This is a genomic window from Streptomyces sp. NPDC002838 (assembly GCF_040295365.1).
Classification (GTDB): Bacteria; Actinomycetota; Actinomycetes; order Streptomycetales; family Streptomycetaceae; genus Streptomyces.
The window spans coordinates 1-52458 of sequence record NZ_JBEOVF010000020.1 but is presented as its reverse complement, the minus strand read 5'-3'; the positions used below and the strand labels follow the sequence as shown (position 1 = coordinate 52458).

Here is a 52458-nt window from a genome sequence, read left to right as displayed (position 1 = left end):
AACTTCGTCGGCGAGCGCATCGACGGCTACCAGCAGCCCCTGTGCATCCTCACCCGGCCGGCCGCGAAGGCGCTCCACGCGGCGCAGCTGAAACTGCTCCGCAAGGGCTACACGCTCAAGGTGTACGACTGCTACCGGCCGCAGCGCGCCGTGAACCACTTCGTCCGCTGGGCCCAGGACCTCGACGACCAAGCCATGAAGGGCGAGTTCTACCCGAACGTCGACAAGAGCCGTCTGTTCGAGGACGGCTACATCGCGGAGAAATCCGGCCACAGCCGCGGCTCGACCATGGACCTCACGATCGTGAAGCTGCCCGCCAAGCCGACCAGGCCCTACGTGCCCGGAGAGCCGCTGGTGCCCTGTTACGCCCCCAAAGAGGAGCGCTTCCCGGACAACTCCATCGACATGGGTACCGGATTCGACTGCTTCGACACCCTCTCGCACACCCTCGACCCACGCGTCCAGGGCGCACAGCGCGCCAACCGACTGCTGCTCAAGAGCACCCTGGAGAGCCTCGGATTCGTCAATCTCGCCGAGGAATGGTGGCATTACACGTACAAACCCGAGCTCTACCCCGACACCTACTTCGACTTCCCGGTGTCCTCGAAGTCCCTGACAGGGAGACACTGAGCTGCCCCCGGAAGACGCCCTTCCAGTGATCGGATACAGTCCGCGCGTGTCCGAATCTCAGCACTCAACCCACAACTTGGGGCCAGGCACCCACTGTTCCAGCTGCGGAGTGCCCTACGGAGAGGGCGTCTCCGGCTGGCCCCGTACCTGTCCGGCCTGCGCCACCGTGGCCTACCGCAATCCGCTCCCGGTCGCGGTGGCCCTCCAGCCCGTGTATGACACACAGGGCACCGCCTTGGTCGTCATCACCCGGCGCATCGCCCCCGCGCGCGGGGGCACCGCACTGCCCGGCGGCTACATCGACGACCGTGAGGACTGGCGGCAGGCCGTCGTCCGTGAGCTCAAGGAAGAGACCGGCATCGACGCGGCGAGCCGCGACGTACGGCTCGTCGACGCGATGAGCTCGCCGGACGGACACCTGTTGCTGTTCGGGCTCCTGCCGGAGCGCCCGGCCGACGGCCTGCCACTCTCCGCCGCCACGGACGAGACAGAGGGCCGGCACCTGCTGCGCAGGCCGGAGGAGCTCGCCTTCCCTCTGCACACCCTGGCCGTGCGGGCATGGTTCGAGGGCCGTTACCTCTGACCTCAGCTCGCCCCGAGCCCTCGTACCCGCACCGGGTGAGGCGGCTCGCTCACGCCGTCCTCGCCCTCCCGCTCGACGACCACCTGCCGGCCCTCCCAGCGGGTGACGTAGCGCTCGATCTCCGGCTCTTCCCAGCCGTCGCCCGCGTCCGGCACGACCAGCCCGCCCCCGGTCCGTCCCAGGGCGGGCGCCCACACCTCCAGTTCCAGCCCACCGTCGTCCCCGCGTACCGGGACGACGGCACCCGCGCGCGCGAGCACCGGAATCCGCGACAAAGGGGCGTCCACGAGCACCTGAGCCGGACCCTCGTACACCTTCTCCGTCGCCGTGTCGTACCACCGCCCCCGCGGCAACTGCACCGCCCGCCGGTCCGCGCCCGGGTCGAGCACCGGCGCCACCAGCAGGCAGTCGCCCAGCAAGAAGGCGTCCTCGCAGTCACGCAGCGCGCGGTCCTCGGGCGTCGACCACCACAGGGGCCGTACATAGGGCGCCCCCGTACGCCGGGCCAGATGCGCCAGCGTCACGAAGTACGGCAGCAGCCGCCGGCGTTCCACGAGCGCCACGCGCGCGTGCTCCAGCACCTCGTCGCCGAACTCCCACGGCTCTCTGCGCCCGGCCCGCAGACTCGCGTGCGTGCGGAAGAGCGGCAGATACGCGCCCAGCTGGAGCCACCGCAGATAGAGCTCGGGCGACGGACTCCCGTCGAAGCCGCCCACATCCGGCCCCGAATACGGCACCCCGCACAGCCCGAGCCCCATGACCAGCGACAATGAGGCCCGCAACCCGGGCCATCCCGTGGCCACGTCACCGGACCACGTGCCCCCGTAGCGCTGCATGCCCGCCCAGCCGGAGCGTGAGAAGACGAAGGGCCGTTCCCGAGGTGCCAACTCGCGCAGCCCTTCGTAGCCGGCCTGGGCCATGCACAGCGCATAGACGTTGTGCGCCTCGCGATGGTCACCGTCCCGACCCTCCAAGGAGTGCCGGGCCGACCGCGGCAGCGTCGACTCCCCGAAGGCGGTGAACGAGGTGGGCTCGTTCATGTCGTGCCAGAAGCCCGAGAAGCCCTGGGCGAGCCGCTCCTCGTAGAGGCGCCCCCACCACCGTCGCACGCGCGCATGCGTGAAGTCCGGATAGACCGCCTCACCGGGCCACACGACGCCTCTCACGAGCCGTCCCGCCGCGTCCCGCACGAACGCGTCCTCGTCCGTCCCGCCGTCGAACACGGCGTTCCCCGGGGCGTCCTTGACCGCGGGATCGATGATCGACACCAGCCGGACCCCGCCCCGCCGCAGCTCCTCGGCCAGCTGCGGCAACTTCGGGAAGCACTCCTGGTCGACGGTGAACACCTGGTGGGCGTCGTAGTGGTCGATGTCCAGATGGACCGCGTCGAGCGGCAGACCACGCTCCAGATAGCCCGAAACGATCCGCCGCACCTCCTGCTCACTGCCGAAGCCCCACCGCGCGTGATGGTGCCCGAGCGCCCACGCGGGCGGCAGCGCGGCCGCCCCGGTGAGCGAGGCCCAGGCGAGCAGCACGCGCGCGGGGGTGCCCACGATCAGCCAGCAACGCAGGGGACCGCCGTCCATCCGCAGCTCCGCCGTGCCGGCCCGGTCGTGCCCGGACCCGGCACCCTCCTCGCCCTCCCGCAGCGTCACCGTGCCGTCCCACGACGAGTCGTGGAACATCAGATGCGTAGCCGCATCGGCGACCACCAGCTGCACCGGCATCGTGACGTACAACGGATCGTCGCCGGGGCCGAAGGGACGTCCCGGGTCGGTGTTCCACAGCCGGTACGTCCCGTCCCGCAGCCGAGGGCCCGAAGACCGCCCGCCGAGCCCGAAGAACCGCGCGTCCGCGGCCACCTCCGACCGCTGCATCCAGCGCGCCGGACCGCCGCCCACGGGCTCCCACCACCGGGGAGGCAGATCCCGGCGCAACGTCACACCACCGGGCGTCCGCACCTCGACCGCTCCGTGCCGCGATACGACGACCGTCACCCGTTCCGCCACCACCCGCCAGCCGCCGTCCTTGTCCGGCTCCAGCACCGCCCGGAGATCCGGCTCCGGGCAGCGCCCGGCCAGCGCGTACGACGGCTCGGGACCGGCTCCGTCCCAGCCCCAGAAGACGGCCCCGCTGGCGGCCACGGTGATCCGTAGCTCGGAGCGGCTGAACCGGATGACACCGCCCCCGGGCCCGGGTTCCACCTCCCGCACCGGCCCCGGAACCCGCGCGCGCTCGGCCCCCCGCTGTGGCAGCCCCGTGGCATCGGCACGCCTCCTGCGCCACGCGGCGCGAACGGTACGCAACCCCTGGGCCGCCCCCACCGAACCGACCGTCTTCATCGAACGCACCAGGTCACGACCATCCATGCTGCTCACCCTGCCATTGACGGCGCCACGCGTGCGTATCGTTCAACTGCCGTTCACCCGTGCTGGGACCACATCTTCACGACACGGACTATGACGTCGAGAGCGTCTTATTCGTCTCCTGACGTCCATACGGTCCAGGAGAAGGTGAGAACAGTGGTCCGTGGCCGCCGTCTCACACCAGGTCTGTGAGATGTGTGTGAGACGGCGGTGCCTGCCCCGCATCCGGGAGAGGCGCAACGAGGCCCCGCCCATCCGCCACGGGGGTAGCGGACGGACGGGGCCGTGAACCCGCCTCGTCAGTGTCTTCCGGGACACCGACGAGGCGGGCGTACCCGCCCCGGGTAGAGGCTTCCGGCGACCACACCGGGACGGGCGCTCAAGGGGCGCGCACTGCGCCATAGATTCAAGATCGATAAAAGCGACACCAGTGACGCTGACATGTGAACATGCAGGTCCCAGGTTTGTCGAGTGCCTCGCGACAACGCTGAATGGATCTTCGAACGACGTCGCGAGCTGGGCAACCGCATCCGGGACCTACGCCTCCACGCCAACCACACACAGGAGTCCTTCGCAGAGTTGACCGGCATCGACCGGCGCACACTCCAGCGCATCGAGCGCGGCGAGAGCGACCCCCGATACGGCCACCTCCTGAGGATCTCCGCCGCCCTAGACATTCCTGTCTCAGATCTCGTCCAATGAGCGGCTACCCCCGACGGGGGGAACAGAGACGGCCGCGACGTCTACACCCGGGTACCGACGGCGATCGTGTTGTTGCCCGAGAGTTGCAGGATGGCCCGCTGGATGATGAGCAGGCGCCGCTCGTCGAGGTCTTCGACGGCCGCCAGGGCGATGTGTCCCATGCTGAGGATCGACAGCACGAGGCCGAGGAACGCGAACTGCGGCCTGTTCAGGTTCAGCGTGTACTGGTGGCCCATCAGGTTCTCCCACCGCGCGGTCGGGCGCCCTCTGTCCTCGACAACGAGGAGCCGGCGCACCTTGGGTAGCGCGAGGATCGTCTCCTCCTCGGCAAGGGCCTGCGCGGCGATGCGGTCCCGGTCTCTCGCCGCGGACTCGACGAGCAGCCGGCCGAGCTCCGGAGTGTCGATGATCGTGGTCATGCTGGTACCTCCGAGTGACGTCGGGAGCCGCCGGGGCCGAACGCGGCGGCGAGTACGGCAGGGTCGGTGAGCTGGCCCGAGCCGTCGGGGCACCACAGCCAGAACCGGTTCTCGTAGTACGACTTCAACGCCGGGCAGTGCAGCGTCCAGCCCGCGGGGTGCACCAGCAGCTGCCGTACATCGGCCAGCTCCTCCACTGCGTCCAGCGGCACCAGCCACCACGCCCGATCCAGCACCCCGTCGGCGAGCACGGGCCCCCGCTGCTCCTCGCGGATACGCGTGGCGGCCGGCAGGCCGTTGCTGAGACGGGACTCGGCGACGAGCCAGTGCTTGCCGGAGACGATCGGGGCGAGGGCTTCCGCGTCCCATGCTTCGCGTACGAGATCCGGGTCCGCGGTGCAGTCGGCGAGCCACGCGTTCCCGGCCTCATATTGCGCGACGGGCTGTGTCGGTAGGGCCATAGCCAGGACCATAGGGAGGCGGGTTGCGGCAATGGGCGGCGATTTCTCGGAATTTCTCCCGAGGACGCCGGGGGTTCCAGCGCTTGCTCACATCAGCTCGAGCGCGGCCCTCGCACGGGCGATGAGGCGGTACGCCTGACTGCCGGTCACGGCCGCCCGCTCAAGCTCGCCCCACACGGTCTGGTACAGGGCGACCTCTGTCTGATCGGTCAGCCTCAGCTCGGCTCCGATCGTCTCCACCATCACCAGCTGGTCGTCGAAGAGCCAGAAGCCGTGGGTGGGGACCACAGTCAGATCCGCACCCAGGGGCACGATGCCGAGCTGCACGGTGGCCATGCCGAATACCCCGGCGAGCCGGTCTAGTTGCCCGGCCATCACCTCGCGAGGGCACAGGATCGTGTGCAGGGCGGCCTCCCAGATCAGGAACCGGAAGTCCCTGCCGGGGGTGTAGAGGGCCTGCTGGCGCTGCATCCTCGCGTTGACGCCGGCCTCGATGTCTGAAGGAGTGCGGTGCAAGGTGGTGGTGCGGTGGAACATGTGCCGGGCGTACTCGGCGGTCTGAAGGAGGCCGGGGATGCAGGCGGACTCGAAGTTGTGGATCGTCCCCGCGGTGTCCTCCGTCGCCTGCCACGCCTCTTGGCGTGCGCGTACGCCCGCCGCAAGCTGCCGCCTCCACGCCGCGTAGTGGGTCTCCAGGGTGCGCAGGCGGCCTGTCAGCTCGGGGAGTGCATCAGGGGCGCCGAGGGCCTCAGCCAACGCGCGCAGGTCGTCGGTGGACGGCGCCTGCTTACCGGTCTCAATCTTGCTGACCTTCGAGGCGGGCCAGCCCAGCCGTTCCGCGAGTGTCTTGCCGTTCAACCCGGCATCGGCGCGCAGCTCACGAAGCCGCGCGCCGAGTGCGAACCGGGCTGTCTGGTAGTCGCTCACCGGGGAGGCGCGTTCTCCTTCTGGTAGTTCTCGAAGGTGATCGCATGGTGCCACGCCGCGCCCTGCCACTGCACGTGGCGTAGGACGTCGGCGGGGTCGTCGGAGAGCACGACGCCGAGGAAGCGGTCATGCTCGCCGAACTGGAGCCGCGCCACGGTCCGGCTGTCGAACAGCCAGTAGTCGTACTCGGGAAGCCCCAGGGCGTGGGCCTGAGGCCTCGCGAGATAACGGATGTCCTCGCCTGCGGCGAGGTTGTACGGGGTGCCCCACAGCTCGAACCGCAGGTAGTCGGAGGGGGGTTGGTCGATGACGCGGACGCGCTCCACCCGCTTGCCCTTCCCCGTCTCCTTCCGCATCAACTCCAGCCAGGGCTCGAACCAGTCGAGGCCGGGATCGTCGCCCTGGAGGAAGTGGCGGTACGGCTCGTCCTCCTCGGGGATGCCGTACGAAGTGCGTACCTCCAGACGGTAGGCGGTGTGCTCGATGTCGCGGAAGAGTTGGAGAAACTCCTCGCCGCTTACCAGCTCAGGCACCAGCCACCCTCTCGGCGTGGAGCGCGAACAGGACGGCCGGCACTACGACGGCGTCTTCGCCGGGCTTGACCTTCAGCAGCTGCGCCCGCTTCTCGGGGTCGGTGAGCGCGAGGCCTTGGACGACGATGTCGCCGGTCTCGGTGTCGCGGTAGAAGCTGGGGCAGCCGCCGCCCTGTGACGTGTTGCTACTGCCGAGGAACTCAAGTGCCATGATCTCAACCCTTCGTGTCGGTTGGAATGCTCAGTGTGCTCGGCATGGCGCAAGCACGGGCACTGGTTGCTAGAAATTTCTCGTATTGCTATACGGCTCGGCCGAGTTGCTCGCAACTTAGGGGGCAAAACGCGCGAAGGGCCCCCTCCCGCCCGAAGGCGAGAGGGGGCAAACCGTTTCAGCGGGCAGCGATCTCGTACAACGTCAGCGCCAGAGCAGCCAGAGCGCACACCGCAGCCAGAGACGGCAGCGGCCACCGCGACCGCTTCAACATCTCCACATCCGCCCGCAGCTCGGCAATGTCCGCCTCACTCTGCGTCTGCCGCTGGAGCGTGACGTCCAACCGGCCGTTGAGTGTGGCGAACCCGGTATCCACCGCCCCCCGGAGCCGCTCCAGCTCGACAGCCACCTGAGTCGACTCCGGAGGCGTCATCAGACCCCCTTGGCCAGGGATGCCGAGTTCGTCACGTCCCGCCACCGCGCGACGAGGCCCTTGCCCAGGGCGAGGACTGCGCCGACACCGCCGGCCGCGGCCGCATGCCACATGCTGCCGTCGAGGGGCTGGGTGACGACGATGCCGCCGATGAACGCCTGGAGGAACGTGGCGAGGGTGCGCTCCAGCAGGTCGCGCCCGTAGGTGGATGCCGTCTTCAGGACGGTTTCGGAGGAGGGGAACGAGGGTGCAGGCATGGGTTACTCCTTGACGTCGAAGCCGCGGCGCTTGCCGAGCTTGGTGAGCGATGCCTTGCCGGGGATGCCGTCGGCGGCGGCGCCGCGCCAGCCGCAGCGGCGCTGCCAGCCCGCGTAGGCCGTGACGGTGGCGCTCCCGAAGTGGCCGTCCGCCAGGCTCTTGGAGAGGAGCCCCTCCTTCACGAGGGCGTCCTCCACGGTCTTCACGCCCGCGTAGGTGACCGGCTGTCCCTTCGCCGGGGGGTTCTTCAGGGCCGCCTCGCGCACGCGCGAGAAGTCGACGACCGGCCGGGACGGCTTCGCGGTGGGCGCCTTGCCGTCCGGGATGGTCAGCTGCTGCCCGACCGAGATCCGGTCCGGGTCCTTCAGCCCGTTCGCCGACGCGATGGCGCCCACGGTGGTGCTGTACCGCTTCGCGATGGCGGTCAGTGTGTCCCCGGCCTTCACCGTGTGCGTGCCGCCATCCGCAGGCTTCCCGCCGGGGCGGGGCGCGCCCTTCTGCACCCACGCGTACAGCGGGCCGCCCGGGCACGCGGTGGCCTTGCCGTCCCGGTGACCCTTGATCTCCTCCCCGGCGCCGTGCTCCTGGAGGTGCTCGATCGCGTCGCGGATCGCGTTGAGCAGTTCGTCGGTCGGCTCGATCACGCCACTGGAGCCGATCAGGCCGAGCACGGCGTAGTGCGCCCGGTTCAGCACCTGGTTGCCGTTGGCGCCGGTCCGCTTGCCGATGCCCCGGCCCTCGAGGACGTAGCCGTGGCCGCATGCCGCGTAGTTGTACGCCACGTCGCTGTAGTTCTCGTGGACGTTGGCGAGGTGCGCCTCGCGGATGTCCCGCCACAGCGCGATGCACAGGCTGTGGTCCTTCAGGACGGCCGTCGGGACGTGTCCGCCGGTGTAGTGGACCTTGACGCCCTTGGTCGTGGCCTGGAGCGGAGCAGCGGAAGCAGGCCAGCCGAGCTGCTTGCGAGTGATCAGCTGCATCACGCACCACCGGCCAGGGCGTCCGTGTGGATGGCCACGGCTGCGGCCGTCCACGCGCCCTGGATCTGCTCTCCGAGGTCCTCCCACGCGGGCATGAAGCGCCCGTCGTGGGTGCGTCCCCCGGTCGCCTCGCGGTACGCGGCGTAGGCCTTCTGCCCAAGATCGGGCGGGATCGGTTGCTGAGCCATGGGCCCTCCTGGGCATGAAGAAAGCCCCGGCCGGGCGGCGCGGGGCGTCGGGTGATGCTCGGTCAGTTGGCGATCTCGTACTGGAAGGTGCCGCGAATGGTGTTGCCGGAGGTCCAGGTCCAGGGCGTCAAAGCATCCACGAGGCCGGTGAAGGCGACGGCTGTGGCGTCGGGCCTGCCCGATGAGACCTCCAGCTCGAAAGCCGCGGTTGTGGTCAGGCGGATACGGGCGACCACGCGGGCCCCGGTCGATGCGTTGAGCTCGGCGAATCCGGCCACGTTGTGCAAGGCCGACGCCGCCACCGGCAGGCCGAAGCGCCAGTTGTCGCCGGTCGTCGGGCTGGTACCGAAGCTGGTCGTGCTGCCGAACGCCACGTCGAACTTCCCGCAGCACGTGGTGGCGGAGAGGGCGTAGCGGCACGTCAGAACGGCGTTGCCGAACGATGGCGTCGCGGAACCTGATGATGTGACCCAGGTCGGTACCCAGTCCTCCCAGGTCGGGGAGATCGACGCCATCCGCTCTTCCGTCATGATCATGCCGGGCTGCCAGACCTCGAAGGCCATTCGAGATCACCTCCTTACAGGGCGACGCGGGCCGGATTGGCGACGCGGACTTCGGCCCCCGCGCCGTGGGCCTTGATGACGGAGTTCAGCGAGCGCAGCACGGTCATCCGCTGCGGGGTGCGCAGATGGACGTTGTCGAACCTGAGCTGCGGGTTCACGGCCGTGCTGCCCGTGTTGGAGAACGACCTCGTCCCGAGGTTCGCGGCCGTGGTCAGAGCGGAGTCGGTGGCCTCGGCATGCCACAGGCCTGGCTCCGGGGCGGTCGCGAGCCAGATCTTCGCCTTCAGCGCGGTGCCCTGCGCCCGGAAGCGGACCCGGTAGAACGTGCCCGCCACGTGGGTGAGGGGGCTGGTGTAGGCGGCGAGCTGGGATTCCACGTTCGCGACCCGCTTGCGCAGGGTCAGTGCGATGCCGGCCGCCGTGGTGAAGTCGACCCTGGCCATGTAGAAATCCGCGTTGCTGGATGCTCGCAGGATTGGCCCGCCGAACAGGCTTGCTCCGGCGGCGAGCTGGTCGGTGGCCACGTCGACATACAGGTCCACATCCGGCCCCGGCGCAGGGATGAGGGTCAGGTGGGCGATGCCCGTGGCCGGCTGGGTGACCGACCCGTAGCCGCTGCCGACAGCGAAGTCTGCGGCAGCGCCGACGAGGGTCCAGGCCTGCCCGGTGTTCGCGGTCCCCCAGCCGCCCGCGACCGTGCGGCCGAACGTGTCGAGGACGGCCGGCGAGTTGGCCAGTACGCGGGCGGTCTCTCCGCCGAAGCGGATGTCGTAGGGGAACTCGCGGGCGTACTCGCCCGTAGCGCCAGTGCTGAGCAGAACCACGTCGGCGAGCAGCTTGCGCGAGGCGGGCGGGGTGGACGCGAGGGTGGGCAGCACCCGGGCGGTCGCCGCGCCCACCGGCGCGGCGAAGGCGCCCGCGTACTCCGTCCACGTGTCCGCCACGAGCGTGTGGTTGACGGTGCTGGTGGACAGGTACACGCCTGCCCCGTCGTACCAGTTGACGTTCAGGTCAGCGGCCCCGGCGACGTTGCTGCGCAGCCACCCGTAAGGGCGGTACGTCGTGCCGGGGACGACCGTGACCGGGCTGGAGAAGGCGTAGGCCAGCGAGGACACCCCGTCCGGGGTGATCTCCAGACTCCAGGCGCCGCTGAATGGCGCAGGCCCCGGGGTGGGGACCCGGGCGAGGGTGGCGCCGCTGGATCCCCAGCCGGTCAGGTCCGCCTCGAAGTCCGGGTTGGTCGACAGCCGGTCGGTGGAGGTGATCCACGGGCGGGCGGTCAGGGCGCCCCGCGAGGGAGTGTGCACAAGCAGCTCGGTGGCGCTGCTGGTCGCGGCGGCGGCGAGGGTGGAGCCGCCGGGGTTGGCGTCCACCCGGGCGAGTGTCGGATCGGCCACCGCCGCAACGTTCCACGGCGACCCCGGGGTGCAGTTGAAGGTGATGTCCCAGGCGAACTCGTTGAACGTCTCCTCGTAGCCCTGGACGATCAGCTCGATGTCCCCCGGGGCCACCCAGAGCGGCGGATTCTTGATGACGATCTTGTCCCCGACGTCGACCGCGAGGATCTGATCCGCCAGCGCGGGCGCCTGGTGCACCATCACGTGGACCTGCGGATACCTGCGGCCCTCGTACGTGCCCAGGTGCATCCGCCAGTACGCGTGGGGCTCCGTCTGGTCGTCGCTGTGCAGGTTCAGCGGATACGACGAGTCGTAGCCCGTCCCCACCCCGTTGGGTGGGGCCTGGACCGACATCGCGCCTTCCTCGAGGAACGCCCGCCCCGACGAGCCGCCCACGCGCGTGACGGTGACATCGTTCTCGGTGGCATCGTCATCGCCAGTGGGCTTCAGCGGAGGCGCGAGCCCAGGGGCGTTGTAGTCCAGCACCAGGGCAGGGGTCTGGTTGTACATGCCCGCCCGGTCCCGGTACCGCAGCGCCGGCTGTTCCCGGTCCTCGTACAGGATGCCGCCGTCCGCTTCGGCTGCTTCCTCCAGCAAGTTGAGGACGGCGTCCGGGCGCTGCGGCCCCACGAGGGTCTGCTCCGCTACGACGCCGCTCACGGTGAGTGGCAGGGTCTCCTCGTCGGCGAGGCGCTGCATGCGCTCCCCGGCCGTCTCCCCGGTCCACGCGTCAATCGCCCCGTCGTAGGCGGCCGTGCTGTTCGAGGGCCATACCGAGATGTGTCCGATGGCCATGCCGTCCAGGTCGGAGCTGAAACCGTTCGGCGGTGACGCCACCTCGGTTGGCCGGCCGACGGTGCCCGCGAAGGATGTGCCGAAGGTGCCCGCGGTGCCCCCAACGTCGGTCCAGGTGATGTTCCAGTCGACGTTGCCTCCGTTCTGTGTGGCCTTGAATTCGGCCCGCACCCATTGGCCGAACAGGTCTGTGCTGGTGGCGATGCCCTGGCTGACCAGTGTGGTGCCGTCAGCGTCCTTACCCAGGATGGTCGTGCCGTCCGTACCGGACTGGATGTACCACTCGGCAATCGTGCCGGTGCCCAGGATCCGCATGAACGTGCGCCGGACCGCGGGGCCGGTGTTGATGCGGTACACCCACTGCACGTGCCACGCGGTAAGGGCCGTGGCCGGGGTGGGGACGCGGCCGTTCATGAGACAGGGCGTCGAGGTGCTGCTGTTGATGGTGGGCAGCGGGTTGGAGCTCGCCAGGGAGTCGTCGGCCGCCCAGTTTGCCGGGGCCAGGGACAGCGGGGACACCCCAGCGATCGGCGAGTAGGCCTGGGTGGCGTTCTCGCCCTCCTCACACGGCCAGTACGCCAACGGGGAGAAGCTAGGGATCCGGCGGCGCAGGGTGGAGTCCAGGGCGTGCTCACCACGGCGCAGACGGCGCAGGATGCCCGCGGTCTGTGCGTCCACCCATGCGTGCGCCCCGGACGGGTGCCACTCTGTGGGGTAGGCGGCCAGCTCGTGGCTGAGCCGCGTGCGTCGGTTGGTGATGCTGGCGGCACCGTTGACGGTCCACGTGCGGCCCGCCGAGTCCACGAAGCTGGTGGCGCCGACGGCCTGGGCGGTGAAGTCGGGGCTCGCCACCAGCGTGCCGTCGATGCCGTTGCGCAGTTCGAAGGCGTGTACCCGTCCGGCGGGACCCTCGAAGCCCAGTGCGGCGACGTCCCCGACGTTGACGTCGGCGGTGGAGGCGAACACGGACGTGGTGCCGGCGCCCGTCACCGGGGCGCCGAGCTGCGTCCACGGCCCGGCGATCGTGGGGGCGGTGTAGAAGGTGGCGGTGTGGCCGCCGGAGCCGTTGTCGATGTCGAGGGTGACGCGGATCGCGAGCCTGCCGGACGGGGTGAGCGCGATCGGCTCGGTCGACAGGTACTGGGTGACGTTCACGCCGTCGGCAGACCACCTGAAGACCACAGTGCTGTTGGTCCACACGAACAGCACCCAAGAGCGCTGATCGCCGGTCACCAGGTACTTGCCGCACAGTTCGCGCAGGTTCGATTCCCCGGCCCAGGTGGTGAGGGTGGCGTCGAAGCGCACGTCGAGGTCGCCGGTGACGTCCAAGCTCGCGTGGTCGGGGGTGGATGCGTTGTCGCCGAAGTTCCCCAGGACCTCCAGTGCTGGGGAACCCGCGCGTACCGACAGCCGGAACGGCGTGTTGCGCCCGAACTTGCCGTAGTACTCGCCGTTCGGGTTGTCCGGGCTGAACCTGCCGTCGGTGTTGTTGAGGAGTGGGCGCAGCGTGGACGGGTCCACACGGTCTCTCTGGTCCTGCCGCCCGCGCCTGTGCGTCAACGCCTGCCGCTTCAGGATCTTTCCGGTGGCGTCCACCCACGCGCCGCCGATCTGAAGCTCACCCCGCAGATCGATGTCCACCCTGCACCTCCTACCGACGACGTGTCTTTCCGAAGGCGGCCTGGACGTCTCCACCGGTGGTGACGTTGACGTACTCGCTGATCATGTGAGCCAGGAACTGATCCATAGAGCTCTGTCCAGAGCGGACCTCCCACACGATCCGCCGATCGGCCGGCGACGCGGCCCCGCCGGCGCCAGGCAGCGCGCCCATCCCAGTCGCGGCATAGGCGGCCACCTCGGGCGTGCGCAACTCAAGACCGTTGAGGACCGAACGGATCGCCGGTAGACGGCCCTCGATGCCCTCCACGAAGCCGTCCATAAGGGCCCGCCCGGAGTGCAGGGTGTAGCCCTTCCCCGCGAACGGGCCGCGCTTGGCCGGGCTGAAGGGGAAGAAGTCCCGTGCCGCAGAGACGACGTCCGCTGCAGCGGACCGCACGCTGCCGATCATCCCGCGAATACCGCTGATGAAACCGCTGATCAGGCTACGGCCCGAGCCCGCCAGGTAGCTGCCCAAGTTGCCGAGCGCCGACCGGGCCCGGCCGGGCAGGCCACGCACCGCAGCCACGGCATCGCTCACTCCCGAACTGATCCGTGACCGCATGGACCGCATCGCTCCGGAGGCCCTGTCGGCGATCCGCGGACCGAGCGACGCGATCGCCGATACGGCACGGCCCGGCAGGCTGGCGAACCACCGCACGATGCCGTTGATCATGTCGGGGATGATGCTGTTGCCGATCAGTACGTCGTACAGCCAGCGGAACCGGTCGACGACCGCCTTCACCACGTCCCGGACCGTGCCGTACAGCTTCGCCAGGAAACCGATGGTGCCCCCGGCGATCACCAGGAAACCCTTGATGGCCTCGCCGAGATCCTCGAAGGCCACCTTCGCCCCCGGCCCTCCCTCGCCGATCGCCGTGAAGAAACTGCTCAGCCCCTCGCCGATGTCCGAGAAGAGCTCTTCGATCCCCTCGAAGGTGGGGCCCATCTCCTCGAGCATCTTCTGGAAGCCAGGCAGGGCATTCTTGACGAGCTTGTCGATGCCGTCAGTCAGGGACTTGATCCCACCCGACTCGGCGACCGTCCTGAACACCTTGTCGATCTGCGGGGCGATGTCCTTCGCGGTCTGCTCCAGGCTGCGGAGCGCCGCGACGAAGGGCGCCTTCAGGTGCTGTGCAGCGTCCTGAAAGACGCCCTTGACGGTGTCGGAGAGCCGCCCTGCAGCCTTCTTGACCTCCGGCTCGTTCTTCAGCAGCGCCGCGCCGATCCCGATGATGGCCAGGCCGCCGACCGCGATCACCGCGCCGGAGAGCAGAGCGCCGATCAGCGGCAACGCCGTGGCCACAACCGCGGCGGCCAGGGCTGCGCCGATCGCGGCGACGTAGGGATTGGAGGAGATCGACGAGCTGACGCTCCGCAGTCCGGACATGCCGGCCTCGAACGCGGTCCCGATACCGGCTCGGACGGTGTTGGCGAGGCTGCCGAGCATCTGTCCGCCGAAGCCGCGCCCGGAGTCGTCACCTCCCCGGCTGAACATGCCGGCGAGCCGCTGGAGCATGGTGCGGGATTCGTCGTCGGTGTCGCGGCGCAGCTGGCGCAGCGCGCCTTGGATGGCGTCCACCATGCGGCGTGCGGCGCGGTTGGCGCCGTCGCCGAGGTTGTCGGCCAGGGCGCGGGCCATGGCGTCGGATTCGGTGACGAAGCGGCCGTGGACGTCGCGAAGGCGGCCGTTCACGTCGCGCTGGAAGCCAGCCATGGCCAGTTCGGCATCCGTAAGGCCGCGGCGCATGCCGGAGTCGTCCGCGCGGATGAAACCCACCAACTCGCCGATGGTGAGGGCCATGGGCACCTCCTATCGGCGCGCGGCGCGCGCTATTCAGTTGTGGTTGTTCAGCGGTGCAGGGCGGCTCGGATCTGGTCGTCGTCGTCGATGACGGAGACGTAGTCGCCCGCCACTCGACGGAAGAGCGCTTCCGGCGACAGGCCGCCGAGGAGGGTGTAGAAGCGGCGGCGGGTCAGCCGCGCGATGTCTTGCGGGCCGAGCCGGTACTCGCGCTGGAAGTCTGCTTCGACCGCCCACCACCAGCGGCGGACCGCTTCGCGGGTGCGGCCCTCCTCGCCGCTCGGTTCGGCCGGGCCGGTCCCAGCGCTTTTCCCTCGCCGCCGCCGGACCGTACGAGCTCCAGCGCCTCGGCGAAGGACATGTCCTTCCCGCTGGCCTGTGCCATGGCCCAGGTGAGGACGGTCTGAAGCTCGACCAGGCCCATGCCGTTCTCCAGCCAGGTGTCGAGGATGTCCGCGCCGAACAGCATCGAGATCAGCTCGGCGAGGTCCTCCTCGGCCTCGGACTCACGCAGCTCGTCGGCGCGCTTCTCCATGGCCAGCGGCATGTCGGTGGGCACCTGCACCTCGACGCCGCGGATGACCTCCGTACGGCCGCCGGAGACCTCGGCCCAGAACGCGTCCCACGTCTCGTGGGTGGTCTTGCGGGCGGTCACGGCTTGGCCGTCGTGGTGGAGGCGCCGGAGCGGGTGAAGGTGGCGGCCCACGCGGTCTTGTCGTTGTTGCCGCCGCCCTGTTCACCCAGGTTGACGTGGGCCGTCCACACCTCCCAGGTGGTGTCGGTCTTGTGGGCGAAGCGGACCTTGCCGAGGGATTCCTCGCCGAGCCGGTCGGACAGTGCCTCCACCTTGGCCTGGCCCGGATCGATCGCGCCCGTGATGCTGTCCCGCAGCCGCTTGCCCTCGATGGTCAGCTGCTTGCCGATCTGCATCTTCTGCGACTCGGCATTGCCTTCGGACGCGAAGTTGGTGGTGTCGGTCACTTCCTCCTCGTGGCTCTTGGAGAAGGTGTCGATCCCAGCAACGTTGATCCAGGTGCCGGGCGTCAGGAAGTCCTCGACTTCGAAGAGGACGTCCCGCGCGTTGTACTTCTGAAGTGCCATGGCTCGTTCCTCCGGGCATGACGAACTGCCCGCAGCGCGACCGCCCGGGCTGGATAAGGGAGTTGGGGATCAGACGCGGTGCTGGGTCACCGCGCGGTGCTCCATGCGGAAGTTGCAGACGTGCTCGTGCCTGCCGAGCTGGTCGGTTCCGATGGAGGCCGGGCCGTTCTGGAGGGCGACGGACAGGATCAGGTCGGTGCCGTCCGGCAGCGTTACCTCGCCGAGGCCGTGCAGCTCGTCGTAGATCGCCTTACAACGCTGTCGGGAGACTCGCGGGTCCTTCGTGCCGCGTACGCGGACCTGCACGCGCGGCTCGTCGTACCCGAGCTTGGAGTCCGGCTCGCGGCCGTCGTTGTAAGTCGACAGGACAACCGCCTCGTCAGGCGCGGGCGGCATCGACTCCAGGAAGCAGTCCCCGCCCACATCAGCCGTGCGGTAGTCCACCAGGCCCTTCGCCAGGAGGTGTCGGGCAATGCCGTCGAGGAGGTCAGCCACGTAGCCACCTCCGCAGCGGCACCGCCATCAGCCGCAGGACGACGGCCCGTTCCGAGTTCATCGGGTCTTCGAGGTACTTGGCCTTGCGCCCTGGGAGGTGCTTCCAGTCGAGCTCCTCATGCTGGCGGCGGGCGTAGACGGTGTCGTAGGAGATAGCGCCGTCCAGGCCGTCGACGTCGACCTTCCCTGACCGTTGCAGGGTGTCCTCGTCGAGGGGCACTTGCTCTTGAGAGACCCCGAGGACGTGCTCCAGGCCGCGCCGCAGCCCGTCCGAGGCGAGGCGCCGACCGCGCGAGGTCCACTGGCGGCGGCCGTCGAAGTCGAATCGCGTGTACTGCGTCATACGAGCTGCACCTCCAGGTGGTCGGGGGTGGGCAGCCCGCCGCCGTTGTGCGGAATTTGGGCGATGACGGTCGTCTCGCGGCCGTCGGGCAGCGTCACCTTGGACTCTGGGGGCGCGGTGACCGCGTCGAGTCGGCAGTAGATCGTCGAGGAGCTGGTGACCTCACGCCCGTCGGGCGCGCGCACGAGTCGCGTCTCCTCCTCGAGGAAGCACCGCACCGTGACCGGGTCCCCGTACAGCGGGCCAACAGCGCTGTCCCCCTCATACGGCTCCACGGTCACCTGGTGGCGCAGCAGGTAGCCGGGGATCAGCACTGGACCACCAGTCCCAGCACGAAGATGTCCTGCGTCAGGTCCGGTGAGCGGAGCGCCTCCATGGCCGTCTCAGCGACCTCTCGGCCGCCCACGGGGCCGGAGTTGCCGGACGACGAGCCGGGCCCGGACAGCGACACGGACCCGATCTTCACCGAGCCCCACCGTCCCGCCGTACCCAGCTCGTCGCCTGTCTCCTCCCACCACTGCACCTGAGCGGACACCGCATCGGCGAAGGCCTGCTTCACCACCGTGTTCGTGGGGTAGCCGTCCTCGTCGACCTCGTACCAGCACAGCCGGAACACTCGGTTCTCCATGAACCGGGAGGCCCGGGCGAGCCGGGCCGTGATGTCCGAGGGCGGGGTCTGCCCGGTGTACGCCTCGTAGTCCGCTGATGTCGCGTAGGTCCTGGCCACCGGGCACCCCCCTACGCGCTCGTGCCGAGCAGGTACACGTCGTACGTCACCGACGTGCCCGCAGCACTGTTGGCCACCGTGAGCAGGTCCCCCGTGCCCGCAGTCACCGTGACGCCGGCGCCTGGGGCGACCCACAAGAACATGCCGCCGGGCAGGACCGGGATGCCGTCTCCGGCTGCGAGGAAGACGGGCACGCCGTTGGTGGCCTCGCGGCTGACGTTGACGTTGTTGGTGTTCGCCGAGGCCGCGACGATGACGATCGCCTTCAGCTTGGCGAACGTCAGTGCCGCGCCGAACGCGTCACTGAGCACCCCGGCAAGGTCCAGGTTCTCCGAGGCTGACGCGGCCAGCGTGCGCCGGTCCGTGAACAGCCGGTCCGCCTGGCTCGCGCCGGTGCCGGAGCCGAGGCTGATCTCCTTCAGGAGCTCAACCGGCGCGCGGCCGGTGACCAGGTCCAGCGGGTTCGTCTGGACCGTATCCAGCGACACGGCCACCTTCGTGCCAACCAGCGCCATCAGCCCTCAGCCCCGTACTGCTCGATCAGCTGCTCCTTGGTGAGGACGTTGATCTGGTTGACTTCGTCGGAGTCGGCGGCAAGGGAGCGGGCGTACTCCGCCCACTCCGCCTTGGACGCGGAACGGGCCGGAGGCTTGATCTCCTCCGGCCCGCTGCCGCTCCCCTCACCACCCCCAGGTGGATCCTGCGGCCCCGGCTCGTCGGCCCGGGTGGTCTCGGTGACGCCCCAACCCTCCGGCAGCGCGCGCAGCGCCTCAGCCAAGGCCTCGTCGTCAGTGGCGAACTCGCCGCTGTCGAAGCGGACCTTGCCCGCCGCACTGGCGATCTGGAGCTGGGGGTACTTCTCGTTGCGGAACTCGTACGCCATCGCGGTACCTCAGCTCGTGGTCAGGTTGGTGATCTTGCCGTGGGTGCGCTGGTTGCCGTAGTTCAGGCCCACCTCGCCGTAAAGCTGCGTGCGGTCCTTCGCGCCCGTGCGGGCGAGCGGCTCGGCGAAGAAGTGCCCCTTGCCGGGGATCTCCTGGTACACGGGCATGCACTGCTCCAGCGACGCCACGGCCAGCGACGAGGCGGGCATGTGCCGGTCGAGCATGATGTTGAGGGTGCCAAAGTCGGTCTCGATGGTCTGCACCCGCACACCGCCGACCGTGCGGGACCCCTCCTCGTAGTTCTTGTCCGTGATGAAGATCTTCGTCAGCTGCCGCTTCTGGAAGCTGTTCGCGATGATCGTCGCGGTGTCGGACTCCTGGATGCCGCCGTTGTCCCAGATCGACTGGAGCAGGTCCAGGATCATGTCCTCGGTCAGCGGTCCCGGCGCACCCGCACCCGCGTCGACCGCGATCACGTTGGTGGTGATGGCCTCCAGCAGGCCGCGCGTCTTGCGCGCGGTCGTGTTGTCCACGGGCTTCTGGTAGGTGCCCTGAAGGAAACTGAACTCGATGTCGCGGACCATCTGCTTGAGCATCTGCTCGATCTGCCAGTCCGCCTCGTTGGTGACGGGGTTGGACTGGGCGTTGTTGATGCCCGACTTCGCCTGGACCGCGGCGAGCTTGGTGTAGGACACCTCCACCGTCTCGTGGTGGATCTGCACGATGTTGTCGACGTTCGCCCGCACCCGCTCCTGGCCGGTCGGGGCGTCCGCGCCTTCCAGCTTGGCGTTCTGCGCGGCCGCGCGGAGGTCGAAGGTCTGCCACTCGAACTCGATGGAGTTCGTCTGTCCGCCGCCGGTCAGGCCACCGATTGCGGAGAAGAACGGCGTGTCCGACGGGGTCAGCTGGTGCAGCATCCCCGTGTAGTTGGGGAGGTTGTAGGTCGTGCCGAGCTCGGTGATACCGGCCATGGCCACTCTCCTTCAGGTGTGATGGGGTGCGGCCACAGCCGGACCCTGGGCTACTGCTGGTCTGTGAGGGCGGCGAGCTTGCTGTTCTCCAGACGCATCGCCAGACGCCAGTTGCCGTCCGCCTTGGCCTGCGCGATCTGCTGATCGAGCGTGGGGCCCTGGTCGCCGGAGCCGCCGCCGAGGTCGCCACCGGAGCGGCCCGGACCCTTCGGCGGGGCGAGCTTGGCGAACTTGTCGACGGCGGCCTTGATGGCCTTGTCGTCGACCGCGCCGTCCTTGTCGATGAACTTGCCGACGTCGAGGTACTCGGCGAACTCGCTGAGGTCGACGCCCGCGCGGGCAGCTGCTGCTTCGAGGCGGGCCTGAGCGATCTGCGGGGCTGCCTCGGAGAGCGCGGCCGTGCGGCCCTGCTTCTCCGCCGCGGCAACGGCCTTCTCCTGCTCGGTCATCTGCGCAGCCTTGAGCTTCTCCAGCTCGTCTACGGCGCCCTTGTTGTCCTTGGCGCGCTGCTCCCACTTGCGGGCCTCGGCCTTCCAGTCCGGCTCGGCACCGCCCGCGGGGGGTGTGGAGGCCGGAGGCGCGGGCGGAGACGGCGGAGCGGGTGGCGTCGGGTCACCGTTGGCGGGCGCCGGCGGGTTGCCTGAGCCTGAGCCTGCGCCGTCCCCTCCGCTGCCATCCGCGTAGAGGACTGGGGAGAAAGGGGTGTGGCCGTACGGGTGTGCCCAGCCTCCCCCTGCGAGGCGAGGAAGTGTCTTCTTGCGCATGTGTTTTCCCTTTTCGGGATGTCCGGCGGTGCCCGTGCGGGCGGTGCCGGGAAGTCTGTGGTCAGCGCGCTGCGCCGATCTGCTCGCGGGCGGGCTTGCGTCGCAGCGCGTCGTGCGCGGCGACGTGCTCGCGGGCGACCTTCTGCCACTTGCGGACGTACGCGCCCGCGCGCCTGCGTTGGACGTCATCCATGGCGGCGGCCTGGCGGCGCTTCCACGCCCGGATGGTCCGCTCGATCTCCCGCTGCCGCTGCGTGTCCTCGTACGTCGTGCCCGGCGTCGCATGGTGCGGCGGACGGGTCGTGACGCCGGGGAGGTACGCGCTGAGGCTGTGACGGCAGTTGGGGTGGAAGAGGCCAGCCGCGCGCGCCTCGACGAGCGATCCGGCGACGTGAACAGCGAGCGTGCGGGTCGGGGCGAACAGCCCGGACGGCTGGATCGCGTGCTCTGCGCGGATCGTGTGCGGCCCCGACTGCTGCCCCAGGGTGAGGATTTCCCCCTCCCACGGCCTGCACAGCGGGCACTCCAGCGGGGCATCCGACACGATGACGAGGCCCACGTCGATCTCCGCCAGGGCGTCGATGTGGCCCTCGATCGCCGCCCGTGCGGTCACGCTGCGCACGGCCATCTCGGCGTAGGCGGCGAGCTCCCAGTTCCGGCCGGACCGGTCGGTGAAGCCGGACACGCCGCGCTGTGCGAACTGGTCCAGCGCTCGCTGACTGGCTTGGCGCCGGGTGACGGTGCCGAGTAGTGGCCCGGACGCCACGCGGGACACGACGCTGCGGTAGGTGTCCGTCACCGCGCGCGTGATGCGCTGGTACAACGGCCGGGTATCGGCGGCGTACGACGCGGCCAACCGGTCCACGGCCGGCGCGTTCGGCAGGACCCGGCGCGCCTGGAGCTCGCGGCCGATGTCCAGCGCGCCGAGCTCGGCGGCGGCGGCCTGGCGCCCGCGCCCGTACGCGGTCGCGAGCGCCCGCGCTACGGCTCCGTTGGCGTCCTGCTGGAGCGCCTCGGCGATCTCCTCGACGGCCTCCCGCAGGTCGCCGATGGAGCGGAGCTTGATCTCCGCCCACAGCGGCGAGTCGATCCCTTCCTCGAGGGCCCGCCGCATCCGCTCGATGATGGACAGCTCGGCGTCCTCGTAGAGGCGGGTGATCGCGGCGGCGAGGTCCTCGGCCATCGCGGGAGAAACCGGCATCGGCTACCCCTCTCCTGGCTCGCCCCCAGGAGCGGGGAAGCCTTCGCCACCAGTCAGCACCGGATCGGCCATCGCGGACTCTTCCGCGATGCGCGCGGCCTCGGCCTTGACCCACGTGTCGTCCTTGCCCGGGTTGACCAGGCGCACGAGCGTCTCCCGGGACGCGGCCCTGGCCCTCTCGAGCAGCTCCGCCGTAGTCGCCAACTCCCCAAGGCCCTCGGAGATGCTGTCCTGGAACTCCACCTCGGGCGGCTCCAGATCGAGGCCGCGGACACCGAACAGCGGCCCAGCCTCCACCGCGAGCTGCGCGGCGAGCGCGTCAGCGATGGCCGGCTGCCAGTACAGCGCCTTGCGCGCGCGGGTGATCAACGACCTGCGTTCGCGGGCCTTGATCTCCGTCGCGGTGACGGCCTGGCCCTCGCCGTGCTCCCCGAACGTGGACGCCGAGTAGCCGGCCTGCCGGGCGGCTTCGGCGACGAGGGCGGAGCAGGTGTCCATGTGCTGCTGGACACGGATTTCGAACTGGACGACTTCCAGCGGGTTGGGGTCGCCCGGCCGCTGGAGCATCTGGAGCCCCGAGTAGATCCGGCGGTCTTCGTTCCAGGCGGCGCCCTGGCCGGGGCCGAGGGACTCCAGCATCGAGTTGGGGACGACGATGCGGCCCTTGCCGTTGATGATGTCCCGCATCCAGCTCGACCAGGTCTCGTCCAGCGCGTCCATGATGGGCTCGATGCCCTGGAAGTCGGACTGTCCCCAGTAGGAGGCGGCCGGGATGTTCCGCCAGGCGCGCGCCGGGCGCACGTTGGGCGCGTACGAGGCGGTCAGATGCTTCGGCGCGCCCGTGTCGATCCAGTCCTCGCGTGTGATCTCCCGGGCGATCGGCTCCGTGATCGGGTGGTCCTGGAGGGCTGCGCGGCGGCCGAGCATGCCCGGTGTGCCGACGTACAGGGCGTGCAGGATCCGGCCGCGCTCGTGGCGCTCCAGATGCCTCCACACCGTGTTCCCGTCGACCTCCACCACCTTCCAGAACGTCACCGCGCGCAGCCGCCCGTGCGCGAAGTCCGGCACCGCCTGGTCGGCCGGCACTGCGGTCAGCCACGGCCGATCGCTGATCTCCTCGTCCCAGACGAGCCGCAGGTACGCGCCCCCGAGCGCGGCGCACACCTCGCCGCCCTCCAGGAGCGTCGGGTGGAGCTGCTCCGACAGCTTCTCCAGCCGCTTCTTCGTGACGTCGTTGGAGCCGGTCAGGGTTGGTGGTTCGGAAAACAGCAGCATGGAGCTGGTGCGTGCGATGTCTCCCGCGAGCGGGATGTGGAGCTTCTCCCGCTTCTGGCCGTCCGGGGTGGGCTGGCCCCAGAACCAGCGGGACACAGCGCCGACGACGCCTCCCCGGTACTGCGAGGGGCGGTTCTCCGGCAACTCGCGGATGCCGCGATTGAGGTAGCGGTCGCCGAGCCGGTCGGGCTCGGAGCTGTACCAGGCGTCCCAGTCGGCGAGGGCGTTCTGCACGCACGGGTCGACGGGCGGCCACGCGATGTCGTGGTCAGGCAGAGGCATCCCTGTTCCACCTCCCCGTGATCATGCGCCAGCGAGCCCAGAGTCGGACGCGACGGGTCGGTCGTACGGACACAGTGGCGACGAGCTGCCCATCAGGGCCACGATGCGGGCCGGTCACGTGCGCCTGCATGCCCGTCCAGCGGGGGAAGCCCGGGAGAGGGCCGAGACGAGCCATCAGACGCGCTCCCTCTCTGTTAGCAGGTGCGCCATGGACAGCCAGGACGCCGCAAGTTGGTCCAGTCGCTCCATCAGTGGCAGGTTGGTCAGCTCGATCTCCGCCCGCTCCAGCAAACGCGCTGCGTTGGCCAAGGCCTGCTCCGGGGTGGGGATCACGCGGCCACCTCCAGGAGCATCGGGATGTGCGGCCGCCACAGGGCCTCAGTCGTACGCACGCCGTACCGGAGCGCGTCACAGGAGTGGTCGTCCTGCTTGATGGGCTTGTCCTCGCCCTTCTCCGCCGCCTCGTCATCCCAGGAGTAGCCCGGGACCTCCTCGATCAGGCCAGTCGCCGACTCGTGCACGAACAGCCGGTTCGCCGCGAACAGCGAGCCCACCGTGCGGATGCCGTCCAACACGGTGTTCTCTGCCGGGATCACGCCGCTCACGCCATCACGGTGCAGCTGCTCGATGTACGACGCAGCCGAGGGGTCGACGACGGTGAACTCCGGCTGTACGCCAAGCACGTTGGTCTGCGGCTGGGCGACTCCGGCGAGCCACCGCCGGCGCGCCTGGCTGTATTCGGCGTCGGTCATCTTGCGCCGCTGGGCACGGGAGTCCCACCGGTACTCGGAGACGACGTACAGCCGCTGATCCGCGCCGAGGCCGATGAGCAAGTCCGAGTAGGGGTTGGTCGTGCCGTAGTCGATCGCGTCGCACAGCCACCGTTGGATGTGCGGGACGTCCTTGACGACGTGTCGCTGCTCGTCGAAGGCCTCGTAGATGGCGCCTTCGGCCTGGACCCAGTGCCCGAGGATGTTCCGCCGGTAGAACAGGCCGACGTACGTGGACTTGAGGCTGGCGACGTACTCGGGGTCGAGGAACGGGTTGTCGTCGAGGGTGAAGTGCCAGGAGCGGAGCCGGGTTTCTGCTGGCCGCTTCAGGTAGTCCCGGCGGAACCAGTGTGCCGGATTGTCAGGGTTCGTGGTCGTGAAGATCCTCGCGCCCTTGACGCTGCATCGCGCGACCAGCTGGTCGAAGAACGTCTTCGGCAGGGTCGTTGCCTCGTCGACGTACGCCCCGGCACACGTCATGCCCCTGACTTTGGGCTCTGCCTTGGCGTCGTTCGCGCCCATCATGTGCACGATGCGGCCCATGATGACCGCGACCGGTGCGCCGTTGTTGTAGCTGACCTGCTTTGCGAGCGGCCCGAAGATCTCCGGGTTGGTCAGCGGGGCGATCACGTTCCGGTACAGCGAGTCCCTGGTGCGCCCGACCATGACCAGCTCACCGCCGGTCGGCGCGGACGCTACGAACGCCAGCCACGCCAGGAGTGAGGCGATGGTCTTCCCCGACCGGACGCTGCCCTCCCACGCGTTGATCCGCGCGTCGGCCTGAACGATGGAGGTGATCTGTTTCCGGGACAGCGGCAGCGCATCAAGGAGACTCACCCTCCGCCTCCTCGCCGCCGGCCTCCTCGTACGCCGCCTTGAGGCCGCGCATGAGCTGGCCGAGCATCGAGCGGGCGTCGTCGGCGCCAGCGTCGTCGGCGGGCGGTACGAGCTTGAGGGACTTCTCCAGGGCGACTCCGGCCGCGGTCATGAGCGCCTTCTTGTCGGCCGCTGGCGGTTCTTCCACCTCGCGTGAGCGGAAGGTGTTGTCCTTGCCGCCGAAGTTGAAGACGACGGCGGGCTCCCACATCTGCTGGGTGAGCTTGAGCGCGTCCAGGTGCAGATCGACGGCGGTGTCGGCGCGCAGCGCGGCGAGCTGGGCGACGCGGTGGCGGGTGGCTTCCTCGGTCATCGACGCGTCGAAGACGAGGCCCTCCTCGGCGCAGATCACGGAGACGGTGCGTTGCGCGCGGCCGGTGAGGCGGGCGATCTCGTTGCGGCCCTTGCCTTGGCCGTGCAGTCGGATGATCTCGGCTCGGTCCTCGTCGGTGACGGGCGTGTGCTGGTTCGACACGGGTCACCTCCGGGCGTGCAAAGGCCCGACCGACGGGAAGGACGGTCGGGCCGGTTGGGTCCGCGCAGGGCGAGCGGCCAGCAGCAACCCGCGCGGTGTGAGCGATCGGGGTTGGCCCTGAGCGGAGTCTGGGAATGCCGAAGCCCCCAGGCCGGTGTGGGCTCTGGGGGCTCCGGTCCGGGCGCGACTCCGGATACTGCGCTGGGTAGTCAGTTGGGCCCGGGCACGCCGGACGTGAGGCCAGGATGCGGCATGATCGCCTGGAACGCAACTACCGCGGTAGCCCGCCTAGCAGTCCGCTTCCAGTGCTTCCGCGGCCTCCTCGACTGCGTCAGCCTCGCGCTTGGCCTTGTTGTAGGCCTTCTTGTGCCACGGGAACGGCTCGTTCGTGCGCTCGTCGAACCAGATCCACTCTGTGCCGACGACTCGGTGGTCGCCATGCTCAGCCTCGGCCGCCGCCCGCATGTCCGGCGTCACGTCGGCCGTGTCCATGCCCGGCTCGTATTCAGGCACGTCCACATCTCCCGAGCCGCCGCCGCTGCTGGACGTGCCTCCACCACTGCTGGATCCCCCGTCGCCGGAACCGCCACCGCTGGTGAATCCGCCGCCCCCGCCGCCGTTGCTCCCACCGCCGATCCATCCCTTCGGGCCGGTGCCGGCGGCGAGCGCCATGGCGCAGTCGTTCGTCTTCTTGACTTCGTCGTCTCCGATGCCGAGCAGTGCGTTGCAGCCGCCGACGAGGAGGAGCAGCGCGAACACGGCGCATCCGATGCTGGTCTTGCTGTTGCTGTTGCGCTGGTTGGAGCGGCGTCTGGCCATGGCGTCCCCCTGGTGCGGTAGTTGCAGACCAGACAGCGTGTCAGCTATGCGCCTTGGGTGAGGGAGTTGTGACGTTGCTGTGACTGATCTGGTGCGGGGATGGCGGAGGCCCCGCCGTCACGGGGTACGGCGGGGCCTCTTCACGGGGTGGCAGCCGGTCAGTTCTGGCGCGGTCTTTCCTGCGGCGTCCCTGGAACGGGCCGCTCCTCGGCAGGGAAGTGGCCGCCCCTGCTGGCTTGGTAGGTCGTCGTGTGCCGGGCGACCTGCTCCGGGGTCATCGTCTCGGCGAGGTCCTCTTGGGGAACGGATCTGCGGAAGGCCATCATGGTGCTCCTGTCGCGTGTTCGGGATGGGGACCGGGGCGGCCGGTAGCTGGCAGGCGCGGGCCGCCCCGGGGTCTTGTGGGTGGCTCAGTGCCGACCGCGCTGGCGGAGTTCCTCGGCGTGGATCTCGTCCCACGTCGCGCCGAGCTCCTGGGCCCGCGCGAGAGCCTTGTCAGCCGGAGTGCCGGTGAGCAGCGATGGCGGCTCGTCGAGGTAGAGCCGTACGGCCTCACGGATGGCTTCTGCCTTGTCCATGGGGGGCCTTTCAGGGGTAGACGAGCGGGTAGATAGGCCGGTAGACGGTGGTAGATGAGCCGGTAGACGCGCAGGTCAGGCGGCGGTAGACGGCTCGGGAGACGACTCCTGCGGCTCGTCCGGGGAAGGGGCCAAGTCGACCCGCCGGACGCCCCTCGTAGGGCTCTTACTGCCGGGGGCCTTGACCTTGGGGTGGGTGGGGATGGACAGGGCCTCCAGACGGGCCCGGAGATCACCCACCGACCAGCCCTCCCCGTGGCCCTGCCCCTGGAGGTGAGCGAGCACGGTGCGGAGGTGCACAGCGTCGGCGTCCCCCATGAGGTCGAGGAGGAGCTGCTGGAGCACCTGCCGATCGTGGTCTGGGGCGCTGTCGACGAGGGCCTCCTTGGCGGCCGGCGGGGATGCCGCCTTCCCTGCCCTCCAGGCGGCGGCTGTCCAGCACGCGGAGAGCAGCCACAGCAGGTTCGGAACGGCGCGCACCAGGCGCCACAGCGCGTAGAGACCGAGGGCGAGGACGGCCAGGCGGAGCCAGCAGCCGAGGGCCGCGCGCCATCCGGTCAGGTCGTCACGGCGACCGCGCGCAACCCACGCGGCCGTGCGGGCACCAAGGCGGCGGACCAGGACAGCGGAGCCGCTGGCGAGGCGATCGGCAGCGCGGGCGCGTCGGTTCACAGGATCCCGGCCCCTTCGAAGGCAGCGACCACGCCGTCCCCGGCCGCGTTGAGGGCGCCGGGCAGCCACGCCAGGGCGCCGGCCACACCGGCGGTCAGGCACAGGACGCTGCCAACGTAGGCGCCGCCAATGATCCGCCGCCGGTCCTTCTTCCCGGCCGCCTTGTAGGAGAGGGCGACGAGGGTCACGGCGATGACGACGATGACCGCGCCGGTGGTGCCCAGGCCGACGAGCTGGCCGGTGGTCAGGCCGTCGGTGGCGGTTGTTCCGGTGAGGGCTTGCCCGGCGCGTTCCCCGGCGCCGTTGCCGACGGTTCCGGAGCGGGAGTGGGCCCAGCCAAGGATGCCTCCGGGGCACGCCGCTGCGCACACGGCGCCGCCGAACCCCTTCCCGAACGCGGCGAGTCGGCTGATTTCCCGGCCGCCGGTGTACCAGGGGTAGAGGTTGCAGGTCAGGATGATCAGGGCGACGAGGAGGCCGCCGAGGGTGAGCGTGGACGTGGCGGTCACGGGCGGACTCCGGTGAGCAGCAGGATCGGGTCGTACCAGTGCAGGACTCCGAAGGCTCCGAGCGAGCTGGTGACGAGGAGGAAGCGGGGCAGCCATCGGCCGGTGTGCCGGTCGAGGGCCCAGGCCGCGCCGACCGCGACTCCGGCGATCACGTAGGCGGCGCTGATACCGGCCTCGGTGCGGGCCTGGTGGACGGTGTGGGACCAGATGCCGACGGGGCTTTGCCCTGCGGCCCAGGGCAGAAGGGCGGCGAGGATCGCGCTGGCCATGCGCCAGGTGCACACCCGGTCCCAGGCGCGCGCGAGGAGACCGGGCTCCGGCTCGGGCTCGGGCAGCGGGGCCAGGTCGACCGTGACGCGGACCTCGATCGGTCCCGGCCGGGGCGCGGCGGGCCACGGTGGGGGTGGCGGCCATGCGGGCGGTGTAGGTGGGGTGGGCGGCGGCGTGCGCCAGGGTGGGGCCTCGCCGGGCTGGGGCGGCCGAGCCGGGAGCGGGGCGCCGGCGGGGATGATGCGGGTCGGGGTGACCGGCTTGGGTATGGGCTGGTCGGGCATGGGGCGTTCCTGGTGGCCGAAGGGGCGGACGCGGAGGGCGCGGAGGAAGACGCGGATGCGTAGTTCGTCCGCGCCCTGGTGGGTCATGCGTTCGCCCGCGCCTGCCCGTTGCGGGCCGCGAAGCGGGCGCGCATTCGGTCGCGGATCGCCTCGGCTTCCCGGTGCAGCAGCTGCTGTGCGACGTCCTCCGCTGGCGCCTTGTACGAGTCGGCGAGGAGGCGTAGGTCCTGCCTGAGCTGTGTGCTCGGGGGCAGGCTCAGGACCTGCTCGCCGAACGCCACATCGGGCGCGGGTTCCGGGGCCGCGGACGGGGGCGGGTTGTGGAGGTCTCTGCGCACGGTTTCGCGGGAGACGCCCAGCTCATCGGCGATCTCTGCGGCCGTCATGCCGTGGGTGGTGAGGTGGGCGACGATGAGGCGCCGGGTTGCTCGGGTCATGCTCACGGTGGGCTCCAAGGGGCCGGGCCCCGCGGGGGGAATTTCGCGGGGCCCGGCGGTCTCGGTGTGGTCAGTCGTCCCAGTTGGTGTCGCGGTCGCCGCGCCGGTCGCGGGCGCGGTCGGCGTCCTCCCACGCTTGGCCTTCGGCGGCGGCCTCGGGGATGCTGCGGCGGTGTCCGGCGCGGCGTTGGGTGGAGAGGTCGGCGGCCAGCTGGGTGTCGTCGCCGGGGGCGAGGCTGCGGAGGAAGTTGCCGAGGCGCATCAGGCGCGCCCCGTTCCGCCGCACGGCTTGCAGCCGTGCCAGGTCTGGCGCAGGACGCCGTCGGCGGTGGTGGTTTCGACGATGCCGCCGCTGCCGTTGCAGTCGGTGCAGGGCGCGGGGGTGGGTTGCTCAGGGGGCTGGTCGGTACGCTCAGGCATCAGGGCCTGCCTTTTCGTGATGGTTGAGGTGGGCCTGGCCCCGTCCCGGAGCGCCAACTCAGCGGGACGGGGCCGTTGTGCATCGCAGTTCGGACTGCTTGCCCGTGACTGTAGGGGTCCCCTACAGTCCGTGGCAAGCGGCCCACCGGAAGAAGGGCCAGGAGTTGAGCGACGAGGAGGTGCGCCGCGTGTCGGACGCCCTGGACACGGTCGAGCAGATCCCCGACCGAGTGGAGCGGGTGCGCGCCAAGAGCCGGATCATGGCCGAGCAGATCCGCCGCAACCCGGAGTGGTCGAAGGAGCGCAGCGACCTGATCCGTGAGCTTTGGAACGACGGGGCGGGCATGTCCTATCGGGAGATCGCGGACCACCTCGGCATCAAGCTCAGTACGGTGCAGGACGTGTTCCGCGGCTACAAGGGCTCGGGCACGGCACGGCCGAAGAAGGGGGAGGCGCCGGATGGATGACCTTGTGCGGTGGCTCGGCGAGCAGCTCGACGAGGACGCACGGATCGCGCGCACGGCGATCGATGCCGTGGGTCCGATCCTCGGGGCTGGCCAGTGGCGCTACGCCGAGAGCCTTGCCGACGAGGGCGGCCGGTACTGGTCCATCACCACAGTGGCGCCGAACGAGACGGTGCCGACGGTGGAGCTGGTGGGCAGTGGGATGAGCGGCGGCGGCGTGCACGAGGAGGCGCTTGCGCGACACATCGTCGAGCATGATCCGGCTCGGGTGCTGCGCGAGATCGACGCCAAGCGGCGGATCCTCGCCCTGCATCGGCCTGTGCAACGGCGATCGACTGGCAGTGGCGGAGGCACCGTCGAGGACTGCCAGATCTGCGGCCACTTCCCGGCGCAGTATCCGTGCGGAACGCTGCGCGCGCTCGCGCTGCCGTACGCGGACCGGCCGGGCTACCGCGCCGAGTGGGCGCCGGCCGAGTAGCCGCACATGACGAGGCCCCTGCCGTCCGCAAGTCGGCAGGGGCATCGCGCTGTCCGGGGTCAGGCTACCGCTGGGGTGTCCGGCCCGGTCCAGACGTGTCCGCACGCGCCCGTGCAGTGCGCGACCGGCGGGGCGCCGGCACCTCCGTGGATCTGGAGTCGGCCGCCGCAGTCGGGGCAGGCCTGGGTGAGCGTGGCGACGTTGGCCGCGATGTCGAGGGCCCGCTCTACCCGCTGCGCGGCCTCGGCGGCGACGTTGACGATCAGCCGATCGTGGCGGGGCTCCAGCGCGGTGAACGGGCCCGGGCCACGCTGCACGCGGGCGAGGAGCCACAGCGCGGCGTACGGCGCGGTACGGCGTCCGGTGTACCGCCACCGTCGCGGGTCCGCGGCGTCCGCGCGGGCCAGCTGGTCGCGACGGGCCCTGTCGGCGGCCGGCCACGACCGCGGGGCGAAGGGCATCGGGGAGCGCTGGACGACGGCGGCGACCTGGTCCGCGGTCTCGACGAGGGCGGCCTCGACGGTGCGCATGGTGTCGAGGATCGCGATGCGCAGCGGGGGGCGGGTTTCGCCAACCTGGTTGGGGTCGCGATCGAGGAACTTGCGGTTGTAGGCGGCCTGCCAGCGTGCGGCTTCGGCGAGCTGTTCGTCGGCCTGGTCGAGAGCGTTGAGGTAGTCGCTCATGCGGCCGGCGGGCGGCCACGTCCCCGTGCCCGTGGTGGCGAGGGCGTCCTCGAGGTCGGTCCAGTGGACGGCGATGGTGCGGAGGTGTGTGGCGGTGGTGGTCATCGCGGGTGCTCCTGTGGTGCGTGGGGCGGTACGGTGATCTCCACCTGGGGGCGTGCGCTGGTCTGGCCGGACGTGTGGCGCGCGCCCCTTCGTCGTGTCTTCAGGGCTTCGGGGCCAGATCGGCTTCTGAGGTCGCCTCACGGGCGCCATCGTTGAGGCTGCGGGCGAGCCTGAACCGATCGCGGTGACTGCTGCGGGCGGAGGATGCGGCCCCAGTGGTTCGGCACGAGCTTCCTGCCGCAGCGCCACAGAACGGACACTCAACCTTCCTGGAGACCTCTTCCTCGGCCATCCGGCGTTCGCTTTCCTCGCGGCTACGCGCGAAGTGCCTTTCCCGAACCAGAGCGCTCTTGTGGACGTGCTCATCGTGGACTCGGATGGCCTCAGCGATTGCGGCTACCGGCTCGCTGCCGTCCGAGAGGGCCCGTAGCAAGGCCAGAAACGCTGCACAGATCTCGGCGGCCGGTTCCCATCTCTCGTCTGCATGGGACCTGACGTACTCCAAGTGCCCTTCAAAGCGCGCCAGTTCCCGCCCGAACGCAAGCACGTTGATCGATCGATCGGCCATGGTCACGTCTCCCTGGTTAGTCGCGGCAGTTGGGGCAGCGTTGGCCGTACGTGCAGGCACAGCCGGGCGTGCGGTGGGAGCGGAACGGCCGGTCGACGAGCGGCGTGGACGGGGCAGGGGCGGGCGTCAGCGCGGTCTCCACCCGGCCACAAGCGGCGGCGTAGAGCCGGGCGGCGTACTGACCGATGTGCGCGTACTTCTGCTCGGTCGTATGGCCGTCCCACTGCGCCCGACGGTCGTCGGCGGGGACGTGCTCGACGTGGGCGTACAGCTCGGCGTCGCGAGGCGCGATGTGCCATGACGCCTGCTTGCCGCCGATCCGGAGGTACAGGATCTTCCAGCCGTCCTCGTCCACGTCGGGTGCGGGTGCGATGACCGAGGGGTAGAGCGCGGCGAGTAGCGCGAGGAGGTGGGCGCGTTCGCGGTACGCGCCGTCCCGTTCGGCCTCGGCTCGCTCGGCGCGCTCACGCAGGGTCGTCGTGCGGCGTTCCATCAGCCGTTTCGTCTCAGCGGTCACCGCGTCGGCCTGTTCGGCGCGCTTCCGCACGTCCTCGACGTCCTCGACGACGCCCCGGATCGGGCCGCGAATCTCGCCGACGGCGGCTTTGTGCATGGCGGCGATGGTCTGGCATGCGCGCTCGTAGGAGCCGCGCATCTCGGCCAGCTCGTAGTACAGCTCGTCGAGTTGGTCGCTGGTGATCGTGTCGACGGTCAGCCGGGGCTGCGGACCCTTAACTTCGGGCGTGAATTCTTCACGGCTCGCGTTAAGGTCCGGCGTGTTTGTGCTGGTCATGCGGTCTTCCTCGGGTCGTCGGGCTGGTCGAAGTAGCGGGCGATGGCCTTGAAACGGTCCTGTTCGTCGGCGGTGAGCGCGGCCTCGTCGTCGGCCTCGGTCGCGCCGATGGGGACGTGGACGATGCGGGCGGTCAGGTGGCCCCAGCACCAGCCGACGGAGAGGGCGAGGAGCGCGACGAGGAGGTAGGTCACGGCCGCCTCCGGATGCGGGTGCGGAGGGCGCGCCCTGCCCGGCCGAGGCCGAGGAGGGCGGCGCTGATGAAGGGGGCGCAGATGATGCCGACGGCGAGCGCGCGGGCCATCAGGCGGCTTCCTCGTAGTCGTCGTGGTGGGAGCGGCCCCGCATTGCTGTGCGGACGGCGCCGACGGCCCACACGCCGGTTGCGGCCGCAGTGAGGACGATGATCGTGCCGACCGTGGCGAAGACGAGGATCCAGGCGAGGAGGGCCCAGCCGAGGGCGATGACGGTGTCGATGGCCTCGGCGATCACGACGGCGCCCCGTCCTGCCGCGCCACGGCGGGGCGCTCGCTCATGGCGGTGAGCAGCTTGCGGGCCCGCCCGTGCGGACACGACATCGGCTCTCCGCCGAACCCGGCGGCGTGCGCCTGGCAGTAGCCGTGGTGGTCGAACGAGCACGGATCGGGGTCGAGGAAGTCACGGACGAGCGCGGCCAGCTCGTCGGCCCGGTCGGTGGGCTCGGGCAGCACAGCAGCATGAGCGCGAGCCACAGCAGCAGCGAACGCAGCAATGGTGCGCGGGTCGTCGCACACGGCCTGCGGCATCTCCTGGTCGTCGCGGGCGCAGCGCTCCCAGACGGTGACTGCGATGACCTCCATCAGCGGGTCACCGTCGACCCACACGGCGCGGTCGATGTACGGCTTGGCGGCCGCCTTCAGCGCGAGGCGGGCCTTGAAGTCGGCGACGGCTTTCCGGTCGCCGGGGGTGAGTTGGACGTTCGGGTTGTTGCCGCAGCGGGGGCCGACGGGCTGTTCGACCATGGTGTGGCTCCTGGTGGGTGTGGTGGGATGGGGCTGTCGGCCGCCCCCGGTATCAGCGGGGGCGGCCGTACGCGTGTTCACCCGGCCTGCGGCAGGGACGCGCGCCAGGCCTCCACGACGCGCTTCGGGATCTGGCCCATGCGGGGGCAGTCGACGCCGTTCGCGTCGGCCCACGCGCGGACCGTGCGGGTGTCGTAGTCGCGGACGAAGGAGGCGCGCTTCTTCTTCGCCTTGGCCGGCGCCAGCTCGGCCTCACGGGCGCGCAGTTCGGCGAGGCGCTTCTCCAGCTCCTCGGCCTCGGTGGTGATGGCGGTCAGCTCCTGGTCGGCGGCGTGCCGGCGGCGGAGGCCGGCGAGTGCGGCGCGGGCGCTCGCTGCGTCGTTGCGAACGTCGGCGTCGGGGTGGTCGTCGCCCCACTTGAGGAGCTGGCCGACGGGCAGCTGCTCGGGCTCTCTCAGGCGTACGTCGGCGGCGGCCTTCAGCTGCACGTCAACGACTGGCCGGGCCGGGCGGGCGGGTGCGGTGGTCATGGGCTCGGGTGTCCTCTCGTCGGGGAGGTGGAGGCGGTTGTGTCGGGCTGCTTCGGGGCCGCCCTGGGTGTCGATCTCGTCGAGGAGGCGGCGCAGGGCGGCGACGGTCACGACGGCTCGGGAGTCGGCTGCTGGTCGCGGGTGGGCCACCACGCCTCGTGCTTCTCCTGACGGCACAGCGCGCACAGGGCGCCGTGCCACGTCGCCGTGCCGCATTCCCCGCACTCCGACGTCGGCCGCTTTGGCGGCTCGCCGCCCTGCATCACGGTCACGCAGGCCGGGCACAAGCCGTCGGGCAGCGCGGCGCCCGGCTCGGTCTGGATGAGGGCCTCGGGGACGACGGCCATGCCTTCGCAGGCGGTCAGGGCGAGGACGCCGGGGTTCGGGGCGGGGAAGAAGATCGGCGACGGGAAGATGTGCCGGTACTGCGGGTCGGCGTCGGCGTACGGGCTGACGGGGTTCGGGGCAACGGTGGTCATGGTCAAGTCCTGTCTGTGCGCGATGGCGGGCGGAACCGGATGAACGGCGGTCAGGCGGCGTCTGTCTGGCTCTGGTCTGGCTGGATGAGTCGGAGGCGTCGGGGGCGGTGGCGGTCGCGTGTGGCGCGTTCGCTGGGGTCGTGCCAGTCGGTTAGGGCTTCGTCGAGGACGCGTCGGTGTTCGGCTTGTTCGAGGGGGGTCCAGGGGCGTGTGTGGGGGTTGGTGGGGGGCGGTGCGTGGCCGAAGGTGCCGGTGGGGATGGCTTCGGCCATGAGCCGCTCGTAGGCGTTCACGGCGTTGCTCCGAACAGGTCGAGTTGGTCGACGCGTGTGGGGGCGATCTGCGGCGCGGCCTCGGTCGGTTCCTGGCGACCGTCGGTCTCGCTGTCGAGGGCGCTCCACTCGGCGAGCGACGCCTGTCCCTTGGGGCTGGCCTTCCAGTCGGCGAGCATGCGCCGGCCGAGTTCGGTGAGCACCAGGCCGCCGTTGCCGTCGGCCAGGAGTCCGCACCAGCAGCAGGCCATGGCGTTGTTCGAGATGCCGTGGACCCGGTATCGGTCGCGGTCGTACTTCAGGGTCCCGGCCTCGGCGGCCAGGAGCTGGCCGAGGTAGTACCAGGTCAGCTCTGCCGGGGGCTGCTCGAACTTGAAGGTCATGAGGCGTTCCTCTCGGCGGCGGTGAGGGGCTGGCAGTTGGGGTGGGTGGTGCGGCCGTAGCGCGGGATGAGGTGGCCCTGGCAGCGCTCGCAGCGGATCCAGCCGGGCGTCGTGTCGCCGTCGGCGTGCTGCCGGTCGTGGGGGGCGTGATCTTGAGGTGCGTGGGGCCCTAGTGGCTGAGGTTGCGAAACGACCTCAGCCCCGCCATGGGAAGACTCATGGGTAGTACCTGGGTTATTCGGGTCGCGGTCACCCGAACCATTCGGGTCGCGGTCACCCGAACCCATTCGGGTCGCGGTCACCCGAACTTCGTCGTCCGTACCGTCGGTAAGTTCGGGTCGCGGCGACCCGTTCTGGTTCGGGTCGCGGTCACCCGAACTTCCGGCATCCTCAACCCACGGTGCGGGCCGCTTCCCCGGCTTCCGAGCCGTCGACTTCAGGTAGTCCTCGGCGGCCTTCCAATCGGGCCACGGCGACGGAACGATGACGTACAGGGTCGGCTTGCCGCGGCGCCGCTCGCCCTTCACGGCGACGACCCCGGCCCGGATCGCAGCGTCCAGGTACCGGCGGGCGTCTTTCTCGCTGGCGCCGGCGGCCTTCGCGATGTCCTGGATGCGGATGCCCTGGCGGTCGCTGTGGAACCGCAGTTCACCGTTGGCGTTGGCCATGGAGCGCAGGGCGTAGAGGAGCGTGAGGAAGCCGCGCCGGAGGGCGGTAGGCATGTCGCGGGACCACTTCCAGGCGAGGGCGTTCCCGTAGGCGTGCGGGACGCTGCCGCTCGCGCGGGTGTCCTGCTCCTCGTTGCTCAACTGAAGCTCTTTCTCCGTGGTGTTGCGGAACCGATACGGCAAGATCCGGGGCGGCCCCCCGACGGGCCGCCCCGGACCGGCTACGTGCGGCCGCGGTCGCGCGACCCAAAGCGGGTCCGCATGCCGCCGCGGGGCCGGAGCTTGAGGACGGCGCCGTGCGTACGCCCGCCCATCAGGCCGGGATTCCGTTCAGGACGGACCCGGGGATCTGCGAGTCGACACCGGTGACGACGTCCTCGAAGGCGGTGCGCAGGACGTCCGCGGGCCGTTCGAGCTTGTAGCCGAGCTGGAGGCCGCTCGACGTGATGCGGTGGCGCAGGCGGGCGGTGAGCCGGTAACCCTCCGAGCCTTCGAACGGGACCAGGCCGATCGTGAACACCTCGGGCACGGTGAGCTGGCCCTTCTGGCCGGCCTTGGTGCTCTGGGTCTCGACGTACTGGAACTGCCGCTGCCCGCTGCTGAGGCGGGTGGCGGACTGGAAGTCGACCTTCACCGCGGCCTGGAAGGACTGGGCGATCTCCAGCATCTCGGCGGCCGTCGGCTCCAGCAGCTCGGGGAGATGATCCTCCAGGAACTCGGCGAACTCTTCCTGTCGCTGGAGCTTTCCGTCGAGGGCGAGCCACTGCTTCCACGCGTCGGTGGTGCGCAGGAGCAGGCCGAGCCGATGGGTCTCCCAACGCGGGGCGCCTGCGGTGTGGGCGTCGAGGACGGCGGTAACCGAGAGCCGTTCGGCGTCGGCGTAGACCTCCGTGTTCTCGTCGGCGTGCTTGCCGTAGTAGGCAAGGAACGAGGCGGTGTCGCGCACGATGGTGGTGCCCGTCTTCCGCGGCGGCACGTTGGTGTGCTCGGGCCCGGTCAGGTCGACCTGGTGGACACCGTTGGCGGTGTGGAAGGCGTAAACCTTGCCGGGGGTGAGTTCGGCCGGCGGGGCGGAGCGCAGCGCGGTGTCGACGATGGTCTGCGCTTCGCCGTTGGTGGAGGCGAGTTCGGTGTAGGTCACGGTCAGGCTTCCTTGAAGTCGGTGGTGGTCGGGGCGGTGCGGAAGTCGAGCTGCATCTGGCGCGGGTCGTTGCGGCAGGGGTTGCCGTCGTCGTCGACGAAGTAGATGGCTGCGGGCGGCGTGGACTTGGGGGCCTTCAGGTCGGACTCGACACTGATGGCGAGGGGGTCTCCCTCGACGTGGCCCTTGGACGGCTCGACGAGGACCTTGATGACGAGCTGGCCCTTCTTGCCGTGCGTGGAGACGGCTTCCAGCAGCTCGTGCATCTCCTCACTGAGGGTCACGTGCACGCGGCCGTTCAGGTGCTGGACGAGGAACGCGGCGAACTCCGCAGGTTCTTTGATCTCGCCGGTGGCCATATCGACGGACAGACCGTCAGGTGTCTTGCTCATGTGGTGCCTTTCTGTGGCTGGCCGCACATTCGGCCTGGTCATCTGGTGTTTCCGATCTGGTAGGCGTCGGCCGCTTCGGCGGCCTGCTGGGCGATGGCGAGTTCGGCGCAGAGCTTGTGGGCGGGCTTGCGCTTGGAGTCGCGCAGGTGGGTGGGCTGGGAGCAGTAGCGGCAGGGCTTCTCGGTCCAGGACCAGTGCGAGGGATCCCGCCAGTCGAGGAGCGGCGGCTCCAGACCGCCGCTCCCTGCCGGGCTGGTCACGGGGCCTTCGTGCTGCCGGTGGCACGCCAACGGCGGTCTGCCTCCCGCTTCGCGGTGCGGCATGCGTCGTCGATCGGCTCCTTGTTCTTCACGTGCCGGCGGTGGGCGGCCGGGGTGCCGCACGGGGCGGTCTTCCGGCCGGTCCTGGGCGGGTCCTTGGCCAGCTCGGCGCGCTCGTCAGGGGTGAGCCCGCCGTAGATGCCGTACCGGGAGCCGTCCTCCGCCCGGAGGCCTTCGTCGAGGCACTCCTCGCGGACCGGGCAACCGGCACAGACTTGCTTGGCCTGCGCAATACCGCGCTTGGAGTCGGTGAAGAACAGGTCCAGGTCGTAGCCACGGCAGGACGCGTCCTCCGCCCACGCGAGCGCGTTGGCCAGGGTGTGGGGGGCCTGGTGCGAGGCGGTCATGCGTCCCCCTCGGCGGGTGTGGTGATGAGGCATTCGCCGCAGGTCCAGCCGTCCTTGTGGACCACACCGGCGGTCGCCTTGTCGCACGGCTTGCAGTCCTGCCACGTCTGCGTGACGGCGGCGCCGTACGGCGGGCGGGGCTCGGGCCACGGCGTGCCGAGGAGGTCGTCGAGCGGCACCTCGATGCGCTCCGGGACGACGACCGCGCGGTGACGGCCCTTGCCACGGACGAGGTGGCGGGTGGTCAGCTTCACGAGCCGCTCACCCCCTGCTCGGCGCGACGCAGCGGCTTGTCCGCGCGGCGGTGCTGCCGGAGCATGCCGAGCGAACCCTTGTCGCGCTGGTGCTCCAGGAGCTCCCGGAGACGCCGGTTACGTCCCACGAGTCGCTGGTTCGCGGCGTCGGCCTCGGCGAGTTGGCGGCTGATCTGCTGCCGGTTGACCACGGCAGTGCCGCGTTCCTCACGCGCCTTGGCCAGCCGCTCCAGGGCGAACTCGTACCGGGCGTAAAGGGAGTCGTACGTGCTGCGGCGGACGAACATCACGCCTCACCGCCCTTGGTGCGCTCCTGGTAGATCCGCATGCCAAGCGCGTCGAGGGTCTCCTCGTCGCCGTTCTCGTTCGGCACCAGGACGTGAAGCATCCGGGCATTGCCGAGCTCGTAGCTGATCTGTTCCAGGCGACCGGGCGTGGTCTTCGGGTTGAGGATCTCGTCGCGGTAGTCGGTGGCCGACCGCTGCGGGGCCTCGCCCCGCTCGACGTGAGCTGCCTCAGGCTCCGGGTCGCCGGTCGGGATCATGCCCGTGTTGAACAGCAACGCCCGCAGCGCGAGAGACTGCGCCTTCGCGGTGCCCTTGTCCCCAGAGTCGAGAGACTCACCCGCCGACTTCAGCAAGGGCAGGCTGTCGCCACGCGGGCCCATGATCTGCCAGGTGGTGACGAGGGTGGCCTCGCGCATCTTGCTGTTCCGCGAGGAGGTGGTGTCGCGGTACGAGGTCGTCATGTCGACGGCGAGGACGTTGACGCCGTGGCGGAGCGTGGCCGGGCCGAAGGCGTTGAGGGCGGCCTCGATTCCGCGGAAGTTGTACTTCACGTACGTCTGGCCGGTGTCGCGGTTCTTCTCCTTGTGCTGGTCGTTCTTCGCGACTGACCGCACGTCGTGCCGGACCCGCAGCCAGGCGATGTGTACCGGCACCATCTCGGGCGTGGGGTACGCCGGGTTGTCCTCGAAGTCGAAGACGGGAAGCGGCTCCCCAGCGGGCGGGGCGGTGTACTGCGGGACAGTCGGGGCCGCGGGCTGCTCGCCACTGGCGGCCATCTCGGCGCGCTCGGTCAGGGACGTCATGCGGCGAACTCCTTACGCACGAACTGGGGGATGGCAATCCGGTCGAACGACTTGTCCTCGACGCACGCCCGGTAGGCCTCGGGGAACTCCTCGGCGAGACGCTCAAGGTCGGGCGTCTTGCGGGAGGATTGCTCGATGGAGAAGAAGGGCTTGTCCTGGAAGGTGGCGGCCTGCGCGCCACCGAGCGCGGCGAGGAGCTTCGCCTTCGCGGCCTTCTTCCGCCGCTCGGCCGCGCGCTCCATGGCAACGGCCTCGACGTACTCGGTCATCGCGTCGTGCGCGTCACCGTCGCGGTCCAGGACAACAACGCCCTGGCGGTCCGGGTGCAGCCGGTCGTACAGCTCGATCAGCGCGTCCGGCGGCTCCTCACCAGACAGCGCCGGCGCCCGCCCGGGGACAATGTGGTCGTGCCACAGCCGTGAGGCCTCGGCGTGCAGGTAGGCGACCAGCTTCACGTGCTCGTCGCGGCGGACGGTGTACTGCCGGTAGTCCTGGCCGCCGATGAGGCACACGACGTGGATGTGGTCCAGGCCGGTGACGAGGATCTGCCAGAGCACCTGTGCGAGGACGTCGTCCGGCGGGCCCTGATTCCAGAGCTTCGCGACGAACGCGTTGCGGGTCTTCACCTCGAGCGCGCACAACGACCGCACAGATCGGTCCAGCGGGCACTCGGTACAGAGCCGGTCGAGGGTGCACATCTGCCAGGGCTCGTCGGCGTTCGCGATCAGCCCGATCGGTTCGACGACGGTCCGGTTACGACGGGCCCAGTCGCGGGCGAGGGGCTCCTCCAGGATGTTGCCGAAGTGGGCGGCTTCGGAGAACTCCTCGTCGTGCGGGAGGCGTCCGCGCTTGTCATGGAAGACGTGCAGCGGGGTTTTGAAGCCGGACAGGTTCATCACGGCGGGCAGGTCGCTGCTGCCGATGCCCTGGCGGCGGGCGTCGAGCCACACGTCCCGGGGAGCGGTGTGGGGGAGGATGAGTCGGCCGGTCGGGGTGACCGGGCCGGCAGCCGGGGCCTGAGCCCCGGCCTGCACGGTCGTCGTCATCCGGCGTCACCGTCCTCGGCGATGGGTTCCGGGCGGCTCGCGGCGACGGCTTCCCAGGCGTGCCACTCGTCGGCGAGGAGCCCGGCGTTGTTCTCGCCCACGATCGGCGCGGCCAGAGCGGTCACGGCGGTAAGTGCGAGAGTCGCGTGCACCTGAGCCTCGGCGGCCAGCGCGGCGCCGACGACCGGGTCGGCGCCGTCGCCGTAGGTGAAGTGGTGGGCGCGGTCGGCGAGGCGTTCGGCCTCGCGGTAGTGCTCGGGGCCGGTCATGAGCGGCCGTCCTTCCGGGCGTTGAGGGTGTAGAAGCGGCCGTTTGGGCGGTCGTGCAGCGTCAGCAGCCCTGCGTGGGCGCGCTTGGAGAGGAACTGGCGGGCGTTGGACCGGTACAAGCCACGGCCGTAGCGGACGAGGTAGAGCTGCTGGACGCGCTTCGGCTGCCACTCGCCGCCCTCGGCGCGGATCGCGGTGTCGAGGACCTCGTCCCAGTCGTCCGGCCACTTCAGGGCCGGTCCGGTCGCCTTGGGGTCGGCAGTGGCGTCGGCCGCCGGGCGGCTGCTCTTCTCTGTGGCCTCGGCGTACGCGGCACCCTCGTCGCTTGCCTGCTCCCAGAGCAGGCGCCGCACCTCGGGCAAGGTGTCGTTCTCGCGGACGACGGTGCGGAGGGTGCGGACGAGGCCGCGCAACATCTCCAGCTCGCCGGGGTAGTTCTCGGTGACGGTGCTCACGGGCGCTCACCGGCCTGAGCGTCGCGCTGTCCGGCGAGGAGCGCCCGCAGCCTCTGCACCTGCGGCGTCACGTCCTCGTCGTGGGCCGGGTCGATCGCCGGGCGACCGCACACCTTGCAGTTGGGCAGCCGCCGCTTCGCGCCGCTCTCGCCCAGGTACTCCTTCTCGAACTGGTGGCGACCCTCAGACCCGGCGACCGTGCCGAAGTGGTCCAGGACGCGCCCCGGCACGATGCGGTGGCGCCAGAACCCGCCGTCGCTGTTGGTGGACTTCACCCAGTGGACGAGGTCCCCGCACTTCGAGCACGGCACGTCGGTGGGCTCGTCCTCGCGGAGGGCCTGCACCGGCACAATCCGCCGCGCAATCCCATCCGCCGACTCCTCGGCCAAGCCCCCCAAGGCCAACGCCTCGTCGTTACCGCCCGACTTGAAGCCACCCCGCTCGACCGCCCGACGGACAGCGGCGGCGTGGTGCTCCCATAGCGCCTGGTCCTCCTCCCCGAGCACCGTCCAGCGCTGGCCGTGCTTCCCGAAGCGCCAGTGCAGCCACGCCGGGAGAGTGTCCGCTTCGACGCTCTCCTCCTTGCGGGTGGCCCGCAGCGCCTGCACCGCGTCGTCGAGCGCCTCGTTCGTGACGTGCCGCTCCTCCAGCAACGCGGCGACACGGACGGCCGTAACCTCACGCTCGTCCCGCGCCGTACGCAGGTCGTGCTGCCACGTCTTGTGGTCGGACTCCCGCTGCGCCTCCAACTCGGCAACCCGAGCCCGCAGCCACGCCAGCTCCGACGGGACCGGCTCACCAGACGCGCTCTGCTCCAGCGCCCGACGCATCGCCAGACGCTCACGGACCAACTCGTCCTTCGGCCGCACCCACTCGTGCTCGAACCCCTCAGTGACACGCACCCCGTGGCCGTCCTCCGGAGCGCCACACAACGCGCACCCCTGCGGGTCCGGCGGCTCGACCAGCAGCGCGTTGATCCGCGCGTGCGTCCGGCGCGCGTACACCTCGGCTGTGTCGACCCGGCCCCGGTAGTCGTCCAGGGTGTTCCGCGGGCCCACCGGCACCGGCAGCACATCCGCCGACCCGACAATCCCGTGCTCGGCCAGCTCCGGCAGCGTCGCCATGACGAACTTCGGGCAGGTACGCACACCCTCCGGGGCGTACAACGCGATCCCGCCCGGGGTGACCGTGCGGCGCGTCCAGCACACGCCGTCCCGCGTGTTCACAACCAGCGGATCGTGCGTCGTCGGGGCGGTGGCCTTCGGCCCGCGGTGCCACTTGTACGCCGGGGCGACGTCCACGTGAACCGTCTCGCCGCGGTCAGTCGTGCCCGTGACCCGCAGGCCCGGCTCGCCCTCGAAGTGCAGCCCCGTCTCCTGCTTCGGCTCGTGGGCGACGGTGAAGCAGACGAGGTCGAAGGGGTGCCAGACACGGTCGCCGGGGCGGAGCTCGTCGGTGCGCACGGGGGTTGTCTGCTCGCTCATGCGGACACCTCGGCGATCTCGTCGGCGGCCTGCTGCTCGTTCTGTTTCGCCGGGAGCACGACTCCGTGCCCCGTGATCTTGACCCCGACGCCGCGGAAGACGCCCTCCGCCCGGAGCCAGCCGCTCACGCCGTCATGGCACAGCTCCACATCCGAAGGCGTGATCCCCAGCACCGCACGCCACTGCTCGAAGTCCCGCGGTGAGTCCAGCTGAAGCCCCAGGTCCACAGGCAGGGACGTGAACTGCTGGAAGATCTTGATGTAGCCGCCCGGCAGGTGCCCGAACATGCTGATCAGGGCGACGAGGGCCTCAGCGGCGTCGCTCTGCGCGCTGATCGGCCGGACGGTCGGTTCGATAGTCTCTGTGGTCACGGTGACCTCTGCTTTCTCTGTGGTGGAGGCGCCGAGTCGTGGGGTCGCCGGGCCTGGCAGTCGGGCGGCCCTTCGGCGCGTTCATGGGTGGGATCAGGCGCCCAGCGGGCGGTCCCTGCGGCACTTCCGGCACTGCATCCGGGGCTTCGGATTCCGGTGCTCGCAGGTCGGGCACAGCCAGCCGAGGAGGCCTCGGACGCGGGCCCGCATCAGGCGGCTTCCAGCAGCCGCACCAGCGACGCGGTGATCACCCGGTGACGGCCGCCGAACGGCAGCACCTTCACCGGCGCCTCACCGGTCTTGATCAGCGCATGCAGGTAGCTCTTGGAGACGCCGAGCGCCGACGCGGCCTGCGGCACGCTGACCGTGGCAGGCCACGCACGTACCTCGTCGAGGGTCGGGACGGTGACGGCGGCCATCAGGCGGCACCTGCCGTGCTGTCCGTGCCCGGTGCGGGCGGCATCAGGTCGGCGACGTCGCAGCTCAGGCCTTCAGCGAGCCACTTGAGGACGCGGGGCGAGGCGTTGGCCAGCCCGCGCTCGAGGCGTCCCATGTAGGACTTGCTGATGCCGACTTTCCGGGCCAGTTCGGTCCTGTTGAGTCCGGCTTGGATGCGGCGGCGCTGGAGTCTCTGTGGGTCTTGGGTGGGTGGAGACATGCCACAAGAGTAGTGAGAAGTAGAAGCAAGTCAAGACGAAAGTAGCGGTAAGTAGTATCCCGTTTGTGAATGAGTTGTGCGGTGGGCTACTCGGCTTGGGGCGGAGCACGCCAACCTGGGACAGTTGACTGAAGTTGACGAAAGTTCACAGGAGTAGGAGGACGTAGCCATGGGCTCGGAGCACGGCCCCCCCAAGCCGCCGCCCGAGGCAGAGCTCATTCGCCTCGCCCGCCAAGCGCGCGGCCTCAGCCCCGAAGAAGCCGCCGACAGGACACCCATCAGGATCAAGGGCTTCCGCTGGCGACAGATCGAAAAGGGCTGGAAAGGCAAGCCCGGCGAGTCCGACCGCGTAAATGCGCCGGCCAAGACGTTGGCGCACATGGCTCACACCGTCGGCGTCACATCCGCGCGGCTCGCCGAGCATCACCCGGAAGCGGCAGCAATCCTCCGAGAGATCGAGATCCAGGACGTGGAGCGCTCCGATGCACTCCCCGATCCGCTGGCCAGGCTCACGCCGGAGCGGCAGCGCATCATCATGGACATGATCGCGGAACTGCCCGCCGCGGACCGTGCGCCCGCCCTGCGCCGCCTCGCCGAACGCGTGGAGGGCGGGGAGCTGGAGACGGGGACAGAATCGCCGGCACCACCAGTGCGAGCCGTGGAGGAGCGACCACCCCGCACCGGATAGTAACGGTTTTGTCACGATGGGTGTTTACTCGGGTCACATAAGGTCACCTCCGACGCATCGTGTGTAGCCCGCATATATGCACGATCTGTGCGGACACCGAGACCCACCGTGTAACAGGGGACGAGAATGAGCTGGATCGTTCTCGCGGCTGGGCTCGGCGCCAACTTCATCGTGATCCTGCTGCTCTTCCGGCGGCTGAGGGCGGACCTCAACCGGCAGCTGCGCGACATACGTGCCGAGCGCAACAGCGAATGGATACTGCACGCCCTCCAGGCGTCGCCCGAACCGACAGAACAACAGGCCAAGCAGGCCGCCAACGGAAGTGGACTGGAACCCGAACCACCACCCGGCGGCCGGCAGCCAGCCCGCCGCAAGAAGCACCTAGGCCTCTACATTGGAGGCGGGTTCGCCGCCCTGGGTGTGACGCTCGTTCAGGTCGCGCGCGAGGCGTGGCAGTCGAACCGAGGCCAACTCGTAGCCACCGCGGCCGCAACAGCCGCAGCAGCTACGGCCACCGCCATACTCCTGGCCTACGCACCATGGCAGGACGATGACGGCAGCCGCCCGCCGTCCTCCGCACCGACGGCGGTCCCGGCGCCCAGCTACACTCAACCGCCGCCCAGCGGCCCGACGCCAGGCGTCAGCCCGTCGCAGTCTGGGAGCGTCCCAACGCCGGACGAAAGCGCCAGCCTCACACCGAGCGACTCCACGTCCACGCGCCCGATGGCCACCGCATCGCGGATGCCCGGCGCGGAAGGACCAGAGTCGACAGCAACACCGAGCCAACCCGAAGAGACACAACCCCCGGGCAGCAACCCCCCACCCACACCACCTGAGCCCGAACCGACTCCGTCGGCCGAGCCCCCGCCAGGGTGGCCGCCGACGGAGGAACCCACCAGAACGCCAGTCACCACAGCCCTGTGCGCCGGCATCGCCGTGGCGCCGGTGCTCGCCCTCGAGGTCTGCCTCCCTCTGAGGGGTGGTGGCTGAACCGCGAGAGAGGAGAAAAGTGGCAGAGATCAAAAAGATCGTGCTGGGTAGCGGCAAGGTCCGCTACCGCACGGTTATCGACGTCGGCTATTCACCCAAGACGGACCCGGTGTCCGGTGAGGTGATCATCGACGAAGCGACCGGAAACCCGGTGATGAAGCGCAATCAACTCACCATCACCAAGGACAAAAGGAAGGAGGTAGAGGCAGAGGTCGACCGCATCCGTGGCCAGAAGGCGAACGGCACGCTCATCCTGCCGAACGAGATCACGGTAGGGCAGTGGCTTGATCTGTGGCTGGCCAAGCTGGCGGAAGACCTTGAGGTCACGACCATCAACTCCTACCAGACCACCCTGAAACCGGTGCGGAAGAAGCTCAGCCACATTCGGCTTCAGGAGCTGACCGAGGAGCAGGTCGAGGAGTTCCGCGACTGGATGCTCACCGAAGGCCGGGTCCGCCCGCGCAACGGGCAGACGGGGCTATCCACGACCACGGTGGACATGGCGCTGGGCAGGCTCAAGGAGGCGCTGAACCGGGCCGTGACGAAGCGTCTGGTCGCCATCAACGCGGCCGAGAACGTGTCGATCCCACGGAAGGCCCGGAAGGCGGAGCGAAAGACGAAGGTCGAAGTTCCGCCCTGGACTCCAGACGAGGTACGCCTCTTCGTCGCCGGCATTCTGGACGAGCGGCTGTACGCGCCGCTCCTCCTCGGCCTGATGGGCCTTCGGCCGGCCGAAGTGTGCGGTCTGCGCTGGGAGGACATCGACCTTGAGGCGCGCACCCTGTCGATCACGATCACGCGCACTCTGATGAACAACAACGAGGTCGTGGAGAAGGACACGAAGTCGGAGGCGGGAGATCGGGATCTTCCTGCACCTGGACCGCTCGTCGATGCGCTGAGGAAGTTCAGGGCGTGCCAGGCCCGCGAAAAGTTGGCGCTTGGCGGCGACTACGTCGACAGCGGTTACGTGACTGTGGACGAGGTCGGTCAGCCGCTGAAGATCCGCCACGTTCGGGTGGAGGCCTACCGGCTCATGGCCAAGCTCGGACTGCGGCGGGTGCGTCTATACGACGCGCGAGCGTCCTGTCTGACCTACCTCGCGAACAACGGGGTCCCGGATCACATCCTCGCGCGGTGGGCCGGGCACGCCAACGTGAAGACGACGAAGAAGTGGTACGTGAAGCCGGACGTGGAGGATCTTCGCGCTGCTGCCGTCACGTGGGAGGGGCTCTACGGCCCCTCTGTGAGAGAACGTGAGATGTGACCACTTAAGAATGGCTCTGACCACATGGTTAGGCCACATCTTCACGACACGGACTATGTGGGGCACGCCCTGGTGCAGGAGTCGATCACATGGCATCGTCCGTGTCAGCCGCGTCACGCGCACACCCCAGCCCGTGCGCGGAGGACGCACACGACGCGCACAGTCCGGGAGCCGCCCCATGTCGACCGTGAACCCCCAGCCGCTCTGGCAGCCTGATCCGGAACGCATCGCCCAGGCACAGGTCACCAGGTTCCAGACCTGGGCGGCCGAGCACCACGGCGCCCCGTCCGAGGGCGGCTACGCCGCACTGCACCGATGGTCCGTCGACGAACTGGACACGTTCTGGAAAGCCGTCACGGAGTGGTTCGACGTACGGTTCTCGACCCCCTACGCGCGCGTGCTCGCCGACCGCTCGATGCCCGGTTCCCAGTGGTTTCCCGGCGCGACCCTGAACTACGCCGAACACGCCCTGCGCGCGAGTGCGACCCGTACGGACGAACCGGCCCTCCTGTATGTCGACGAAACCCACGAGCCGCGCCCGGTGACCTGGTCCGAACTGCGCCGCCAGGTCGGCTCCCTGTCCGCCGAGCTGCGCGCCCTCGGCGTACGCCCCGGAGACCGCGTCAGCGGCTACCTCCCCAACATCCCGCAGGCCGTCGTGGCCCTTCTCGCCACGGCCGCCGTGGGCGGCGTCTGGACCTCCTGCGCCCCCGACTTCGGCGCCCGCAGCGTCCTCGACCGCTTCCAGCAGGTGGAACCGGTGGTCCTGTTCACCATCGACGGCTACCGGTACGGCGGCAAGAAGCACGACCGCCGCGACACCGTCGCCGAACTGCGGCGCGAGCTGCCCACCCTGCGAGCCGTCGTCCACATTTCCCTCCTCGGCACCGAAGCTCCCGAAGGCGCCCTGGAATGGTCGGCCCTGACGAGCGCCGACGTGGATCCCGTCTTCGAACAGGTGCCCTTCGACCACCCCCTGTGGGTGCTCTACTCCTCCGGCACAACCGGCCTCCCCAAGGCCATCGTCCAGTCCCAGGGCGGCATCCTGATCGAACACCTCAAACAGCTCGGCCTGCACTGCGACCTCGGCCCCGAGGACCGTTTCTTCTGGTACACGTCGACTGGCTGGATGATGTGGAACTTCCTCGTCTCCGGCCTCCTCACCGGCACGACGATCGTTCTCTACGACGGCAGCCCCGGCTATCCGGACACAGACGCCCAGTGGCGGGTCGCAGAACGGACCCGGGCCACGCTGTACGGCACCTCGGCCGCGTACGTGATGGCCTGCCGCAAGGCCGGCGTGCGCCCGGGGCGCGACCACGACCTCTCCAAGGTCCAGTGCGTCGCCACCACCGGCTCGCCCCTCCCACCCGACGGGTTCCGCTGGCTGCACGACGAGGTCCGCGACGACCTGTGGATCGCGTCCGTGAGCGGCGGCACGGATGTGTGCTCCTGTTTCGCAGGAGCCGTACCGACCCTCCCCGTTTACATGGGCGAGCTCCAGGCGCCCGGGCTGGGCACCGACCTGCAGTCCTGGGACCCGAGCGGCAAACCCCTGATCGACGAGGTCGGCGAGCTCGTGGTCACCAATCCCATGCCGTCCATGCCGATCTACTTCTGGAACGACCCGGACGGCAGCCGCTACCACGAGAGCTACTTCGACACCTACCCCGGCGTATGGCGCCACGGCGACTGGATCACCGTCACCTCACGCGGCTCCGTCGTCATCCACGGCCGTTCCGACTCGACGCTCAACCGCCAGGGCGTGCGCATGGGGTCGGCGGACATCTACGAAGCCGTCGAACGCCTTGCCGAAATCAAGGAATCCCTGGTCATCGGTATCGAGCAGCCCGACGGCGGCTACTGGATGCCCCTTTTCGTGCACCTGGCCCCCGGAGCCGTCCTCGACGAGGCGCTCTTGAACCGCATCAAGCAGACCATCCGCGAACAGCTCTCACCCCGCCACGTCCCCGACGAGATCATCCAGGTGCCCGGCATCCCGCACACCCTCACCGGAAAGCGCATCGAGGTCCCCGTGAAGCGCCTGCTCCAGGGCACCTCCTTGGAGAAGGCCGTCAACCCGGGCTCCATCGACAACCTAGACCTGCTCCACTTCTACGAGGACCTGGCGCGCAAGCGCGCCTGACCGACGCCCTGGCCTCGGACTCGCCGAGTACGACCGCGAAGTCCGGGGCCAGCCGCGCCCCGTCCGCCGGCTTGAGCTCGGCGATGTGGTCGCCGACGCGGCTGTCGTGTGGCCTACGCCCTGCTCCTCGCTCTCTCTGCCGTGGGCAGCTTCGGCGACCGCGCCGCCCGCGTCCTCACCCGGCTCTCGCCACCCGCGTCGAGGGACCGGACCGCGTCCGCTACCAGGCCGCCCAGCGAGCCGTCGCCAACGCCGACCGAGCCCTCGGGGTCCACGGCCTCGTCCACTGCAACATCCAGCAGCGTCGGATCACTGCCCGTCACTGCGGCCATCGCCGCTGGCCCGGTCGGCTGGACCGCCTTCGACGCCGCCATCGCCGTGACCTGCCTGATCCATCCCCGCATCGTCAGCGGCCGCCTCACCGGACGCCATTGTCAGTGCCGTCGATTACTGTGAGTGAGCATTGATCGACTGCGTACAGGGGGAAACATGGCGCACACCGACCACCAGACCATGCGACGCGTCCTGCGCCGCGAAATCGTCGGCACGATCGGGCTGCTGACCGACGAACACGACTTCCGCGCGATGCGGCGCTACCGCACGTTCACCTTCGACGACCACGAGACCTACCTCCACCAGGTCGAAGACCTCCTCAGGACACGCGCCTCTCAAGGCAGCCACACCACGGTCGCCCTCTTCGACCCGGAGGAATACGCCGAGTTCTGTGCGGACGCCGGCCTCGACCCCGACATCCCCTCGAGCCGCACACGATTCACGGCCGAGCTCGCGACCACCGGCCCGGCCATCCCCTACGAGGGCCAGCCCCTGGCCGACCTCGTACCGGCCCTCGTCGACGAAGCCGTCCGACAGGCCACCTGGGAATACGCGAGCACCCTGCTCGCCCGCCTCGGCTCCTGTGCTTCCTGCGGCGAGGACATCGGCCGCGCGGCCTTCGTCCGCGCCTCCCACCTCCTTGTCCGCATCCTCGAGACGGCCCAGCCGGGGGACCGACACCTCGTCTGCAGCGTCACCGGTACGCCGGAAACACTCGTCGCCGTTCTCCATGCCCACGAGGACGCCGACGGCGCCACCCAACTCGACGAGGCCGAAGCCCTCGAATTCACCACCGTCCTGGCCCTCGCTCTCGGCACCCAGAGCCCAGGCGGACTCGTGATGCGCACCAGCGCTCCCGGCAACCCCGACCGCATCTACGGCTGGCGCCTGCGCGGCGAGCGCATCGAGCCCCTCACGGCCGGAGAAGTCTTCGACGCCTACTGCACCGACGTCGAATCCGGTGACCTCATCTCGCCCGAATCGGACGTCGACTACTGCACGCCGCCCGATCTCGGAGACGAAGGACAGACGCCTGGACACCGCCACTGAACGCCAAGGGGGCGCTCCACCCTGGGCGGAGCGCCCCCTCATCGAAAGCCGACAGCAGGCCCGGCCCGCCTACTCGCCGGACAGCACCGCCTGGGCGGCGCCACGCGCCTCCTCAGCACTGTCCGCCGCCCGCGCGGCCGCCGCCGCCCGCTCACACTGCGCCAGCGTGTACTTCGCCAGCGTCGCCCGGACATAAGGAAGCGAAGCCGCACCCATGGAAAGCGAGGTGACACCGAGGCCGGTCAGCACACACGCGAGCAGCGGGTCGGAAGCGGCCTCACCGCACACACCACAGCTCTTGCCCTCGGCCTTCGCCGCCTCGGCGGACAGCGCGACCAGGTCGAGCAGCGCGGGCTGCCACGGATCCTGCAGACGGGACACCGCACCCACCTGACGGTCCGCGGCGAAGGTGTACTGCGCGAGGTCGTTGGTCCCCAGCGACAGGAACTCGACCTCCTGCAGAATCGACCGAGCCCGCAGCGCGGCCGACGGAATCTCCACCATCGCACCGAACTTCGCCTGCAACCCCGCCTCACGGCACGCGTCCGCGAACGCCTTGGCATCGGCACGGTCCGCCACCATCGGGGCCATCACCTCGAGGTAGACCGGCATCCCCTCGGCAGCCTTCGCCAGCGCCGTCAGCTGCGTACGCAGCACCTCGGGGTGGTCGAGCAGCGTCCGCAGACCACGCACGCCCAACGCCGGATTCGGCTCGTCGGCCGGCGTGAGGAAGTCCAACGGCTTGTCCGCACCCGCGTCCAGCACGCGCACGACGACACGGCCCTCGGGGAACGCCTCGAGAACCTGCCGGTAGGCCTCGACCTGCTTCTCCTTCGAAGGAGCGTTCTTGCTGTCGTCGAGGAAGAGGAACTCGGTACGGAAAAGCCCGACGCCCTCAGCTCCGGCCGAGACAGCAGCCGGCACGTCGGCCGGACCACCGACGTTGGCCAGCAGCGGCACCTTGTGACCGTCGGAGGTGGCCCCCGGACCGGTCGAAGCGGCCAGAGCGGCCTTGCGCTCGGCGGCCTCGGCCTCCAGCCGCGCCTTCCTCTCGTCGCTGGGATTCACGAAGATCTCGCCGGTGCTCCCGTCCACGGCGATCATCGTGCCCTCGGCGATCTCACCCGCGCCGGGCAGAGCCACCACAGCAGGAACGCCGAGCGCCCGCGCCAGGATCGCGCTGTGGCTGGTCGGCCCGCCCTCCTCGGTGACGAAACCGAGGACCAGAGCCGGGTCCAGCAGCGCCGTGTCGGCAGGTGCGAGGTCACGCGCAATAAGGACGTACGGCTCGTCGCTGTCCGGAACACCCGGCATCGGCACCCCGAGCAACCGGGCGACGATACGATTCCGCACGTCGTCCAGGTCGGCTACCCGACCCGCGAGGTACTCACCCGCACCGGCAAGCAGAGCGCGGTAGGCGGCGAAGGCGTCGTACACCGCCCGCTCGGCCGTACTTCCGACCGCGATACGCCGCTCCACGTCAGCCATCAGCTCGGGATCCTGGGCCATCATGGCCTGCGCCTCGAGCACCGCCTGGGCCTCGCCCCCTGCCAGATTGCCGCGCGCCATCAGGTCGGCCGCCACGGCTTCCACGGCCTTGCGGGCGCGCCCCTGTTCACGCTCCGCGTCCTCCGCCGGAATCTGCTTGGCAGGCGGTTCGAGCACCGCCGTTCCCATGTGCCGAACCTCGCCGATGGCCACACCGTGGCTCACGCCGACGCCTCGCAGCGTTGTCTCCATCTCACCCGTCTCCGATAGTGCGGCGGGTCCCGCCGCCGCGGTGGTTGTCCCTACTTGCCGTCGTACGACGGCGCCGATGTCACTTCCAGACGAAGAGACTGTCGCCTGCTTTCACATCGCCGTCCTCACGGAGCTCGGCGAGCGCCTCGGCCGTGGCCTCCAATGCCACGACCGGGCAGACCGGAGACTTGCCGGCGGCCACGACCGCGGCCGGGTTCCAGCGCACCACGCCCTGACCGCGCGTGACGTTGTCGCCCTTGTTCACGAGCAGCTCGAAGCCCTCACCGTTGAGCTGCACCGTGTCGATGCCGAGGTGGGTGAGTACACCGTGTCCCTGCTCGTCGACGACGACGAAAGCATGCGGGTGCAGCGAGACGATGACTCCGTCCACGGGCGCGACAGCCTCAGAAGGCTCACGCACGGGGTCGATGGCCGTGCCCGGGCCGACCATGGCCCCGGAGAAGACCGGATCCGGCACCGCTGCCAGTCCGATGGCGCGTCCGGCAAGAGGGGACGTCACGGTGGTCATGGGAAGCCTCCCAGGGGTGGAGATCAGAGGAGCGCCGTCACTGCCTGTCCCGGACGGCACACTGTCGAGCAGGGTATGTCAAAGGAAGTACGGGTTCCGCGTGAGAACTCTCCCTTAGAGGTCTAGACCATACCCTCAATCGATTTGCACCGGCTCTCCGGCCCCGTGTACAGTCGTACCCCTGCTTGGGGCTGAGTGACGCAACTCGGCGTCCTTGCCCGGCAGCACCCAACTTGTCAGATCCTATCTCGGGGTCGCCTTCTGCATGTCTGCGGGGCGGCGGTCAGGGAGTCGGAAAAACACTGATAGAGTTGGAAACGCAAGACCGAAGGGAAGCGCCCGGAGGAAAGCCGCGAGAGAGTCTCTCGGGTGAGTACGAAGGAAGCGTCCGTTCCTTGAGAACTCAAC

Annotated in this window: 74 protein-coding genes (1 of these 74 only partly in view); 9 read left to right on the top strand and 65 right to left on the bottom strand. The window is 69.8% G+C overall.

Translation table 11 applies throughout. From position 1 onward, the window contains the following. Together ABT063_RS24895 and ABT063_RS24890 are read left to right on the top strand one after the other, a co-directional pair. A protein-coding gene (locus ABT063_RS24895; RefSeq protein WP_351060294.1) for a M15 family metallopeptidase crosses the window boundary here: on the top strand, positions 1-630 show its 3' portion. Its footprint begins 180 nt before the window's first position; only the last 630 of its 810 coding nucleotides appear in the window; the start codon falls outside the window, past its left edge; it ends in the stop codon at positions 628-630. Between the two features lie 46 nt (positions 631-676). Then, positions 677-1213: an NUDIX domain-containing protein gene (locus ABT063_RS24890; protein WP_351060291.1), complete on the top strand. Its 537-nt coding sequence runs from the start codon at positions 677-679 to the stop codon at positions 1211-1213. Positions 1214-1215: 2 nt separating this feature from the next. Here the strand turns inward: ABT063_RS24890 and ABT063_RS24885 are convergent, their stop codons facing one another. Further along, positions 1216-3582 carry a glycoside hydrolase family 31 protein gene (locus ABT063_RS24885; RefSeq protein ID WP_351060288.1) on the bottom strand — a complete coding sequence of 789 codons (2367 nt, stop codon included), beginning with the start codon at positions 3580-3582 and terminating at the stop codon, positions 1216-1218. 468 nt (positions 3583-4050) lie between these two features. Here ABT063_RS24885 and ABT063_RS24880 point away from each other — a divergent pair, with 468 nt between their 5' ends. After that, entirely contained in the window at positions 4051-4281 is a 231-nt protein-coding gene (locus tag ABT063_RS24880; RefSeq protein ID WP_351060285.1) for a helix-turn-helix domain-containing protein, read from the top strand. A 41-nt stretch (positions 4282-4322) separates the two neighbouring features. Here the strand turns inward: ABT063_RS24880 and ABT063_RS24875 are convergent, their stop codons facing one another. The 36 genes from ABT063_RS24875 to ABT063_RS24700 form a co-directional block, all read right to left on the bottom strand. Beyond that, on the bottom strand, positions 4323-4700 hold the full coding sequence (locus tag ABT063_RS24875; RefSeq protein ID WP_351060282.1) for a hypothetical protein: 378 nt from the start codon (positions 4698-4700) through the stop codon (positions 4323-4325). Next, entirely contained in the window at positions 4697-5161 is a 465-nt protein-coding gene (locus tag ABT063_RS24870; RefSeq protein WP_351060279.1) for a hypothetical protein, read from the bottom strand. The genes ABT063_RS24875 and ABT063_RS24870 overlap by 4 nt, the downstream gene beginning before the upstream one ends. 87 nt (positions 5162-5248) lie before the next feature. Next, positions 5249-6088, bottom strand: coding sequence for a helix-turn-helix domain-containing protein (locus ABT063_RS24865; RefSeq protein ID WP_351060277.1), 840 nt, complete (start codon positions 6086-6088; stop codon positions 5249-5251). After that, positions 6085-6621: a DUF6879 family protein gene (locus ABT063_RS24860; protein ID WP_351060274.1), complete on the bottom strand. Its 537-nt coding sequence runs from the start codon at positions 6619-6621 to the stop codon at positions 6085-6087. Before ABT063_RS24860 ends, ABT063_RS24865 begins: the two co-directional genes overlap by 4 nt. Beyond that, positions 6614-6832 (bottom strand): hypothetical protein, encoded by a 219-nt coding sequence (locus ABT063_RS24855; RefSeq protein WP_351060271.1) that lies wholly within the window; start codon positions 6830-6832, stop codon positions 6614-6616. Before ABT063_RS24855 ends, ABT063_RS24860 begins: the two co-directional genes overlap by 8 nt. A gap of 178 nt (positions 6833-7010) precedes the next feature. After that, complete coding sequence (locus ABT063_RS24850) at positions 7011-7265, bottom strand: hypothetical protein (RefSeq protein ID WP_351060268.1); 255 nt, start codon at positions 7263-7265, stop codon at positions 7011-7013. After that, a complete protein-coding gene (locus ABT063_RS24845) occupies positions 7265-7522 on the bottom strand; it encodes a hypothetical protein (RefSeq protein WP_351060266.1) in 258 nt (85 codons plus the stop codon). Before ABT063_RS24845 ends, ABT063_RS24850 begins: the two co-directional genes overlap by 1 nt. A 3-nt stretch (positions 7523-7525) precedes the next feature. After that, entirely contained in the window at positions 7526-8503 is a 978-nt protein-coding gene (locus tag ABT063_RS24840; RefSeq protein WP_351060263.1) for a LysM peptidoglycan-binding domain-containing protein, read from the bottom strand. Then, positions 8503-8691 carry a hypothetical protein gene (locus ABT063_RS24835; RefSeq protein ID WP_351060260.1) on the bottom strand — a complete coding sequence of 63 codons (189 nt, stop codon included), beginning with the start codon at positions 8689-8691 and terminating at the stop codon, positions 8503-8505. Before ABT063_RS24835 ends, ABT063_RS24840 begins: the two co-directional genes overlap by 1 nt. Positions 8692-8753: 62 nt before the next feature. Then, complete coding sequence (locus ABT063_RS24830) at positions 8754-9254, bottom strand: hypothetical protein (protein ID WP_351060257.1); 501 nt, start codon at positions 9252-9254, stop codon at positions 8754-8756. Between the two features lie 14 nt (positions 9255-9268). After that, on the bottom strand, positions 9269-13087 hold the full coding sequence (locus tag ABT063_RS24825; RefSeq protein ID WP_351060254.1) for a carbohydrate binding domain-containing protein: 3819 nt from the start codon (positions 13085-13087) through the stop codon (positions 9269-9271). 10 nt (positions 13088-13097) lie between these two features. Further along, a complete protein-coding gene (locus tag ABT063_RS24820) occupies positions 13098-14906 on the bottom strand; it encodes a phage tail protein (RefSeq protein ID WP_351060252.1) in 1809 nt (602 codons plus the stop codon). 172 nt (positions 14907-15078) lie between these two features. Then, the gene (locus ABT063_RS24815) at positions 15079-15561 is read right to left on the bottom strand and encodes a hypothetical protein (RefSeq protein ID WP_351060249.1); all 483 of its coding nucleotides are present in this window, start codon (positions 15559-15561) and stop codon (positions 15079-15081) included. Then, positions 15558-16007 (bottom strand): phage tail tube protein, encoded by a 450-nt coding sequence (locus ABT063_RS24810; RefSeq protein ID WP_351060246.1) that lies wholly within the window; start codon positions 16005-16007, stop codon positions 15558-15560. Before ABT063_RS24810 ends, ABT063_RS24815 begins: the two co-directional genes overlap by 4 nt. Positions 16008-16076: 69 nt before the next feature. Beyond that, positions 16077-16502 (bottom strand): minor capsid protein, encoded by a 426-nt coding sequence (locus tag ABT063_RS24805; RefSeq protein WP_351060243.1) that lies wholly within the window; start codon positions 16500-16502, stop codon positions 16077-16079. Continuing rightward, positions 16495-16845 carry a hypothetical protein gene (locus ABT063_RS24800; protein ID WP_351060240.1) on the bottom strand — a complete coding sequence of 117 codons (351 nt, stop codon included), beginning with the start codon at positions 16843-16845 and terminating at the stop codon, positions 16495-16497. Before ABT063_RS24800 ends, ABT063_RS24805 begins: the two co-directional genes overlap by 8 nt. Beyond that, on the bottom strand, positions 16842-17159 hold the full coding sequence (locus ABT063_RS24795) for a hypothetical protein (protein WP_351060237.1): 318 nt from the start codon (positions 17157-17159) through the stop codon (positions 16842-16844). Before ABT063_RS24795 ends, ABT063_RS24800 begins: the two co-directional genes overlap by 4 nt. Continuing rightward, positions 17153-17572, bottom strand: a complete 420-nt coding sequence (locus ABT063_RS24790; RefSeq protein ID WP_351060234.1) for a hypothetical protein — start codon at positions 17570-17572, stop codon at positions 17153-17155. The genes ABT063_RS24795 and ABT063_RS24790 overlap by 7 nt, the downstream gene beginning before the upstream one ends. Before the next feature lie 11 nt (positions 17573-17583). After that, positions 17584-18060 (bottom strand): hypothetical protein, encoded by a 477-nt coding sequence (locus ABT063_RS24785; RefSeq protein ID WP_351060231.1) that lies wholly within the window; start codon positions 18058-18060, stop codon positions 17584-17586. A gap of 26 nt (positions 18061-18086) precedes the next feature. Then, complete coding sequence (locus ABT063_RS24780) at positions 18087-18455, bottom strand: hypothetical protein (protein WP_351060228.1); 369 nt, start codon at positions 18453-18455, stop codon at positions 18087-18089. Positions 18456-18464: 9 nt separating this feature from the next. Beyond that, a complete protein-coding gene (locus ABT063_RS24775) occupies positions 18465-19427 on the bottom strand; it encodes an SU10 major capsid protein (RefSeq protein ID WP_351060225.1) in 963 nt (320 codons plus the stop codon). 50 nt (positions 19428-19477) lie between these two features. Next, a complete protein-coding gene (locus tag ABT063_RS24770; protein WP_351060222.1) occupies positions 19478-20191 on the bottom strand; it encodes a hypothetical protein in 714 nt (237 codons plus the stop codon). A 61-nt stretch (positions 20192-20252) separates the two neighbouring features. Next, complete coding sequence (locus ABT063_RS24765; RefSeq protein WP_351060220.1) at positions 20253-21392, bottom strand: phage minor capsid protein; 1140 nt, start codon at positions 21390-21392, stop codon at positions 20253-20255. A 3-nt stretch (positions 21393-21395) separates the two neighbouring features. Further along, entirely contained in the window at positions 21396-22949 is a 1554-nt protein-coding gene (locus tag ABT063_RS24760) for a phage portal protein (RefSeq protein WP_351060217.1), read from the bottom strand. 174 nt (positions 22950-23123) lie between these two features. Further along, the gene (locus ABT063_RS24755) at positions 23124-23282 is read right to left on the bottom strand and encodes a hypothetical protein (protein ID WP_351060214.1); all 159 of its coding nucleotides are present in this window, start codon (positions 23280-23282) and stop codon (positions 23124-23126) included. Next, positions 23279-24556 carry a PBSX family phage terminase large subunit gene (locus ABT063_RS24750; protein ID WP_351060211.1) on the bottom strand — a complete coding sequence of 426 codons (1278 nt, stop codon included), beginning with the start codon at positions 24554-24556 and terminating at the stop codon, positions 23279-23281. The genes ABT063_RS24755 and ABT063_RS24750 overlap by 4 nt, the downstream gene beginning before the upstream one ends. Beyond that, complete coding sequence (locus ABT063_RS24745; RefSeq protein ID WP_351060208.1) at positions 24543-25070, bottom strand: helix-turn-helix domain-containing protein; 528 nt, start codon at positions 25068-25070, stop codon at positions 24543-24545. Before ABT063_RS24745 ends, ABT063_RS24750 begins: the two co-directional genes overlap by 14 nt. Before the next feature lie 288 nt (positions 25071-25358). Next, a complete protein-coding gene (locus tag ABT063_RS24740) occupies positions 25359-25889 on the bottom strand; it encodes a hypothetical protein (RefSeq protein ID WP_351060205.1) in 531 nt (176 codons plus the stop codon). A gap of 158 nt (positions 25890-26047) precedes the next feature. Beyond that, positions 26048-26212: a hypothetical protein gene (locus tag ABT063_RS24735; protein ID WP_351060203.1), complete on the bottom strand. Its 165-nt coding sequence runs from the start codon at positions 26210-26212 to the stop codon at positions 26048-26050. Positions 26213-26299: 87 nt separating this feature from the next. Continuing rightward, positions 26300-26467 (bottom strand): hypothetical protein, encoded by a 168-nt coding sequence (locus tag ABT063_RS24730; RefSeq protein ID WP_351060200.1) that lies wholly within the window; start codon positions 26465-26467, stop codon positions 26300-26302. Positions 26468-26542: 75 nt separating this feature from the next. Further along, positions 26543-27139, bottom strand: a complete 597-nt coding sequence (locus ABT063_RS24725) for a hypothetical protein (protein WP_351060197.1) — start codon at positions 27137-27139, stop codon at positions 26543-26545. Further along, positions 27136-27648 carry a hypothetical protein gene (locus ABT063_RS24720; protein ID WP_351060194.1) on the bottom strand — a complete coding sequence of 171 codons (513 nt, stop codon included), beginning with the start codon at positions 27646-27648 and terminating at the stop codon, positions 27136-27138. Before ABT063_RS24720 ends, ABT063_RS24725 begins: the two co-directional genes overlap by 4 nt. Next, complete coding sequence (locus ABT063_RS24715; RefSeq protein ID WP_351060191.1) at positions 27645-28289, bottom strand: hypothetical protein; 645 nt, start codon at positions 28287-28289, stop codon at positions 27645-27647. Before ABT063_RS24715 ends, ABT063_RS24720 begins: the two co-directional genes overlap by 4 nt. Further along, the gene (locus tag ABT063_RS24710) at positions 28286-28639 is read right to left on the bottom strand and encodes an HTH domain-containing protein (RefSeq protein ID WP_351060189.1); all 354 of its coding nucleotides are present in this window, start codon (positions 28637-28639) and stop codon (positions 28286-28288) included. Before ABT063_RS24710 ends, ABT063_RS24715 begins: the two co-directional genes overlap by 4 nt. A 70-nt stretch (positions 28640-28709) precedes the next feature. Beyond that, complete coding sequence (locus ABT063_RS24705; RefSeq protein ID WP_351060186.1) at positions 28710-28901, bottom strand: hypothetical protein; 192 nt, start codon at positions 28899-28901, stop codon at positions 28710-28712. Next, positions 28901-29059, bottom strand: a complete 159-nt coding sequence (locus tag ABT063_RS24700; RefSeq protein WP_351060183.1) for a hypothetical protein — start codon at positions 29057-29059, stop codon at positions 28901-28903. Before ABT063_RS24700 ends, ABT063_RS24705 begins: the two co-directional genes overlap by 1 nt. Before the next feature lie 164 nt (positions 29060-29223). Between ABT063_RS24700 and ABT063_RS24695 the strand changes: the two genes are divergently transcribed. After that, positions 29224-29526, top strand: a complete 303-nt coding sequence (locus ABT063_RS24695) for a helix-turn-helix domain-containing protein (protein ID WP_351060180.1) — start codon at positions 29224-29226, stop codon at positions 29524-29526. After that, positions 29519-30001: a DUF6221 family protein gene (locus ABT063_RS24690; RefSeq protein ID WP_351060177.1), complete on the top strand. Its 483-nt coding sequence runs from the start codon at positions 29519-29521 to the stop codon at positions 29999-30001. The genes ABT063_RS24695 and ABT063_RS24690 overlap by 8 nt, the downstream gene beginning before the upstream one ends. 59 nt (positions 30002-30060) lie before the next feature. On the opposite strand, the gene ABT063_RS24685 is transcribed toward ABT063_RS24690, so the two are convergent. The 25 genes from ABT063_RS24685 to ABT063_RS24565 form a co-directional block, all read right to left on the bottom strand. Further along, positions 30061-30789, bottom strand: a complete 729-nt coding sequence (locus ABT063_RS24685) for a hypothetical protein (protein WP_351060174.1) — start codon at positions 30787-30789, stop codon at positions 30061-30063. A 100-nt stretch (positions 30790-30889) separates the two neighbouring features. Further along, positions 30890-31357, bottom strand: a complete 468-nt coding sequence (locus ABT063_RS24680) for a zinc finger domain-containing protein (protein WP_351060171.1) — start codon at positions 31355-31357, stop codon at positions 30890-30892. A gap of 16 nt (positions 31358-31373) precedes the next feature. Continuing rightward, entirely contained in the window at positions 31374-32150 is a 777-nt protein-coding gene (locus ABT063_RS24675; protein ID WP_351060169.1) for a WDGH domain-containing protein, read from the bottom strand. Continuing rightward, complete coding sequence (locus ABT063_RS24670; RefSeq protein ID WP_351060166.1) at positions 32147-32344, bottom strand: hypothetical protein; 198 nt, start codon at positions 32342-32344, stop codon at positions 32147-32149. The genes ABT063_RS24675 and ABT063_RS24670 overlap by 4 nt, the downstream gene beginning before the upstream one ends. A gap of 109 nt (positions 32345-32453) precedes the next feature. Beyond that, positions 32454-32642 (bottom strand): hypothetical protein, encoded by a 189-nt coding sequence (locus tag ABT063_RS24665; protein ID WP_351060163.1) that lies wholly within the window; start codon positions 32640-32642, stop codon positions 32454-32456. Continuing rightward, on the bottom strand, positions 32639-33151 hold the full coding sequence (locus ABT063_RS24660) for a hypothetical protein (protein ID WP_351060160.1): 513 nt from the start codon (positions 33149-33151) through the stop codon (positions 32639-32641). The genes ABT063_RS24665 and ABT063_RS24660 overlap by 4 nt, the downstream gene beginning before the upstream one ends. A 77-nt stretch (positions 33152-33228) precedes the next feature. Next, complete coding sequence (locus tag ABT063_RS24655) at positions 33229-33792, bottom strand: Lsr2 family DNA-binding protein (protein WP_351060157.1); 564 nt, start codon at positions 33790-33792, stop codon at positions 33229-33231. Continuing rightward, positions 33789-34160: a hypothetical protein gene (locus ABT063_RS24650; protein WP_351060154.1), complete on the bottom strand. Its 372-nt coding sequence runs from the start codon at positions 34158-34160 to the stop codon at positions 33789-33791. The genes ABT063_RS24655 and ABT063_RS24650 overlap by 4 nt, the downstream gene beginning before the upstream one ends. Before the next feature lie 50 nt (positions 34161-34210). Next, positions 34211-34453, bottom strand: a complete 243-nt coding sequence (locus ABT063_RS24645; RefSeq protein WP_351060152.1) for a hypothetical protein — start codon at positions 34451-34453, stop codon at positions 34211-34213. Further along, positions 34450-34815, bottom strand: coding sequence for a hypothetical protein (locus tag ABT063_RS24640; RefSeq protein ID WP_351060149.1), 366 nt, complete (start codon positions 34813-34815; stop codon positions 34450-34452). The genes ABT063_RS24645 and ABT063_RS24640 overlap by 4 nt, the downstream gene beginning before the upstream one ends. Next, positions 34812-35624: a hypothetical protein gene (locus ABT063_RS24635; protein ID WP_351060147.1), complete on the bottom strand. Its 813-nt coding sequence runs from the start codon at positions 35622-35624 to the stop codon at positions 34812-34814. The genes ABT063_RS24640 and ABT063_RS24635 overlap by 4 nt, the downstream gene beginning before the upstream one ends. 172 nt (positions 35625-35796) lie before the next feature. Then, a complete protein-coding gene (locus ABT063_RS24630) occupies positions 35797-36624 on the bottom strand; it encodes a YfdQ family protein (RefSeq protein WP_351060144.1) in 828 nt (275 codons plus the stop codon). A 2-nt stretch (positions 36625-36626) separates the two neighbouring features. After that, the gene (locus ABT063_RS24625) at positions 36627-37016 is read right to left on the bottom strand and encodes a YfdP family phage-associated protein (RefSeq protein WP_351060142.1); all 390 of its coding nucleotides are present in this window, start codon (positions 37014-37016) and stop codon (positions 36627-36629) included. A gap of 38 nt (positions 37017-37054) precedes the next feature. Beyond that, the gene (locus tag ABT063_RS24620) at positions 37055-37276 is read right to left on the bottom strand and encodes a hypothetical protein (protein WP_351060139.1); all 222 of its coding nucleotides are present in this window, start codon (positions 37274-37276) and stop codon (positions 37055-37057) included. Continuing rightward, positions 37273-37683 (bottom strand): WhiB family transcriptional regulator, encoded by a 411-nt coding sequence (locus tag ABT063_RS24615; protein ID WP_351060136.1) that lies wholly within the window; start codon positions 37681-37683, stop codon positions 37273-37275. The genes ABT063_RS24620 and ABT063_RS24615 overlap by 4 nt, the downstream gene beginning before the upstream one ends. After that, positions 37680-37937, bottom strand: a complete 258-nt coding sequence (locus tag ABT063_RS24610; RefSeq protein ID WP_351060134.1) for a hypothetical protein — start codon at positions 37935-37937, stop codon at positions 37680-37682. Before ABT063_RS24610 ends, ABT063_RS24615 begins: the two co-directional genes overlap by 4 nt. Next, positions 37934-38227, bottom strand: a complete 294-nt coding sequence (locus ABT063_RS24605) for a hypothetical protein (RefSeq protein WP_351060132.1) — start codon at positions 38225-38227, stop codon at positions 37934-37936. The genes ABT063_RS24610 and ABT063_RS24605 overlap by 4 nt, the downstream gene beginning before the upstream one ends. Next, positions 38224-39027, bottom strand: a complete 804-nt coding sequence (locus ABT063_RS24600) for an ERF family protein (protein WP_351060129.1) — start codon at positions 39025-39027, stop codon at positions 38224-38226. Before ABT063_RS24600 ends, ABT063_RS24605 begins: the two co-directional genes overlap by 4 nt. Further along, positions 39024-40073, bottom strand: coding sequence for a YqaJ viral recombinase family nuclease (locus ABT063_RS24595; protein ID WP_351060126.1), 1050 nt, complete (start codon positions 40071-40073; stop codon positions 39024-39026). Before ABT063_RS24595 ends, ABT063_RS24600 begins: the two co-directional genes overlap by 4 nt. Continuing rightward, positions 40070-40342, bottom strand: a complete 273-nt coding sequence (locus ABT063_RS24590) for a hypothetical protein (RefSeq protein WP_351060123.1) — start codon at positions 40340-40342, stop codon at positions 40070-40072. Before ABT063_RS24590 ends, ABT063_RS24595 begins: the two co-directional genes overlap by 4 nt. Next, positions 40339-40797 carry a hypothetical protein gene (locus ABT063_RS24585; RefSeq protein ID WP_351060120.1) on the bottom strand — a complete coding sequence of 153 codons (459 nt, stop codon included), beginning with the start codon at positions 40795-40797 and terminating at the stop codon, positions 40339-40341. The genes ABT063_RS24590 and ABT063_RS24585 overlap by 4 nt, the downstream gene beginning before the upstream one ends. Further along, positions 40794-42281, bottom strand: coding sequence for a phage major capsid protein (locus ABT063_RS24580; protein WP_351060117.1), 1488 nt, complete (start codon positions 42279-42281; stop codon positions 40794-40796). Before ABT063_RS24580 ends, ABT063_RS24585 begins: the two co-directional genes overlap by 4 nt. Then, positions 42278-42652 carry a hypothetical protein gene (locus ABT063_RS24575; protein ID WP_351060114.1) on the bottom strand — a complete coding sequence of 125 codons (375 nt, stop codon included), beginning with the start codon at positions 42650-42652 and terminating at the stop codon, positions 42278-42280. Before ABT063_RS24575 ends, ABT063_RS24580 begins: the two co-directional genes overlap by 4 nt. 209 nt (positions 42653-42861) lie before the next feature. Then, positions 42862-43071 (bottom strand): helix-turn-helix domain-containing protein, encoded by a 210-nt coding sequence (locus ABT063_RS24570; protein WP_351060111.1) that lies wholly within the window; start codon positions 43069-43071, stop codon positions 42862-42864. Then, complete coding sequence (locus tag ABT063_RS24565; protein ID WP_351060108.1) at positions 43071-43310, bottom strand: helix-turn-helix domain-containing protein; 240 nt, start codon at positions 43308-43310, stop codon at positions 43071-43073. Before ABT063_RS24565 ends, ABT063_RS24570 begins: the two co-directional genes overlap by 1 nt. Before the next feature lie 169 nt (positions 43311-43479). Between ABT063_RS24565 and ABT063_RS24560 the strand changes: the two genes are divergently transcribed. From ABT063_RS24560 to ABT063_RS24550, 3 genes are all read left to right on the top strand, one after another. Then, the gene (locus ABT063_RS24560) at positions 43480-43998 is read left to right on the top strand and encodes a hypothetical protein (RefSeq protein ID WP_351060105.1); all 519 of its coding nucleotides are present in this window, start codon (positions 43480-43482) and stop codon (positions 43996-43998) included. Positions 43999-44980: 982 nt separating this feature from the next. Next, on the top strand, positions 44981-46252 hold the full coding sequence (locus ABT063_RS24555; RefSeq protein ID WP_351060102.1) for a tyrosine-type recombinase/integrase: 1272 nt from the start codon (positions 44981-44983) through the stop codon (positions 46250-46252). Positions 46253-46430: 178 nt separating this feature from the next. Further along, complete coding sequence (locus ABT063_RS24550; RefSeq protein WP_351060099.1) at positions 46431-48398, top strand: acetoacetate--CoA ligase; 1968 nt, start codon at positions 46431-46433, stop codon at positions 48396-48398. A gap of 113 nt (positions 48399-48511) precedes the next feature. Here ABT063_RS24550 and ABT063_RS24545 read toward each other — a convergent pair whose 3' ends face one another. Continuing rightward, the gene (locus tag ABT063_RS24545) at positions 48512-48820 is read right to left on the bottom strand and encodes a hypothetical protein (protein ID WP_351060096.1); all 309 of its coding nucleotides are present in this window, start codon (positions 48818-48820) and stop codon (positions 48512-48514) included. 67 nt (positions 48821-48887) lie between these two features. On the opposite strand from ABT063_RS24545, the gene ABT063_RS24540 reads away from it, so the two are divergent. Continuing rightward, positions 48888-49781 (top strand): DUF8829 domain-containing protein, encoded by an 894-nt coding sequence (locus tag ABT063_RS24540; protein WP_351060094.1) that lies wholly within the window; start codon positions 48888-48890, stop codon positions 49779-49781. A gap of 69 nt (positions 49782-49850) precedes the next feature. On the opposite strand, the gene ptsP is transcribed toward ABT063_RS24540, so the two are convergent. Further along, on the bottom strand, positions 49851-51521 hold the full coding sequence (ptsP, locus tag ABT063_RS24535; protein ID WP_351060091.1) for a phosphoenolpyruvate--protein phosphotransferase: 1671 nt from the start codon (positions 51519-51521) through the stop codon (positions 49851-49853). Between the two features lie 79 nt (positions 51522-51600). Then, positions 51601-52050 carry a PTS sugar transporter subunit IIA gene (locus ABT063_RS24530; protein WP_351060088.1) on the bottom strand — a complete coding sequence of 150 codons (450 nt, stop codon included), beginning with the start codon at positions 52048-52050 and terminating at the stop codon, positions 51601-51603. Positions 52051-52458 lie beyond the last annotated feature (408 nt).

Excerpts from the sequence above, each read along its gene's own strand:
- ABT063_RS24660 (WP_351060160.1), bottom strand. The coding sequence starts at position 33,151 with ATGGTCGAACAGCCCGTCGGCCCCCGCTGCGGCAACAACCCGAACGTC.
- ABT063_RS24740 (WP_351060205.1), bottom strand. The coding sequence starts at position 25,889 with ATGGCCAGACGCCGCTCCAACCAGCGCAACAGCAACAGCAAGACCAGC.
- ABT063_RS24765 (WP_351060220.1), bottom strand. The coding sequence starts at position 21,392 with ATGCCGGTTTCTCCCGCGATGGCCGAGGACCTCGCCGCCGCGATCACC.
- ABT063_RS24540 (WP_351060094.1), top strand. The coding sequence starts at position 48,888 with ATGGCGCACACCGACCACCAGACCATGCGACGCGTCCTGCGCCGCGAA.
- ptsP (WP_351060091.1), bottom strand. The coding sequence starts at position 51,521 with ATGGAGACAACGCTGCGAGGCGTCGGCGTGAGCCACGGTGTGGCCATC.
- ABT063_RS24700 (WP_351060183.1), bottom strand. The coding sequence starts at position 29,059 with ATGCCTGAGCGTACCGACCAGCCCCCTGAGCAACCCACCCCCGCGCCC.
- ABT063_RS24780 (WP_351060228.1), bottom strand. The coding sequence starts at position 18,455 with ATGGCGTACGAGTTCCGCAACGAGAAGTACCCCCAGCTCCAGATCGCC.
- ABT063_RS24570 (WP_351060111.1), bottom strand. The coding sequence starts at position 43,071 with ATGGCCGCCGTCACCGTCCCGACCCTCGACGAGGTACGTGCGTGGCCT.
- ABT063_RS24710 (WP_351060189.1), bottom strand. The coding sequence starts at position 28,639 with ATGACCCGAGCAACCCGGCGCCTCATCGTCGCCCACCTCACCACCCAC.
- ABT063_RS24680 (WP_351060171.1), bottom strand. The coding sequence starts at position 31,357 with ATGGCCGATCGATCGATCAACGTGCTTGCGTTCGGGCGGGAACTGGCG.
- ABT063_RS24560 (WP_351060105.1), top strand. The coding sequence starts at position 43,480 with ATGGGCTCGGAGCACGGCCCCCCCAAGCCGCCGCCCGAGGCAGAGCTC.
- ABT063_RS24775 (WP_351060225.1), bottom strand. The coding sequence starts at position 19,427 with ATGGCCGGTATCACCGAGCTCGGCACGACCTACAACCTCCCCAACTAC.
- ABT063_RS24810 (WP_351060246.1), bottom strand. The coding sequence starts at position 16,007 with ATGGCACTTCAGAAGTACAACGCGCGGGACGTCCTCTTCGAAGTCGAG.
- ABT063_RS24705 (WP_351060186.1), bottom strand. The coding sequence starts at position 28,901 with ATGCGCCTCGGCAACTTCCTCCGCAGCCTCGCCCCCGGCGACGACACC.
- ABT063_RS24640 (WP_351060149.1), bottom strand. The coding sequence starts at position 34,815 with ATGACCTTCAAGTTCGAGCAGCCCCCGGCAGAGCTGACCTGGTACTAC.
- ABT063_RS24690 (WP_351060177.1), top strand. The coding sequence starts at position 29,519 with ATGGATGACCTTGTGCGGTGGCTCGGCGAGCAGCTCGACGAGGACGCA.
- ABT063_RS24875 (WP_351060282.1), bottom strand. The coding sequence starts at position 4,700 with ATGACCACGATCATCGACACTCCGGAGCTCGGCCGGCTGCTCGTCGAG.
- ABT063_RS24625 (WP_351060142.1), bottom strand. The coding sequence starts at position 37,016 with ATGAGCAAGACACCTGACGGTCTGTCCGTCGATATGGCCACCGGCGAG.
- ABT063_RS24650 (WP_351060154.1), bottom strand. The coding sequence starts at position 34,160 with ATGACCACCGTTGCCCCGAACCCCGTCAGCCCGTACGCCGACGCCGAC.
- ABT063_RS24820 (WP_351060252.1), bottom strand. The coding sequence starts at position 14,906 with ATGGCCCTCACCATCGGCGAGTTGGTGGGTTTCATCCGCGCGGACGAC.
- ABT063_RS24550 (WP_351060099.1), top strand. The coding sequence starts at position 46,431 with ATGTCGACCGTGAACCCCCAGCCGCTCTGGCAGCCTGATCCGGAACGC.
- ABT063_RS24850 (WP_351060268.1), bottom strand. The coding sequence starts at position 7,265 with ATGACGCCTCCGGAGTCGACTCAGGTGGCTGTCGAGCTGGAGCGGCTC.
- ABT063_RS24885 (WP_351060288.1), bottom strand. The coding sequence starts at position 3,582 with ATGGATGGTCGTGACCTGGTGCGTTCGATGAAGACGGTCGGTTCGGTG.
- ABT063_RS24760 (WP_351060217.1), bottom strand. The coding sequence starts at position 22,949 with ATGCCTCTGCCTGACCACGACATCGCGTGGCCGCCCGTCGACCCGTGC.
- ABT063_RS24770 (WP_351060222.1), bottom strand. The coding sequence starts at position 20,191 with ATGCGCAAGAAGACACTTCCTCGCCTCGCAGGGGGAGGCTGGGCACAC.
- ABT063_RS24845 (WP_351060266.1), bottom strand. The coding sequence starts at position 7,522 with ATGCCTGCACCCTCGTTCCCCTCCTCCGAAACCGTCCTGAAGACGGCA.
- ABT063_RS24800 (WP_351060240.1), bottom strand. The coding sequence starts at position 16,845 with ATGACGCAGTACACGCGATTCGACTTCGACGGCCGCCGCCAGTGGACC.
- ABT063_RS24715 (WP_351060191.1), bottom strand. The coding sequence starts at position 28,289 with ATGACCCACCAGGGCGCGGACGAACTACGCATCCGCGTCTTCCTCCGC.
- ABT063_RS24590 (WP_351060123.1), bottom strand. The coding sequence starts at position 40,342 with ATGACCGGCCCCGAGCACTACCGCGAGGCCGAACGCCTCGCCGACCGC.
- ABT063_RS24735 (WP_351060203.1), bottom strand. The coding sequence starts at position 26,212 with ATGGCCTTCCGCAGATCCGTTCCCCAAGAGGACCTCGCCGAGACGATG.
- ABT063_RS24855 (WP_351060271.1), bottom strand. The coding sequence starts at position 6,832 with ATGGCACTTGAGTTCCTCGGCAGTAGCAACACGTCACAGGGCGGCGGC.
- ABT063_RS24615 (WP_351060136.1), bottom strand. The coding sequence starts at position 37,683 with ATGACCGCCTCGCACCAGGCCCCCCACACCCTGGCCAACGCGCTCGCG.
- ABT063_RS24830 (WP_351060257.1), bottom strand. The coding sequence starts at position 9,254 with ATGGCCTTCGAGGTCTGGCAGCCCGGCATGATCATGACGGAAGAGCGG.
- ABT063_RS24835 (WP_351060260.1), bottom strand. The coding sequence starts at position 8,691 with ATGGCTCAGCAACCGATCCCGCCCGATCTTGGGCAGAAGGCCTACGCC.
- ABT063_RS24840 (WP_351060263.1), bottom strand. The coding sequence starts at position 8,503 with ATGCAGCTGATCACTCGCAAGCAGCTCGGCTGGCCTGCTTCCGCTGCT.
- ABT063_RS24530 (WP_351060088.1), bottom strand. The coding sequence starts at position 52,050 with ATGACCACCGTGACGTCCCCTCTTGCCGGACGCGCCATCGGACTGGCA.
- ABT063_RS24730 (WP_351060200.1), bottom strand. The coding sequence starts at position 26,467 with ATGGACAAGGCAGAAGCCATCCGTGAGGCCGTACGGCTCTACCTCGAC.
- ABT063_RS24565 (WP_351060108.1), bottom strand. The coding sequence starts at position 43,310 with ATGTCTCCACCCACCCAAGACCCACAGAGACTCCAGCGCCGCCGCATC.
- ABT063_RS24600 (WP_351060129.1), bottom strand. The coding sequence starts at position 39,027 with ATGACGTCCCTGACCGAGCGCGCCGAGATGGCCGCCAGTGGCGAGCAG.
- ABT063_RS24580 (WP_351060117.1), bottom strand. The coding sequence starts at position 42,281 with ATGAGCGAGCAGACAACCCCCGTGCGCACCGACGAGCTCCGCCCCGGC.
- ABT063_RS24675 (WP_351060169.1), bottom strand. The coding sequence starts at position 32,150 with ATGACCAGCACAAACACGCCGGACCTTAACGCGAGCCGTGAAGAATTC.
- ABT063_RS24595 (WP_351060126.1), bottom strand. The coding sequence starts at position 40,073 with ATGACGACGACCGTGCAGGCCGGGGCTCAGGCCCCGGCTGCCGGCCCG.
- ABT063_RS24870 (WP_351060279.1), bottom strand. The coding sequence starts at position 5,161 with ATGGCCCTACCGACACAGCCCGTCGCGCAATATGAGGCCGGGAACGCG.
- ABT063_RS24685 (WP_351060174.1), bottom strand. The coding sequence starts at position 30,789 with ATGACCACCACCGCCACACACCTCCGCACCATCGCCGTCCACTGGACC.